General features: G+C 73.3%; 57 protein-coding genes. 16 read left to right on the top strand and 41 right to left on the bottom strand.

From position 1 onward, the window contains the following. Nucleotides 1-238: 238 nt before the first annotated feature. The 8 genes from era to hrcA are packed head-to-tail and all read right to left on the bottom strand — an operon-like array spanning nucleotide 239 to nucleotide 7,033. Nucleotides 239-1,126 carry a GTPase Era gene (gene era / locus ABD249_RS12005; RefSeq protein WP_344343842.1) on the bottom strand — a complete coding sequence of 296 codons (888 nt, stop codon included), beginning with the start codon at nucleotides 1,124-1,126 and terminating at the stop codon, nucleotides 239-241. Then, complete coding sequence (locus ABD249_RS12000) at nucleotides 1,123-2,388, bottom strand: hemolysin family protein (protein ID WP_344343840.1); 1,266 nt, start codon at nucleotides 2,386-2,388, stop codon at nucleotides 1,123-1,125. Before ABD249_RS12000 ends, era begins: the two co-directional genes overlap by 4 nt. Then, nucleotides 2,381-2,836 carry an rRNA maturation RNase YbeY gene (ybeY, locus tag ABD249_RS11995; protein ID WP_344343838.1) on the bottom strand — a complete coding sequence of 152 codons (456 nt, stop codon included), beginning with the start codon at nucleotides 2,834-2,836 and terminating at the stop codon, nucleotides 2,381-2,383. Before ybeY ends, ABD249_RS12000 begins: the two co-directional genes overlap by 8 nt. Continuing rightward, the gene (locus ABD249_RS11990; protein WP_344343952.1) at nucleotides 2,833-3,810 is read right to left on the bottom strand and encodes a PhoH family protein; all 978 of its coding nucleotides are present in this window, start codon (nucleotides 3,808-3,810) and stop codon (nucleotides 2,833-2,835) included. The genes ybeY and ABD249_RS11990 overlap by 4 nt, the downstream gene beginning before the upstream one ends. Nucleotides 3,811-3,844: 34 nt before the next feature. After that, nucleotides 3,845-4,192, bottom strand: coding sequence for an HIT domain-containing protein (locus ABD249_RS11985; RefSeq protein WP_344343836.1), 348 nt, complete (start codon nucleotides 4,190-4,192; stop codon nucleotides 3,845-3,847). A 20-nt stretch (nucleotides 4,193-4,212) separates the two neighbouring features. Further along, the gene (locus ABD249_RS11980; protein WP_344343834.1) at nucleotides 4,213-4,923 is read right to left on the bottom strand and encodes a 16S rRNA (uracil(1498)-N(3))-methyltransferase; all 711 of its coding nucleotides are present in this window, start codon (nucleotides 4,921-4,923) and stop codon (nucleotides 4,213-4,215) included. Continuing rightward, nucleotides 4,923-6,011: a DnaJ C-terminal domain-containing protein gene (locus ABD249_RS11975; protein WP_344343832.1), complete on the bottom strand. Its 1,089-nt coding sequence runs from the start codon at nucleotides 6,009-6,011 to the stop codon at nucleotides 4,923-4,925. Before ABD249_RS11975 ends, ABD249_RS11980 begins: the two co-directional genes overlap by 1 nt. Next, nucleotides 6,008-7,033, bottom strand: coding sequence for a heat-inducible transcriptional repressor HrcA (hrcA, locus tag ABD249_RS11970; RefSeq protein ID WP_344343830.1), 1,026 nt, complete (start codon nucleotides 7,031-7,033; stop codon nucleotides 6,008-6,010). Before hrcA ends, ABD249_RS11975 begins: the two co-directional genes overlap by 4 nt. A gap of 127 nt (nucleotides 7,034-7,160) precedes the next feature. On the opposite strand from hrcA, the gene ABD249_RS11965 reads away from it, so the two are divergent. Then, nucleotides 7,161-7,886, top strand: coding sequence for a DUF4870 domain-containing protein (locus tag ABD249_RS11965; protein WP_344343828.1), 726 nt, complete (start codon nucleotides 7,161-7,163; stop codon nucleotides 7,884-7,886). Nucleotides 7,887-7,895: 9 nt separating this feature from the next. On the opposite strand, the gene hemW is transcribed toward ABD249_RS11965, so the two are convergent. From hemW to lepA, 3 genes are all read right to left on the bottom strand, one after another. Next, nucleotides 7,896-9,134: a radical SAM family heme chaperone HemW gene (hemW, locus tag ABD249_RS11960; protein ID WP_344343951.1), complete on the bottom strand. Its 1,239-nt coding sequence runs from the start codon at nucleotides 9,132-9,134 to the stop codon at nucleotides 7,896-7,898. Between the two features lie 22 nt (nucleotides 9,135-9,156). Continuing rightward, entirely contained in the window at nucleotides 9,157-9,792 is a 636-nt protein-coding gene (locus ABD249_RS11955) for a DUF1990 domain-containing protein (RefSeq protein ID WP_344343826.1), read from the bottom strand. A gap of 115 nt (nucleotides 9,793-9,907) precedes the next feature. Beyond that, on the bottom strand, nucleotides 9,908-11,749 hold the full coding sequence (lepA, locus tag ABD249_RS11950; protein ID WP_344343824.1) for a translation elongation factor 4: 1,842 nt from the start codon (nucleotides 11,747-11,749) through the stop codon (nucleotides 9,908-9,910). A 285-nt stretch (nucleotides 11,750-12,034) separates the two neighbouring features. Here lepA and rpsT point away from each other — a divergent pair, with 285 nt between their 5' ends. Then, complete coding sequence (gene rpsT, locus ABD249_RS11945; protein ID WP_344343822.1) at nucleotides 12,035-12,295, top strand: 30S ribosomal protein S20; 261 nt, start codon at nucleotides 12,035-12,037, stop codon at nucleotides 12,293-12,295. Nucleotides 12,296-12,386: 91 nt separating this feature from the next. Here rpsT and ABD249_RS11940 read toward each other — a convergent pair whose 3' ends face one another. Further along, nucleotides 12,387-12,518, bottom strand: a complete 132-nt coding sequence (locus ABD249_RS11940; RefSeq protein WP_344343820.1) for a hypothetical protein — start codon at nucleotides 12,516-12,518, stop codon at nucleotides 12,387-12,389. Between the two features lie 11 nt (nucleotides 12,519-12,529). Further along, a complete protein-coding gene (gene holA, locus ABD249_RS11935) occupies nucleotides 12,530-13,495 on the bottom strand; it encodes a DNA polymerase III subunit delta (RefSeq protein WP_344343818.1) in 966 nt (321 codons plus the stop codon). 131 nt (nucleotides 13,496-13,626) lie between these two features. On the opposite strand from holA, the gene ABD249_RS11930 reads away from it, so the two are divergent. Together ABD249_RS11930 and ABD249_RS11925 are read left to right on the top strand one after the other, a co-directional pair. Beyond that, on the top strand, nucleotides 13,627-14,037 hold the full coding sequence (locus ABD249_RS11930) for a LexA family protein (protein ID WP_344343816.1): 411 nt from the start codon (nucleotides 13,627-13,629) through the stop codon (nucleotides 14,035-14,037). Then, nucleotides 14,030-15,313: a Y-family DNA polymerase gene (locus tag ABD249_RS11925; protein ID WP_344343814.1), complete on the top strand. Its 1,284-nt coding sequence runs from the start codon at nucleotides 14,030-14,032 to the stop codon at nucleotides 15,311-15,313. The genes ABD249_RS11930 and ABD249_RS11925 overlap by 8 nt, the downstream gene beginning before the upstream one ends. Nucleotides 15,314-15,329: 16 nt before the next feature. Here the strand turns inward: ABD249_RS11925 and ABD249_RS11920 are convergent, their stop codons facing one another. The 4 genes from ABD249_RS11920 to leuS form a co-directional block, all read right to left on the bottom strand. Next, nucleotides 15,330-17,516, bottom strand: coding sequence for a ComEC/Rec2 family competence protein (locus ABD249_RS11920; RefSeq protein ID WP_344343812.1), 2,187 nt, complete (start codon nucleotides 17,514-17,516; stop codon nucleotides 15,330-15,332). Nucleotides 17,517-17,519: 3 nt separating this feature from the next. Then, nucleotides 17,520-18,071, bottom strand: a complete 552-nt coding sequence (locus tag ABD249_RS11915; RefSeq protein ID WP_344343810.1) for a helix-hairpin-helix domain-containing protein — start codon at nucleotides 18,069-18,071, stop codon at nucleotides 17,520-17,522. A 91-nt stretch (nucleotides 18,072-18,162) separates the two neighbouring features. Then, nucleotides 18,163-18,708, bottom strand: a complete 546-nt coding sequence (locus ABD249_RS11910) for a KH domain-containing protein (protein ID WP_344343808.1) — start codon at nucleotides 18,706-18,708, stop codon at nucleotides 18,163-18,165. A gap of 14 nt (nucleotides 18,709-18,722) precedes the next feature. After that, complete coding sequence (leuS, locus tag ABD249_RS11905; protein WP_344343806.1) at nucleotides 18,723-21,263, bottom strand: leucine--tRNA ligase; 2,541 nt, start codon at nucleotides 21,261-21,263, stop codon at nucleotides 18,723-18,725. Nucleotides 21,264-21,472: 209 nt separating this feature from the next. Between leuS and ABD249_RS11900 the strand changes: the two genes are divergently transcribed. Next, entirely contained in the window at nucleotides 21,473-21,892 is a 420-nt protein-coding gene (locus ABD249_RS11900) for an SRPBCC domain-containing protein (RefSeq protein ID WP_344343804.1), read from the top strand. 6 nt (nucleotides 21,893-21,898) lie between these two features. Here ABD249_RS11900 and ABD249_RS11895 read toward each other — a convergent pair whose 3' ends face one another. Then, a complete protein-coding gene (locus ABD249_RS11895) occupies nucleotides 21,899-23,194 on the bottom strand; it encodes an anthranilate synthase component I family protein (protein ID WP_344343802.1) in 1,296 nt (431 codons plus the stop codon). Nucleotides 23,195-23,206: 12 nt separating this feature from the next. Here ABD249_RS11895 and ABD249_RS11890 point away from each other — a divergent pair, with 12 nt between their 5' ends. Continuing rightward, nucleotides 23,207-24,010, top strand: a complete 804-nt coding sequence (locus tag ABD249_RS11890) for an aminotransferase class IV (protein ID WP_344343800.1) — start codon at nucleotides 23,207-23,209, stop codon at nucleotides 24,008-24,010. Continuing rightward, on the top strand, nucleotides 24,007-24,645 hold the full coding sequence (locus tag ABD249_RS11885; protein WP_344343949.1) for a DedA family protein: 639 nt from the start codon (nucleotides 24,007-24,009) through the stop codon (nucleotides 24,643-24,645). The genes ABD249_RS11890 and ABD249_RS11885 overlap by 4 nt, the downstream gene beginning before the upstream one ends. A 71-nt stretch (nucleotides 24,646-24,716) precedes the next feature. Here the strand turns inward: ABD249_RS11885 and ABD249_RS11880 are convergent, their stop codons facing one another. The 5 genes from ABD249_RS11880 to ABD249_RS11860 form a co-directional block, all read right to left on the bottom strand. After that, the gene (locus tag ABD249_RS11880; RefSeq protein WP_344343797.1) at nucleotides 24,717-25,637 is read right to left on the bottom strand and encodes an ABC transporter substrate-binding protein; all 921 of its coding nucleotides are present in this window, start codon (nucleotides 25,635-25,637) and stop codon (nucleotides 24,717-24,719) included. Nucleotides 25,638-25,743: 106 nt separating this feature from the next. Then, nucleotides 25,744-26,436: an ABC transporter permease gene (locus ABD249_RS11875; RefSeq protein ID WP_344343795.1), complete on the bottom strand. Its 693-nt coding sequence runs from the start codon at nucleotides 26,434-26,436 to the stop codon at nucleotides 25,744-25,746. After that, nucleotides 26,433-27,062, bottom strand: coding sequence for an ABC transporter permease (locus ABD249_RS11870; protein WP_344343793.1), 630 nt, complete (start codon nucleotides 27,060-27,062; stop codon nucleotides 26,433-26,435). Before ABD249_RS11870 ends, ABD249_RS11875 begins: the two co-directional genes overlap by 4 nt. A 12-nt stretch (nucleotides 27,063-27,074) precedes the next feature. After that, a complete protein-coding gene (locus ABD249_RS11865; protein ID WP_344343791.1) occupies nucleotides 27,075-27,887 on the bottom strand; it encodes an ABC transporter ATP-binding protein in 813 nt (270 codons plus the stop codon). Then, nucleotides 27,884-28,525, bottom strand: a complete 642-nt coding sequence (locus ABD249_RS11860) for a TetR/AcrR family transcriptional regulator (RefSeq protein WP_344343789.1) — start codon at nucleotides 28,523-28,525, stop codon at nucleotides 27,884-27,886. Before ABD249_RS11860 ends, ABD249_RS11865 begins: the two co-directional genes overlap by 4 nt. 131 nt (nucleotides 28,526-28,656) lie before the next feature. Between ABD249_RS11860 and ABD249_RS11855 the strand changes: the two genes are divergently transcribed. After that, on the top strand, nucleotides 28,657-29,346 hold the full coding sequence (locus tag ABD249_RS11855; RefSeq protein WP_344343787.1) for an SOS response-associated peptidase: 690 nt from the start codon (nucleotides 28,657-28,659) through the stop codon (nucleotides 29,344-29,346). Between the two features lie 125 nt (nucleotides 29,347-29,471). Beyond that, nucleotides 29,472-30,446, top strand: a complete 975-nt coding sequence (locus ABD249_RS11850) for an App1 family protein phosphatidate phosphatase (RefSeq protein WP_344343948.1) — start codon at nucleotides 29,472-29,474, stop codon at nucleotides 30,444-30,446. A gap of 15 nt (nucleotides 30,447-30,461) precedes the next feature. On the opposite strand, the gene ABD249_RS11845 is transcribed toward ABD249_RS11850, so the two are convergent. The 6 genes from ABD249_RS11845 to ABD249_RS11820 all read right to left on the bottom strand — a co-directional run bounded on the left by ABD249_RS11845 (nucleotide 30,462) and on the right by ABD249_RS11820 (nucleotide 36,312). Continuing rightward, on the bottom strand, nucleotides 30,462-31,655 hold the full coding sequence (locus ABD249_RS11845; RefSeq protein WP_344343785.1) for a phosphotransferase family protein: 1,194 nt from the start codon (nucleotides 31,653-31,655) through the stop codon (nucleotides 30,462-30,464). Nucleotides 31,656-31,674: 19 nt separating this feature from the next. Continuing rightward, a complete protein-coding gene (locus ABD249_RS11840) occupies nucleotides 31,675-32,184 on the bottom strand; it encodes a hypothetical protein (RefSeq protein ID WP_344343783.1) in 510 nt (169 codons plus the stop codon). An 85-nt stretch (nucleotides 32,185-32,269) separates the two neighbouring features. Beyond that, nucleotides 32,270-33,358, bottom strand: coding sequence for a lipid II:glycine glycyltransferase FemX (locus ABD249_RS11835; protein WP_344343781.1), 1,089 nt, complete (start codon nucleotides 33,356-33,358; stop codon nucleotides 32,270-32,272). Next, nucleotides 33,355-34,401: a lipid II:glycine glycyltransferase FemX gene (locus ABD249_RS11830; RefSeq protein WP_344343779.1), complete on the bottom strand. Its 1,047-nt coding sequence runs from the start codon at nucleotides 34,399-34,401 to the stop codon at nucleotides 33,355-33,357. The genes ABD249_RS11835 and ABD249_RS11830 overlap by 4 nt, the downstream gene beginning before the upstream one ends. Before the next feature lie 11 nt (nucleotides 34,402-34,412). Then, nucleotides 34,413-35,468, bottom strand: a complete 1,056-nt coding sequence (locus ABD249_RS11825; RefSeq protein ID WP_344343777.1) for a lipid II:glycine glycyltransferase FemX — start codon at nucleotides 35,466-35,468, stop codon at nucleotides 34,413-34,415. 10 nt (nucleotides 35,469-35,478) lie between these two features. Next, nucleotides 35,479-36,312, bottom strand: a complete 834-nt coding sequence (locus ABD249_RS11820; protein WP_344343775.1) for an EI24 domain-containing protein — start codon at nucleotides 36,310-36,312, stop codon at nucleotides 35,479-35,481. A gap of 72 nt (nucleotides 36,313-36,384) precedes the next feature. On the opposite strand from ABD249_RS11820, the gene ABD249_RS11815 reads away from it, so the two are divergent. The 3 genes from ABD249_RS11815 (at nucleotide 36,385) to ABD249_RS11805 (ending at nucleotide 38,162) form a co-directional block, all read left to right on the top strand. Next, nucleotides 36,385-37,299: a DMT family transporter gene (locus ABD249_RS11815; protein WP_344343773.1), complete on the top strand. Its 915-nt coding sequence runs from the start codon at nucleotides 36,385-36,387 to the stop codon at nucleotides 37,297-37,299. Between the two features lie 87 nt (nucleotides 37,300-37,386). Beyond that, complete coding sequence (locus ABD249_RS11810) at nucleotides 37,387-37,644, top strand: Rho termination factor N-terminal domain-containing protein (protein WP_344343771.1); 258 nt, start codon at nucleotides 37,387-37,389, stop codon at nucleotides 37,642-37,644. 44 nt (nucleotides 37,645-37,688) lie between these two features. Then, nucleotides 37,689-38,162, top strand: a complete 474-nt coding sequence (locus ABD249_RS11805; RefSeq protein ID WP_344343769.1) for a DUF6328 family protein — start codon at nucleotides 37,689-37,691, stop codon at nucleotides 38,160-38,162. Here ABD249_RS11805 and ABD249_RS11800 read toward each other — a convergent pair. Continuing rightward, nucleotides 38,159-39,658: an MFS transporter gene (locus tag ABD249_RS11800; RefSeq protein ID WP_344343767.1), complete on the bottom strand. Its 1,500-nt coding sequence runs from the start codon at nucleotides 39,656-39,658 to the stop codon at nucleotides 38,159-38,161. The genes ABD249_RS11805 and ABD249_RS11800 overlap by 4 nt on opposite strands. A gap of 106 nt (nucleotides 39,659-39,764) precedes the next feature. On the opposite strand from ABD249_RS11800, the gene ku reads away from it, so the two are divergent. From ku to ABD249_RS11780, 4 genes are all read left to right on the top strand, one after another. Beyond that, on the top strand, nucleotides 39,765-40,601 hold the full coding sequence (gene ku / locus ABD249_RS11795) for a non-homologous end joining protein Ku (protein WP_344343765.1): 837 nt from the start codon (nucleotides 39,765-39,767) through the stop codon (nucleotides 40,599-40,601). Between the two features lie 10 nt (nucleotides 40,602-40,611). Next, entirely contained in the window at nucleotides 40,612-42,969 is a 2,358-nt protein-coding gene (ligD, locus tag ABD249_RS11790) for a non-homologous end-joining DNA ligase (protein ID WP_344343763.1), read from the top strand. A gap of 56 nt (nucleotides 42,970-43,025) precedes the next feature. Then, entirely contained in the window at nucleotides 43,026-43,961 is a 936-nt protein-coding gene (locus ABD249_RS11785) for a methyltransferase family protein (protein ID WP_344343761.1), read from the top strand. Between the two features lie 70 nt (nucleotides 43,962-44,031). Beyond that, nucleotides 44,032-44,250 (top strand): hypothetical protein, encoded by a 219-nt coding sequence (locus tag ABD249_RS11780; protein ID WP_344343759.1) that lies wholly within the window; start codon nucleotides 44,032-44,034, stop codon nucleotides 44,248-44,250. A 68-nt stretch (nucleotides 44,251-44,318) separates the two neighbouring features. Here ABD249_RS11780 and ABD249_RS11775 read toward each other — a convergent pair whose 3' ends face one another. From ABD249_RS11775 to ftsZ, 11 genes are all read right to left on the bottom strand, one after another. Next, nucleotides 44,319-45,344 (bottom strand): quinone-dependent dihydroorotate dehydrogenase, encoded by a 1,026-nt coding sequence (locus tag ABD249_RS11775; RefSeq protein WP_344343757.1) that lies wholly within the window; start codon nucleotides 45,342-45,344, stop codon nucleotides 44,319-44,321. Then, the gene (gene nrdR, locus ABD249_RS11770) at nucleotides 45,341-45,808 is read right to left on the bottom strand and encodes a transcriptional regulator NrdR (RefSeq protein WP_344343755.1); all 468 of its coding nucleotides are present in this window, start codon (nucleotides 45,806-45,808) and stop codon (nucleotides 45,341-45,343) included. The genes ABD249_RS11775 and nrdR overlap by 4 nt, the downstream gene beginning before the upstream one ends. Then, a complete protein-coding gene (hisD, locus tag ABD249_RS11765; RefSeq protein WP_344343753.1) occupies nucleotides 45,809-47,092 on the bottom strand; it encodes a histidinol dehydrogenase in 1,284 nt (427 codons plus the stop codon). Nucleotides 47,093-47,148: 56 nt separating this feature from the next. Beyond that, nucleotides 47,149-50,649 carry a DNA polymerase III subunit alpha gene (dnaE, locus tag ABD249_RS11760; protein WP_344343751.1) on the bottom strand — a complete coding sequence of 1,167 codons (3,501 nt, stop codon included), beginning with the start codon at nucleotides 50,647-50,649 and terminating at the stop codon, nucleotides 47,149-47,151. Between the two features lie 69 nt (nucleotides 50,650-50,718). Then, on the bottom strand, nucleotides 50,719-51,636 hold the full coding sequence (locus tag ABD249_RS11755) for an RluA family pseudouridine synthase (protein WP_344343749.1): 918 nt from the start codon (nucleotides 51,634-51,636) through the stop codon (nucleotides 50,719-50,721). Then, nucleotides 51,636-52,223, bottom strand: a complete 588-nt coding sequence (gene lspA, locus ABD249_RS11750; RefSeq protein WP_344343747.1) for a signal peptidase II — start codon at nucleotides 52,221-52,223, stop codon at nucleotides 51,636-51,638. The genes ABD249_RS11755 and lspA overlap by 1 nt, the downstream gene beginning before the upstream one ends. Next, nucleotides 52,224-52,862: a DivIVA domain-containing protein gene (locus ABD249_RS11745; protein ID WP_344343744.1), complete on the bottom strand. Its 639-nt coding sequence runs from the start codon at nucleotides 52,860-52,862 to the stop codon at nucleotides 52,224-52,226. A gap of 94 nt (nucleotides 52,863-52,956) precedes the next feature. Further along, a complete protein-coding gene (locus ABD249_RS11740; protein WP_344343742.1) occupies nucleotides 52,957-53,256 on the bottom strand; it encodes a YggT family protein in 300 nt (99 codons plus the stop codon). A gap of 1 nt (nucleotide 53,257) precedes the next feature. Further along, a complete protein-coding gene (locus tag ABD249_RS11735) occupies nucleotides 53,258-53,725 on the bottom strand; it encodes a cell division protein SepF (protein WP_344343740.1) in 468 nt (155 codons plus the stop codon). Between the two features lie 25 nt (nucleotides 53,726-53,750). After that, nucleotides 53,751-54,422: a YggS family pyridoxal phosphate-dependent enzyme gene (locus ABD249_RS11730; protein ID WP_344343738.1), complete on the bottom strand. Its 672-nt coding sequence runs from the start codon at nucleotides 54,420-54,422 to the stop codon at nucleotides 53,751-53,753. 10 nt (nucleotides 54,423-54,432) lie between these two features. After that, the coding region (gene ftsZ, locus ABD249_RS11725) for a cell division protein FtsZ (RefSeq protein WP_344343736.1) at nucleotides 54,433-55,510 on the bottom strand (1,078 nt) is incomplete at its 5' end.

Genomic DNA, 55,510 nt, shown 5'->3' with positions numbered 1-55,510 from the left:
TCGATCCTCTGCCGCGGCGGCCGCCGTCGGCCTCGACTTCGTGAGGATCGAGGAGCATCCCGTGGGCATCGAGGAATCTCCGCCACCGCCCGCTGTCCCCCGATATGCTGCGAACGACGGCGCGCCCGGGTGAGCGAACCTCACGGTTCCCCGAGGGATCGTCGTCTGTGGGGTCGCCACGGACGCGTCGCCCGTGTCCGCGGGCCGTTCGACGCGAGATCCGGCCCGAGCAGGACGGCTAGAGGCCGAAGCGTCCGAGCAGCTTCGGGTCGCCCTGCCACTCCTTCGCGATCTTCACGCGGAGGTCGAGGTGCACCTGCTGGCCGATGAGCGCCTCGATCTCGAGGCGGGCATCCTTGCCGATGCGCCGCAGCCGCTCGCCGCCGTGGCCGATGACGATGCCCTTCTGGCTGTCGCGCTCGACCCACAGGTTCGCGTAGACGTCGGTGATGGCCCTGCCCTTGCGGGCGACGATGTCGTCGACCGTGACGATGATCGAGTGCGGCAGCTCGTCGCGCACGTCCTCGAGCGCCGCCTCGCGGATGAGCTCGGCGATGCGATCGTCGAGCCGCTCCCCCGTCGACGTCTCGGCGTCGTACAGCGGCGGCGCCTCGGGCAGCAGCGCCGCGAGCCGGTCGAGCAGGACGTCGAGCTGCGTGCCGGCGACCGACGAGATCGGGATGACGGCGTCCCAGTCGCGCAGCGCGGAGATCTCGAGCAGCTGCTCGGCGACGCGCTCGCGCGACGCGACGTCGACCTTCGTCACGAGCGCGACCTTCCGCGCGTCGGGGAAGCCCTCGAGCTGCTGGTCGATGTAGCGATCGCCCGGGCCGAGGCGCTCGTTCGCGGGGACGCAGAGGCAGATGACGTCGACGTCGCCGAGGGTCGTCTGCACGACGGCGTTGAGGCGCTTGCCGAGCAGCGTGCGCGGCTTGTGCATGCCGGGGGTGTCGACGATGACGACCTGCGCGTCGGGACGGTGCACGATGCCGCGGATCGCGCGGCGCGTCGTCTGCGGCTTCGACGACGTGATGGCGACCTTCTCGCCGACGAGCGCGTTCATGAGCGTCGACTTGCCGGCGTTCGGTCGACCGACGAACGTCACGAATCCACTGCGATGGGTCATTCCGCCTCCACCTCCGCGGGCGCGAGCCGCTCGACGCGCACCCTGCCCGCCTCGCGGCCGCGGCCGTCGATCCGTTCGACCGCGAGCCGCAGCCCGTCGATCTCGACCACGTCGCCGACCTCGGCGATGCGGCCGAGGGCCTTCTGCAGGAGCCCGCCGACCGAGTCGACGTCGTCGTCGTCGAGGTGGAGCTCGAACAGGTCGCCGAGCTCGTCGATCTGCAGCCTCGGCGAGATGACGTAGGTGCCGTCGCCGAGCGCGACGGCCTCGGAGCCCGCGCGGTCGTGCTCGTCGTGGATGTCGCCGATGAGCTCCTCGATGAGGTCCTCGAGCGTCACGAGCCCTGCGATTCCGCCGTACTCGTCGACGACCATCGCGACGTGCACGCGCTGCAGCTGCATGTGGGCGAGGGTGTCGTCGGCCTTCTTCGACTCGGGCACGAAGAGCGCGACGCGCGCGAGGGATCGCGCCGTCTCGTGCTCGTCGGGCCGCATCGTGCGGCTGCGCACGACGTCGCGGAGGTAGAGGATGCCCTCGATCTCGTCGAGCGAGTCGCCCGCGACGGGCATGCGCGAGAGCCCCGACTCGAGGAAGCGCCGCAGCGCCTCCTCGGCGGTGAGGTCGGCGTCGACGACGACCATGTCGGTGCGCGGGACCATGACCTCCCGCACGAAGGTCTGGTTGAAGTCGAAGATCGAGTGGATGAGCTCGCGGTCGTCCTCCTCGAGGACGGAGCGCGTCGTGGCCTCGTCGACCATCGAGAGCAGCTGCTCCTCGCTCGTGAACGCCGTCTCGCGCTGCCTGCCCGGCGTCACGCGGTCGCCGACCGTGACGACGAGCGTCGCGAGCGGGCCGAACAGCACGCGCAGCGCGCGGATGGGGCTGGCGCTCGCGCGCAGCAGCGTGCGCGAGTGCGCCCTGCCGACGGCGCGCGGGCTCGTGCCCACGAGGATGAACGAGGTCACCGCCATGATCGCGACGGCGACGACGAGCGCCCACCACCAGTCGAGGAGGCGCGTGAGGCCGATCGTCAGCAGCACCGCCGCCGTGGTCTCGAAGAGGATGCGGCCGAACTGCACGACCATGACGTGACCGGTGAGGTCGAGGGCGATGCTCTGCAGCGAGCCGCGGCGTCGCCCCTCCTGCGCCATCTCCTGCAGGTCGCGCGTGCTCGTGACGCCGAGCGCCGCGTCGCACGCGGCGAGCCAGGCGCCGACGACGACGAGCACCGCGGCGATCGCGAAGAGCGCGAGCTCAAGCATCGGCGGCCCGGAAGCGGGCGAGCAGCTCGTCCTGCAGCGCGAACATCTCGTCGCGCTCGGTGGGATCGGCGTGGTCGAACCCCAGCAGGTGCAGCATGCCGTGCGTCGTGAGGAGCTCGAGCTCGGCCATGAGCGGGTGGCCCGCGTCGACGGCCTGCCCCTCGGCGACCTGCGGGCAGAGCACGATGTCGCCGAGCAGCCCGGCGGGCGTCGGCCGCTCGGTCGTGCCGGGTCGCAGCTCGTCCATGGGGAAGGAGAGCACGTCGGTCGGGCCCGGCTCGTCCATCCACTGCACGTGCAGCTGCTCCATGGCGCCCTCGTCGACGAGCACGATGCTCACCTCCGCCTCGGCGTGCACGAAGAGCGCCTCGAGGTCGAAGGCCACCAGGCGGGCGAGGCGCGCCTCGTCGACGGCGACGCCCGACTCGTTGAGCACGTCGACGCTCATCGACGGCCCTTGCGCTGCAGGTGCTCGCGGCGCTGCTCGCGCGTGCCGCCGTCCTGCGCCATGATCCGCGCCTCGTGCGCCGTGTAGGCGTCGACGATGCGGCCGACGAGCGTGTGCCGCACGACGTCGGCGCTCGTGAGCTGCGCGAAGTGGATGTCGTCGATGCCGCCGAGCACGCGGCTCGCCACCTGCAGGCCGCTCGTGCCCTCGGGCAGGTCGATCTGCGTGATGTCGCCCGTGACGACCATGCGCGAGCCGAAGCCCAGTCGCGTCAGGAACATCTTCATCTGCTCGGGCGTCGTGTTCTGCGCCTCGTCGAGCACGACGAACGCGTCGTTGAGCGTGCGACCGCGCATGTAGGCGAGCGGCGCGACCTCGACGACGCCCGTCGCGAGCAGCTTCGGCACGAGCTCGGGATCCATCATCTCGTTGAGCGCGTCGTACAGCGGCCGCAGGTAGGGGTCGATCTTGTCGGTGAGCGTGCCCGGCAGGAAGCCGAGGCGCTCGCCGGCCTCGACGGCGGGGCGCGTGAGGATGATGCGCTGCACCTCGCGACGCTGGAGCGCCTGCACGGCCTTCGCCATCGCCAGGTACGTCTTGCCGGTGCCGGCGGGGCCGATGCCGAAGACGATCGTGTGCTCGCCGATCGCGTCGACGTACGCGCGCTGACCCTCGGTCTTCGCGCGGATGCTCTTGCGACCCGTGCTGAGGATCGCGTCGCCCGCGACGTCGGCGAGCGTCACGGGCGAGTCCTCGCGCAGCAGGCGCGCGCCCTCGCCCACCTCGGTCTGGCCGAGGTCGGCGCCGCGCGAGACGAGGTCGGCGAGCTCGCGCACGAGCCGCTCGGCCTGGTCGACCTGCTCGGCGTCGCCGTCGAACGTGACCTGGTTGCCGCGCACGGCGACGGTGACGTCGGGGTACTCGCGCTCGAGCCGGGTCAGCAGGCGATCCTGGGGGCCGAGCAGCCGCACCATCTGGATGCCGTCGACCTGGATCTCCGCATGTCCGTCAGGCAAGGGACTCCTCGGTGAGATCGGCGCCCGCGAGGACGTGGGCGTGGACGTGGAACACGGTCTGGCCGGCGGAGGCGCCGGAGTTGAAGATGAGCCGGAAGTCGCCGGCCGCACGTTCGAGCGCGATGGCGCGCGCGGCGCGCACCATCGAGGCCAGGAGGTCGGGGTCGCCGGCGGCGAGCTCGACGACGTCGCGGTAGGCCGAGGTCTTCGGCACGACGAGCACGTGCATCTCGGCCTTGGGGGCGATGTCGGTGAACGCGATGAGCTCGTCGTCCTCGAGCACGATCTCGGCGGGGATCTCACGCGCGACGATGCGCTCGAAGATGGTCTGCTCTGCCATGGCTCCAGCGTACTCGGCGGTCACCAGCGCCACCGCGACGCGAGGGCCGCGATCGCCGCGGGCCCCGCCGTCGAGGTGCGCACGACGTGCTGTCCCATCCGCACGTGCTCGCCGCCGAGCGCGTCGAGCTCGTCGGGGGCGATGCCGCCCTCGGGCCCGACGACGAGCAGCACGTCGCGGCCGTCCGGCTCGAGGGACGCGAGCGACGCGGTCGCGGTCGGCTCGAGCACGACGAGGCGCCAGCGATCGGCGAGGGCTGCGAGCGACCGCGTGTCGATGGCCTCGACGACCTCGGGCACGTGGGCGCGCAGCGACTGCTTGCCCGCCTCGCGCACGATCGTGCGCCACCGGGCGAGGGACTTCGCGGCCCGTTCGCCGCGCCACGTCACGATCGAGCGCTGCGCCTGCCACGGCACGACGACGTCGACGCCGAGCTCGGTCGCCGCCTGGATCGCCAGCTCGGCGCGATCGCCCTTCGCGAGCGCCTGCGCGAGCCCGATCCGCGGCGTCGGCACGGGGTCGTGCCGGATGGCGCGCACCTCGAGCGCGACCTCGGGCCGCACCTCGGCGAAGACGGCCTCGCAGACGGTGCCGCGTCCGTCGGCGACGAGCACGTGCTCGCCGACGCGGGCGCGGCTGACGGTCGCGGCGTGCCTGGCGTCGTCCGCGCCGAGCACCACGCGGTCCCCCACGGCGACGTCGAGCGCCTCGACGTAGTAGCAGTGCGCCATCAGAACCGCAGGAACCGATCCCGGAGCTTCGAGAAGAGGCCCTGCTGGAACTGCGCCATGCGCGGCGCCGGCGGCTTCATGCGATCGCGCAGCTGCTCGAGCAGGTCGACCGACTTGCGATCGAGGCGCGAGGGCGTCACGACCTGCACGCCGAGGCGCAGGTCGCCGCGGCCCGCGCCGCGCAGCCTGCCCACGCCGCGTCCGGCGACCGTCACGACGTCGGCGCTCTGCGTGCCGGCCTCGATGTCGATCGTCACCGGGCCGTCGATCGACTCGATCGTCGCGTGGGCACCGAGCGCGGCGTCGACCATCGAGACCTCGACGGTGCCGAGCAGGTCGTCGCCGTCGCGGCTGAAGACGTCGTGGTGCGTGACGTGCACCTCGAGGAAGAGCGTGCCGGGGTCGCCGCCGGCCTCGCCGACCTCGCCCTGGCCGGGCAGCTGGATGCGCAGGCCCGTGTCGACGCCCGCGGGGATGTCGACGGGGATCGTGCGCTCGGCGCGGACGCGGCCGTGGCCGGCGCACGTCGGGCACGGGTAGGGGATGACGGTGCCGTGGCCTTGGCACGAGCCGCACGGCTGGCTCGTGACGACGTTGCCGAGCAGCGAGCGCACCTGGCGCTGCACGTGCCCGGAGCCCTGGCAGATGTCGCACGTCTCCTCGCGCGTGCCCGGTGCCGCGCAGCGGCCCTCGCACGTCTCGCACAGCACGGCGGTCTGCACGCGCAGGTCGCGGTGCACGCCGAAGACGACGTCGTGCAGGTCGAGGTCGATGCGCAGCAGCGAGTCCTGGCCGGGCCGCCGGCGCGGCCTGGGGCCCTGCTGGCGGCCGCCGCCGCCGTTGAAGAACTGCTCGAAGATGTCGCCGAGCCCGAAGCCCGCCGTCTGCGGCCCGCGGTCGTAGTCGGCGCGCGACTGCGCATCCGACAGCACGTCGTAGGCGTGCGTCACGTCCTTGAAGCGCTCGGCCGCGTCGCTCGACGGGTTCACGTCGGGGTGCAGCTGCCGCGCGAGCTTGCGGTAGGCACGCTTGATGTCGTCCTGGCTGGCCTCGCGGGGCACGCCCAGGACCTCGTAGTGATCGCTCATCGCTCCTCGTCGTCGAGCAGCCGCGTGAGGTACCGCGCCACTGCGCGGACGGCTGCCATGTTCGATGCGTAGTCCATGCGGGTCGGTCCGAGCACGCCGACGCGACCGGCCTCGTGGCCGCCGGCGCCGTAGGCGCCCGTCACGATCGACGTCTGCTCGAGCCCGTCCGCCATCTCGCGCCCGATGCGGGTCGCGACGGCGGACGCCTCGGCATCCATCTCGCCGAAGAGGCGAAGGAGCGTGACCTGCTCCTCGATCGCCTCGAGCACGAGCGTGACGGAGCCGGAGAGGTCGTGACGGCCGCGCACGAGGTGCGAGGCGCCTGCGATGACGAGCCGGTCGCCCGCGGTGGGCGCGAGCGCCTCGCCGAGCGCGACGACGACCCTGGCGGTCGCGGTGGCGACCGCGGGGTCGGCACCCTCGACGACGGCGACGAGGGACTCCTCCGCGTCGGTCGTGGGCTTGCCGGCGACCGCGACGTCGAGCGCGCGGCCGATCGCCTGCGCCGCGTCGCCCTCGACCTGCTGCCCCGCGTCGACCATGCGCTGCTCGACGCGGCCCGAGTCGAGGATGACGACGAGGAGCAGGCGCGACGCCGCGAGCTGCACGACCTCGACGCGGCGCACGCGCGCCTTCGCGACCGACGGGTACTGCGCGAGCGCGACCTGGTTCGTGAGCTGCGACAGCAGGCGCACCGAGCGCGCCATGACGTCGTCGAGGTCGTCGGCCTCGTCGAGGAAGCGCGCGATGGCCTGGCGCTGCGCGGGGGACAGCGGCTGCATGCCCTGCAGCCGGTCGACGTAGACGCGGTAGCCCTTGTCGGTGGGGATGCGGCCGGAGGACGTGTGCGGCGCGACGATGAGCTCGGCCTCCTCGAGCATCGCCATGTCGCCGCGGATCGTCGCGGCGCTCACGCCGAACGAGTGGCGCTCGACGATGGTCTTCGAGCCGACCGGCTCGCTCGAGGCGACGTAGTCCTGCACGATCGCACGCAGCACCTGGAGTCCGCGATCCGTGACCATCGTCCCCCCTCGTCTGGCACTCGCCGTTCCTGAGTGCCAATCGTACCGCGATCGGTGGGTGCGTTCCCAGCCTCGCGCGACCATGATGGACCCAGCCGCACCCGGCACCTTGATCGAGAGGTTCGACATGACCGACCCCAACGGCCCCGCCGCGGCGCCGGACGAGCCGCAGGCTCCGCAGTTCGGTGCGCCCCCGCAGGGCGGCGCGCACCAGACGGCACCGGCCGCCGGCGAGCCCGCGCAGCCCTTCTCGAGCCCCGCGCCCGGCGCCCCCTCCTCCGGCGCACCCGGGCAGCAGGTCCCGCCGCAGCAGCCCTTCGGAGCTCCCGGCCAGCAGGCTCCCGGCCAGCCGCCCTACGGCGCACCCGGCCAGCAGCCGCCGTACGGCGCACCCGGCCAGCAGGCTCCGTACGGCGCACCCGGTCAGCAGCCCTACGGCGCGCCGCAGTACGGCGCCCCCGGTCAGCCGCAGTACGCCGCCGGCGCGCCCATGTCGCCGCAGGACGAGAAGCAGTGGGCGATGTTCGGCCACCTCGGCGGCATCGCATGGGTCATCGGCCTCGGCTGGCTCGGCCCGCTCATCGTCTACCTGATGTACAAGGACCGCAGCGCGTTCGTCCGGCAGGAGTCGAAGGAGGCGCTGAACTTCCAGATCCTCATGACGATCATCTCGGTCGGAGGATCGATCGTCGTCGGCATCCTCACCGTCATCACGTTCGGCATCGCGAGCATCCTCTACCTCGCGGTCGCGGCAGCCCCGCTGCTCGGCATCATCTTCGGCATCGTCGGCGGCGTGCGCGTCAACGCGGGCGGCTCGTACCGCTACCCGTTCAACTGGCGCATCGTCAAGTAGCGCCGACGGTCACGTCGACGACGTGAGCCGACGCACCACGACGTCGGCCAGCAGCCGCCCTGCGAGGCTCGGAGCGATCCGGCCGCGCAGGGCGGCCTCCTCGTCCAGCAGCCCGTCCGCCAGCAGCTGCGGCACCGCCGCGACGCCGTCGGCGTCGAGCACGTCCATGGGCAGGCCGGCGCGGATGCGCGTCTCGAGCAGGACGCGCTCGACGCGCCGCGTCTCGTCGTCGAGCACCTCGCGCGCGAGCGCGGGCGACTCGCCACCGGCGAGCCGCTGGGCGTACGCCGCGGGGTGCTTGACGTTCCACCAGCGCACGCCGCCGACGTGGCTGTGCGCGCCCGGTCCGACGCCCCACCAGTCCTCGCCGTGCCAGTACGAGAGGTTGTGCCGCGACACGGCGCCGCCGCGCGCCCAGTTCGACACCTCGTACCAGTCGTAGCCGGCGGCCGCGAGCGTCGCGTCGGCCGCCTCGTACATCGCCGCGTGCAGGTCGTCGTCGACGGGCGCCACCTCGCCGCGGCGGATCTGGCGCGCGAGCGCCGTGCCGTCCTCGACGATGAGCGCATAGGCGGACAGGTGGTCGACGTCGTACGACAGCGCGGCGTCGAGCGAGCGCTGCCAGTCGGCGAGCGACTCGCCGGGCGTGCCGTAGATGAGGTCGACGCTCGCGTCGAGCCCCGCATCCCTCGCCCAGGCGACGACCTGCGGCACGCGCTCGGGATCGTGCGTGCGATCGAGGGTGCGCAGCACGTGCGGCACGACCGACTGCATGCCGACGCTCACGCGCGTGAAGCCCGCGCTCGCGAGCGTGCGCAGGTCGGCGGCGTCGACCGAGTCGGGATTCGCCTCGGTCGTGACCTCGGCGTCGTCGGCGAGGTGCCACGTCTCGCGCACGGCGTCGAGCATGCGCGCGAGGTCGCCGGGCGGCAGCAGCGTGGGGGTGCCGCCGCCGACGAACACGGTCGACACGGGACGGCGCACGGCCGGGTCGTGCTCGGCGAGCGCGTCGAGCACGCGGCCGGCGAGCGCGATCTCCGCGATCGCCTGGTCGGCGTAGTCGTCCTGCCGCGCACCGCGCAGCTCGGTCGACGTGTAGGTGTTGAAGTCGCAGTAGCCGCAGCGCACGCGGCAGAACGGCACGTGCAGGTACACGCCGAAGGCGCGGTCGGCCCCGCCGCTCGCCGCGGAGGCGGGCAGGAGGCCGTCGCCGGGTGCGGCGTCGCCGTCGGGCAGCGCGCCCATCAGCGCCCGCCCTGCTCGAGCACGGTCACTCGACGTGGATGCGGCGCAGGGCGTCGAGGTAGCGGGCGTGGTAGCGGCGCTGGATGCGCAGCGTGACGGGGCCGCCGAGCCGAGCCCACCATGCGGCGGGGCGCGAGAGCACCCGCAGGTGGAAGTAGACCGACTCGTCCTCGGCGAGCTCGACGAGCATGCGCTCCTCCCCCGCCTCGGGGTGGCCGTCGAGGGTGCCGAAGATCACGGCGTGCGTCGTCGCCTCGTCCTCGACCGCGATGACGCGCACGGGGGCGTGGATCTGCAGCAGGCCGATGCGGATGCGCTGCATCGCCGAGTCGCCGGGCTGCAGGAACGGCTCGCCGTCGGCCGCGAAGACCTGCGGCGCCTCGGTCGAGGCCGCACGGGCCGGATCCTGCCCGTCGAAGCCGACGGGCCGGTACGTCGCGCGGTCGGTCGTGGGCTGCACGTCGACCTCGACGCCGCTGAGACGCTGCACGCGCCACGTGCGCAGCGCGGCGACCGCCGCGTCGTAGCGGGCACGGCCGTGGCCGATGCGCGCGCGGCGCGAGACGAGCTCGAAGCCCTTCGGCGGGAAGCGGTCGAAGTCGAAGTGCGCCGTGGCGCCGATGATGCCGTAGTTCGCGGAACGGCTTGCCAGATCCTGCACGGGCCTCTCCTGACGTGTGCTCATGGCGGCGACCCTCGGGCGGCCTCAGCGAGGATAGCGCGTCCCCTGCGCGGGCCCGTCGCGGCGACGGGCGGAGGCGGTGCGCCTCGGGCGGCTACGACTCCTTGCGCTCGCCCGTCGAGAGCGCGGCGATGAACGCCTCCTGGGGGACCTCGACGCGACCGACCATCTTCATGCGCTTCTTGCCCTCCTTCTGCTTCTCGAGGAGCTTGCGCTTGCGGGTGATGTCGCCGCCGTAGCACTTCGCCAGCACGTCCTTGCGGATCGCGCGGATCGTCTCGCGGGCGATGATGCGGGCGCCGATCGCTGCCTGGATCGGCACCTCGAACTGCTGGCGCGGGATGAGCTCGCGCAGCTTGCCCGCCATGAGCGTGCCGTACGCGTACGCCTTCTCGCGATGCACGATCGCGCTGAACGCGTCGACCTGCTCGCCCTGCAGGAGGATGTCGACCTTGACGAGGTCGGCCTCCTGCGTGCCGTCGACCTCGTAGTCGAGCGAGGCGTAGCCCTGCGTGCGCGACTTCAGCTGGTCGAAGAAGTCGAAGACGATCTCGCCGAGCGGCAGGCGGTAGCGCAGCTCGACGCGGTCCTCCGAGAGGTACTCCATGCCCTGCAGCGTGCCGCGGCGCGTCTGGCACAGCTCCATGATCGTGCCGACGTAGTCCTTGGGTGCGAGCACCGTCGCGTTGACGACCGGCTCGACGACCGAGTCGATCTTGCCCTCGGGGAACTCCGACGGGTTCGTGACGATCACGGCGTCCTTCGACTCCGTGCGCACCTCGTAGATGACGCTCGGCGCGGTGGCGATGAGGTCGAGGCCGAACTCGCGCGAGAGTCGCTCGCCGATGATCTCGAGGTGCAGCAGGCCGAGGAACCCGACGCGGAAGCCGAAGCCGAGGGCGACCGACGTCTCGGGCTCGTACACGAGCGCAGCATCGGACAGCTTGAGCTTGTCGAGCGCCTCGCGGAGGTCGGGGTAGTCGCCGCCGTCGATCGGGTACATGCCGGAGAAGACCATGGGCTTCGGGTCGGCGTAGCCCTGCAGCGCGACCGTCGCGCCGTTCCGCGCCGTCGTGACCGTGTCGCCGACCTTCGACTGGCGCACGTCCTTCACGCCCGTGATGAGGTAGCCGACCTCGCCGACCGACAGGCCCTTCGACGCCGTCGGCTCGGGGCTCGAGACGCCGATCTCGAGCAGCTCGTGCGTCGAGCCGGTCGACATCATCGTGACCTTCTCGCGCGGGCTCAGCGAGCCGTCGATCATGCGCACGTAGGTGACGACGCCGCGGTACGCGTCGTAGACGGAGTCGAAGATCATCGCGCGAGCGGGGGCGTCGACGTCGCCGCTCGGCGCGGGCACCGTGCGCACGACGCGGTCGAGCAGCGCCTCGACGCCCTCGCCCGTCTTGCCGGAGACGCGCAGCACGTCGGCGGGGTCGCCGCCGATGAGGCGCGCGATCTCGGCGGCATACTTCTCGGGATCGGCGGCCGGCAGGTCGATCTTGTTGAGCACCGGGATGATCTCGAGGTCATTCGACATCGCGAGGTACAGGTTCGCGAGGGTCTGCGCCTCGATGCCCTGCGCCGCGTCGACGAGCAGGATCGCGCCCTCGCAGGCGGCGAGCGACCTCGAGACCTCGTACGTGAAGTCCACGTGGCCCGGGGTGTCGATCATGTTGAGCGCGAACGTCTCGCCGTCGAGGTCCCACGGCATGCGCACGGCCTGCGACTTGATCGTGATGCCGCGCTCGCGCTCGATGTCCATGCGGTCGAGGTACTGCGCCCGCATGGCTCGGGCGTCGACGACGCCGGTGAGCTGCAGCATGCGGTCGGCGAGCGTCGACTTGCCGTGGTCGATGTGCGCGATGATGCAGAAGTTGCGGATCCGCTCGGGCGCGGTCGAGGCGGGCTCGAGGGCGAGGGGCGAACGGGGCACGGTGCTCCTGGATGCATCGGCGGGAACGGACCCTCCATCCTCTCATGGCGCGTCGCAGGCGGACGCGTGGACGCCGCCGCTCGCCGGGTCGTCCGTCGGAGCGAGCCGGCCCGGGGCGCGGTCCGCCCCGCGTTGGCGCGGCATGGGCGAGCCTGGTATCGTCCTTCGTTGGCTTCCATGCATCGCGCCCTCTTCCGCGATCGCGTGTCCGGGGCCACGAGTCGGGTGGGTCCCACACCCCGAAGACCGCCAGCCCCACAGGCAATCACGACCGAAGGAATCACCATGGCGAACATCAAGTCGCAGCTCAAGCGCATCCTCACCAACGAGAAGGCGACGCAGCGCAACCGCGCCGTCAAGAGCGAGCTCCGCACGCACGTGCGCGCCGCGAAGTCCGCGATCGCCGCCGGCGACAAGGACGCTGCCGTCGCAGCCGTCAACCAGGCCTCGCGCAAGCTCGACAAGGCCGTGAGCAAGGGCGTCATCCACGCCAACCAGGCCGCGAACCGCAAGTCGTCGCTCGCGAAGCAGGCTGCCGCGCTCTGATCGAGCACCGCATCGCATGAGGGGACGGGCCGCGAGGCCCGTCCCTTCGTCGTTCGCGAGGCGGACGCGCCGACGCCGGTGCGCTCGCAGGTCAGCGAGGGCGCGCGCGCTCGAGGTTGGGGCCCTCGAAGGCGCCGGCCCGGGCCTCGATCGCCTCCTCCTGGACGCCGGCCCGGAGCGCGTCGTCGCGCCAGCGGCTCGTGACCGCCGCGATCTCCTGCACCCGGGCATCCGTCAGGACGCGAGGATGCGGACCATGCGCTCGAGGGCGTGCATCGGGCTGCGCTGCGCGCCCTTCACGGCGTGGTCGGTCTCGGCGATGAGGGCGATCGACCGGCCGAGCCGCTCGTCGGAGTAGCGCTGCAGGTCGCGGCGCGCGTTGCGCACCTGCCACGGCGCCATGCCGAGCGCCTTCGCCGCCTGGCCCTCGGGGGCCATGGTCGTCGACACCTTCGCGAGCTGGCGGAAGCGCATGGCGAACGCCGCGACGACGGGTACCGGATCGGCACCCGAGGCGATCGCGTGGCGCAGCCGCACGAGCGCGCCCGCCGCGTCGCCCACGACGACGGCGTCGGCGACGTCGAACGCCGTCGTCTCGACGTGGCCCGCGTAGTACTCGCGGACCGTGTCGTCGGTGATCTCGCCCTGCGTGTCCTGCACGAGCTGGCCGCACGCCGACGCGAGCTCGCCGAGGTCCTTCGCGAACGCCTCCGCGAGCGCGCGCAGCGCCCCCTGGGTCACGGTGCGGCCCTCGGCCTGGATCTCGGCGCGCGCGAACGCGATGCGGTCGGCGTCCTTCGTGATCGGCAGGCACGGCACCTCGACGTGCGCCTTGCGCACGGCGTCGAGCAGGCGCTTGCCGCGCACGCTCGAGCCGTCGTGGCGCAGCACGAGCGTCGTGTCCGGCACGGGCTGGGCGACGTAGGCGAGCGACTCCTCGAGGAAGGCGTCGGTCATCGCCTGGACGCGCGTGACGCGGATGAGCCTCGGCTCGCCGAACAGCGAGGGGCTCGCGAGCTGGATGAGCGTGCCGGGCACGTACTGGTCGGCCTCGATGTCGGAGATCTCGAGCGACGGATCCTCGTGGGCGAGGATGCCCCGGATGCGCTGCGTCGCCCGCTGCGCGAGGTACTCCTCCTTGCCGGAGACGAGCACGACGGGTGCGGGGGCGGCGGCATCCCACGTCATCTGCCTCGGCATGGCTCCAGCGTACGGCCGACCGCGGACGTCGGCGCACGCCGTCGGCGGGCGCCCAGCATCCGACGTCGCCGAGACGGTGTCGGTGGCGCCGCCTACGCTCGGCAGCGTCCATCCACGAACGAGGGCCGAAGGTGCACCAGCAGTCGCGCGCGAGCGAGCGAGCGCTCCGTCGCGCGCCGCGGGTGGTGCACGCCGGCTTCCCCTCCCCCGCGCAGGACTACTACTCCGGCCCCGTCGACCTCAACCGCCACCTCATGCGCGACCCGACCACGACGTACGTGCTGCGCGTGAGCGGCGACTCGATGATCGGCGCCGGCATCTTCGACGGCGACGAGGTGCTCGTCGACCGCGGGCTCGACGCACGCGACGGATCCGTCGTCGTCGCGGTCCTGAACGGCGAGCTCACCCTCAAGCGGCTGCTGCAGCGCGGCGGCGTCACAGCACTGCAGCCCGAGAACCCGCGCTTCCCGACGATCCCCGTCGCCGCGCACGACGACCTCGAGATCTGGGGCGTCGTGACGCGGTGCCTGCACCGTGTCTGAGCGGCACGTCGCGATCGTCGACGCGAACGACTTCTACGTGTCGTGCGAGCGCGTCTTCGATCCGAGCCTCGTCGGCCGACCCGTCGTGGTGCTGTCGAACAACGACGGCTGCGTCGTGGCGCGCTCGGCCGAGGCGAAGGCGCTCGAGATCGACATGGCCGTGCCGTGGCATCGCATCGCCGATCGCGCGCGCATGCTCGGCGTCGTCGCGCGCTCGAGCAACTACGAGCTCTACGGCGACATGTCCGCGCGGGCCGCCGAGATCCTCTCGCGGCGCACCGCGAGCCAGGAGGTCTACTCGATCGACGAGAGCTTCATCGCGCTCGAGGGCACCGTCGACGACGCGATCGCGCAGGCGCAGGCCATCCGCGCAGAGCTCCGCCGGCTCGTCGGGCTGCCGATGAGCGTCGGCATCGCCAGCACGAAGACGCTCGCGAAGCTCGCCAACCGCGGCTCGAAGTCCAACCCCGCACTCGGCGGCGTCTGCCATCTCGGCGCCTACTCCGCCGCGCGCCAGGAGGCCATCCTCGCCTCGATCGACGTCGGCGACGTCTGGGGCATCGGCAGACGCACCGCGAGGCGGCTCGCGCCGCTCGGCATCGGCACGGCCGCCGACCTGCGCGCCGCCGACGCCACCCTCGTCCGACGTCGTTGCAGCGTCGTGCAGGAGCGCGTCGTGCACGAGCTGCGCGGCATCGACTGCCTCCCCCTCGAGGACGTCCAGGAGGGCCGCGACCAGATCCAGCACTCGCGCTCCTTCGCCGTGCCGATCACGACCGCGGCCGAGCTCGCCGAGGTGCTCTCGGTCTACACGCAGCGCGCGGCTGCGCGCGCACGGGCGCAGGGCTCGATGGCGCGCGCGATGCGGTGCTTCGCGGCGACGTCGCCGTTCGCCGCCGGCAGCCACGTGAGCCACGTAGTCTCCGTCGCGTTCCCCGAGGCGACCGACGACCCGCTCGTCCTGCACCGCGCCGCGGTCGCCGCGCTCGGGCCGCAGCTCGAGCCCGGCCGCCGCTACGTCCGAGCGGGCGTCTCGCTCCACGAGCTCGTCGACCGCGCATCCCACGCCACCCTCGACGTCTTCGGCACCGCGGGCGACGAGCGGCCCGGCACGAGCGCCGTCGTCGACGACATCGCCGAGCGCTTCGGCGAGCAGAGCGTCGGGCTCGGGCTCGCCGGCCTGCGCGCCCGCCGCGCATGGACGATGCGGCGCGACATGGTCTCGCCTCGCGCCACGACGCACTGGGACGAGCTCGCCGTCGTCCACGCCCGCTAGCCGGGCTCGCGCCGCCTCACCGCTGCGACCAGGCGACCTCGCCGTCGAGCGCGATCGTGCCCCGCTCGTCGGTGCGCAGCACCTGCATCCCCCGGCGCTCGAGCTCGTCCATGAGCCCCGGCGCGGGATGGCCGTACGTGTTCGGGCCCACCGGCACGAGGGCGACGCCCGCGTCGATGGCGTCGTAGAGCGGCAGATGCTGGTCGGCGGAGCCGTGGTGCGCGACGACCAGCACGTCGGCGTGCGGCACGCCGTCGGCGAGCAGCGCGCGCTGCGCCTCGGCGCCGAGGTCGCCGAGCACCAGGATGCGCCGTCCACCCGGGTCGCGGGCCTCGACGACGAGGCTGGCGTCGTTGCCGGGCTCGGGCTCCCCCACCGGCCACAGCAGCGTCATGGCACCACCGCCCGCCTCGACCACCTCGCCGGCTCGTCCCTCGTGGAGGCGCGCGCCACTCGCGGCGAGGGCGTCGAGCAGCGGCGGCGCCTCGGCGTCCGGCGGGCCGTGCACGACGAGCCCGACGCGACCGGCCACGGCGTCGACGCCGCCCACGTGGTCGGCGTCGAAGTGCGTGAGCACGAGCACGTCGATGCGATCGACGCCGAGGAGCGTCAGGCACGCCGCGAGCGGCTCGGGCTCCCGCCCGACGTCCACGAGCACCGTCGCGTCCCCGAGGCGCAGGAGCGTCGCAGCCCCCTGCCCCACGTCGCACTGCGCCACCGTCCACGCCGGCAGCGTCGCGCGGACGACGAGCTGCGGCACCTGCACGCTCGCCGTCGCGAGCACGACGACGCAGGTCGCGGCGAAGGCGCCCCGAAGCCCGCGCCCCGCCGCGAGGCCCGTCGCGACGCAGGCGAGGACCGCGATCGCGAGGACGACGCCCGCCCATCCGGCCGGCCACGGGGGCCCGAGCGGCAGGAGCGTCGCCGCGTGCGCGAGCGCCGCGATCCACGCCGCCGGCACCCAGGCGATCCACGCGAGCGCGGCGGCGAGCGGTGCCGCGACGACGGCGACCGCGCACACCACGAGGCCGAGGATCGTCGCGATCGGAGCCGCGGGCGCCGCCAGCACGTTCGCGGGCACGGCGACGAGCGCGAGGCGTGGATCGAGCACGACGAGCACGGGCAGGCACCACAGCTGCGCCGCGAGCGGCACGCCGATCGCGACGGCGAGCGGCCTCGGCATCCACCGAGCGAGCACGTGGGCGAGCGGCTGGGCGTGCACGAGCAGCCCTGCGGTCGCGAGCACGGAGAGGGCGAGGCCGGCTGAGCGCGCGAGCGATGGATCGACGACGAGCGCGACGAGCACGGCGAGCGCGAGCAGCGCGAGACCGACGCGCCGCACGCCGCGATGCAGCGCGACGAGGGCGAGCGCCGCCATGATCGACGCGCGCACCACGCTCGGCTCGGGCCCGACGAGCACGACGAAGCCGACGAGCGCGAGCCCCGCGACGACGACGCGCGCGCCGCGACGCATCCCGACGGCCGTCGCGCCCCCGAGCGCGAGCGCGACGACGATGGCGCAGTTCGCCCCCGAGACGGCCGTGAGGTGCGTGAGCCCCGCCTGCAGCATCGCCGCCTCGAGCGCCGGCGAGACGAGCGACGTGTCGCCGATCGCGAGGCCGGGCAGCAGCGCTCCGCCGTCGCCCGGCAGGTGCGCCGTCGCCGACCGCAGCCCCTCGCGCACGCTCGCGGACCAGCCGGCCCACCACGCGCGGTCGACGCGCTCGACCTCGGTGCACGCCAGGCGCCAGGCGTCCGCAGGCCCCGCGTCGCCCGGCCACGCCTCGCACGTCGCCCGCACGACGTCGCCGAGCGCCACGCCGTCGCCCTCGAGCGACACGACGCCGACGCGCACGTCGGCGACGCGCTCGTCGCCGCAGCGCGCATCGACGACGCGTGCGGGCATCGGCGCGGCGTGGGCGCCGAGCTCGAGCGTCATGCGCGCGCAGTCGGCGAGATCGTGCGAGACGGCCGCGGGGCTGAGCAGGAGTCCGGCGAGACCCGCCCCGACCGCGAGGAGCGCGGCCATCGCGCGGACGGCGGGCACGCGGTGCGCCACGACGAGGCACGACGCTGCGACCGCGAACGCCGCGACGGCGACGACGCGCTGCGACTCCCCGCCCCACCACAGCGCCATCGCTCCCCAGGCCATCGCAGCGGGCACGACGAGCCGGGCGTCGACGACGCGCGAGCCTGCCGCCACGACCTAGAGCGTCACGAGCGGCTCGAGGTGGGCGAGCAGCGCCGGCCCGATGCCCGGCACGGCGTCGAGGTCGGCGATCGCGGCGAAGGGGCCGTGCTCGTCGCGGTGCGCCACGATGGCGCCGGCGAGGGTCGGACCGATGCGCGGCAGCGTGTCGAGCTCGTCGACCGTCGCCGCGTTGAGGCTCACGAGCCCCGCGGCGTCGATCGCGCCCGGCGTCGCCTCCCCCGCCGCGGGCACGCTCACCTGCGCCCCGTCGACGAGCGGCTGGGCGAGGTTGAGGGACGACGCGTCGGCCTCGGGCGTCGTGCCGCCCGCGCGGGCGATGGCGTCGAGGACGCGCGCGCCGTCGGCGAGCACGACGACGCCCGGGCGCGCCACGGCGCCCTGCACGTCCACGAGGATCGTCGCCGCCGACGCCTCCGCGACGTCGGCGACGACCGCTTGCGTGACCTGCGGCACCGCCGCCTGCGTCACGACGGCGCCCACGACCGCGCCGCCCACGAGCACCGCGGCCGCACCGACCCCGATGCGCCACCGCAGCCCATGCTCCATGTCGGGCGACGCTAGGCGGGCGGCGAGCCTGGCGCGCGCGCACCCGCGGGCCGTGTGGACGCGAGGAGGGTGTGCGGGATCCCGCTCGCGCTCAGGCGCGTCGGGCGAGCGCCTCGACCTCGCGCAGCGCCGCCTGGGCCGCAGCGCGCGTGGGCGCGGCGACGCGGACGGCGCCCGACGCGCGATCGATCGAGACGCGCGCGCCCGTGCGCCGCTCGAGCGCCTGCACCGTCGCGCCGCGGTGCCCGACGACGGCACCGACGGCCGCGCGCGGGATGCGGCCGTGCACCACCCGCTGCCACGCCGTCGACTTCACGACGACCTCCTGCCGCGGCGGCCACGGCGCGACGACCCAGACCTTCAGCACGTCGTCGCCGACGTCGCGCTCGAGGCGGACGCTGCCCTCCTCGACGTCGTCGACCACGCGGTGCGGCTCGCGGACGACGCGCTCGAGGTCGGCGAGGTCGACGTCGCGCTGCCCCATCCGCTCACGGGCGTGCGTCGTGAGTCGGACCTCGGCGGTGCGCGGTGGCCGCCGCGGCCTGCGCCGCCTGCCGCCGAGGGCGACGAGCGCGATCGCCGCCAGCAGCACCGCGACGAGCGCGACCCCGACGACGGGGACGTCCAGATCGACCATGCGGCGCTCGCGCGTCAGCGCACGACGAGGTTCACGAGCTGCGGAGCACGCACGATCGCCTTCACGACCTCGCCATCGCCCACCGAGCGCACGACGCCCGGGAGCGCCCGCGCGAGCGCCTCGAGCTCGTCGGCGCCGATCGTCGCGGGCACCTCGACGCGGTCGCGGACCTTGCCGTTGACCTGCACGACCGCCGTCGTCGTCTGCTCGACGAGCAGCGACGGGTCGGAGCGACGCCAGCCGACGTTCGCGATCGTCGGCTGATGGCCGAGCCTCGCCCACATGTCCTCGGCCGTGTACGGCGCGAAGAGCGACAGTCCGAGCGCGATCGCCTCGACCGCCTCGCGCACCGCGGGGTCGGCGGCGCCCGCGGCACCGTCGACGGCCTTGCGGGTCGCGTTCGTGAGCTCCATGAGGCGTGCGACGACGACGTTGAACTTCAGCGCCTCGATGAGCCCGGGCGCATCGCGCCAGAAGCGGTGCGTCTCGCGGCGCAGCGCGGCGTCGCCGCCCTTCGCATCCGCACCCTTGGGCGCGCGGACCTCGCCGGACAGGCGCCAGGCGCGCGCGAGGAACTTCTGCGCGCCCGCCGGGCTGACGTCCTTCCAGTCGATGTCGTCCTCGGGCGGACCGGCGAACGACATCGTCACGCGGATGGCGTCGACGCCGAAGCGGTCGAGCTCCTCCGAGAGCGTGACGAGGTTGCCCTTCGACTTCGACATCTTCGCGCCGTCGAGGATGACCATCCCCTGGTTGAGCAGCGACTCGAACGGCTCGGTGAACGACACGTGCCCGAGGTCGAAGAGCACCTTGGTGATGAAGCGTGCGTACAGCAGGTGGAGGATCGCGTGCTCGACGCCGCCGACGTAGCGGTCGACGGGCGCCCAGCGGTCGGCCTGCGCCGGGTCGAACGCCCTCGTGTCGTCGTTCGGCGACAGGAAGCGCAGGAAGTACCACGACGAGTCGACGAACGTGTCCATCGTGTCGGGGTCGCGCTGCGCCGGGCTGCCGTCGATGGGCGACGGCACCTGCATCCACTCGCTCGCGCCACCCAGGGGGCTCGTGCCCTTGGGCGTGAGGTCGAGGCCCTCGGCGCTCGGCAGCGTGACGGGCAGCTGCTCGAGCGGCACGGGCACCATCTCGCCGTCGGCCGTGTGCACGATCGGGATGGGCGTGCCCCAGTAGCGCTGCCGCGAGATGAGCCAGTCGCGCAGGCGGTACGTCTTCGCCTTGCCGCCGATGCCGCGCTCCTCGAGCATCGCGATCGCACGCGCGATGGCGTTCTGCTTCGACAGGCCGTCGAGCGGCCCGGACTGGATCATGCGGCCGTCGCCCGTGAGCGCCTCGCCCGTCTGGCGCGGGTCGACGGGCTCGTACGACTCGGGCTCGATCGCGTTGCCGTCGTCGTCGATCGGGATCATCGGCATGACGCCCGTGATCGGCGCGTTCGTGTCGAGCACGACCCGGATGGGCAGGTCGAAGGCGCGCGCGAAGTCGAGGTCGCGCTGGTCGTGCGCCGGCACGGCCATGACGGCGCCGTGGCCGTAGTCGGCCAGCACGTAGTCGGCGGCCCAGATCGGGATGCGCTCGCCCGTGAACGGGTGGATCGCCTCGCGACCGAGCGGCACGCCGGTCTTCTCGCGCTCCGTCGACTGACGGTCGATGTCGGTCATGCGCTGCGTGCGCAGCAGGTACTCGGCGAACGCGGCCTGCGTGGCCTCGTCGGCGCCGGCGACGAGCTCGGCCGCGAGGTCGGAGTCGGGCGCGACGACCATGAACGTCACGCCGAAGAGCGTGTCGGGACGCGTCGTGAAGACGCGCACGGGCGCCTCGCGTCCCTCGATCGCGAAGTCGACGTCGGCACCCTCGGAGCGACCGATCCAGTTGCGCTGCATGCGCAGCACCTTCTCGGGCCAGCGGCCCTCGAGCTGGTTGAGGTCGTCGAGCAGGCGGTCGGCGTAGTCGGTGATCTTGAAGAACCACTGCGTGAGCTGCTTCTTCTCGACGAGCGAGTCGCAGCGCTCGCAGTGGCCGTCGATGACCTGCTCGTTCGCGAGCACCGTCTGGTCCTTGGGGCACCAGTTGACGTTCGCGGGCTTGCGGTAGGCGAGCCCGGCCTTGAACAGCTCGAGGAACAGCCACTGGTTCCACTTGTAGTAGCCGGGGTCCGACGTGTGCAGGATGCGGTCCCAGTCGAACGCGGTCGCGTAGCGGCGCATCGAGCGCTTGTGCTGCTCGATGTTCTCGGCCGTCCACTGCGCGGGGTCGGCGCCGCGCTTGATGGCGGCGTTCTCGGCGGGCAGGCCGAAGGAGTCCCAGCCGATGGGATGCAGCACGTTGAAGCCCTGCTGCCGCCAGTAGCGCGCGAGCACGTCCCCGTACGCGTACGACTCGGCGTGGCCCATGTGCAGGTCGCCGGAGGGGTAGGGGAACATGTCGAGCACGTACTTGCGCGGGCGCGTGTCGCCGGCGTCGTCCGTCGCGAACGGGCGAAGTCGATCCCACTCCTGCAGCCACCGCTCCTGCATCGAGTGGAAGTCGTACTCTTCGCTCACCGGTCGTCTCCTGTCGGGTCCTGGCGTGGGTGCGCCACGCGCGGACGCGCGCGAGCACCATCCCCGATCCTACGGCCCGCGCGCAGGCGCGACCCGCCCGGCGATCGTGCGCTCGCAGCCGACCGGTGGCAGACTGGGAGGACTGGAAGGGAGCGTGGGTGCCCGGCTTCGACAATCCGCCCGCGACGATCGATCTGCACGATCATCGCGTGACGCGCATCGTCACGGTCGACGCGAGCCCGGACGCGGTGTGGACGTGCATCACCGAGCCCGAGCACCTCGCCCACTGGCTCGGCGACATCGCCGCCTTCCCCGACGGCCTCGTCACGGGCGCGCAGGGCCGATTCGCCTGGACGGGCGAGGTCGTGCTCGCCGCCCGCGTGCTGGATGCCGTGCCCGCCGAGCGCCTGTCGTTCGAGTGGTCCGAGGGCGTCCTCGGCCCGACCGCGACGCAGGTGACGTTCGCGCTCAAGCCCACCGAGGGCGGCACGCTCGTGCACTTCGAGGAGCGCGGCTTCCGCCTCGACGGGTCGACGTCGCAGGTGCGCGCGTCGCTGCGCGCGCTCGCGCAGGGGTGGACGGTCGAGCTCGACGAGCTGGTCGCCTACGCCGAGGCTCGCGCGGCCTGAGCCCGCTCAGGCGAGCGGCACGAGCGCCCGCACCAGCGCCTCGGCCTTGAGCGCGACCTCGTCGAGCTCCTCCTCCGGCACCGACAGCGCGGTGATGCCGCCGCCGACGCCGATCGTCGCGCCGTCCTCGTCGGCGACGATCGAGCGGATGACCATGGCGAGGTCGCACGCGTCGGCCGTGACGACGCCGAAGCAGCCGGCGTAGACGCCCCGCGGCCCCGTCTCGAGACCCTGCAGCAGCTCGACGGTGCGGCGCTTCGGCGCGCCGGTCATCGATCCGGCCGGGAACGTCGCGCGCACGACGTCGACCGGCGCGACGCCCTCGCGCAGCGTGCCCTCGATGGTCGAGACGAGCTGATGGACCGTCGGATACGTCTCGACGGCCAGGAGGCTCGTGACGGCGACGGAGCCGGGCTCGCACACGCGCTGCAGGTCGTTGCGGCACAGGTCGACGATCATGACGTTCTCGGCGCGCTCCTTCTCGCTCGTGCGCAGCTCCTCGGCGAGCGCGGCGTCGTCCGCGCCGCTCCCCCGCCTCCTGGTGCCCTTGATGGGGCTCGTGCGGACGCGGCCGCCCTCGACGCGCAGGAAGCGCTCCGGGCTCGCGGACGCGAGCGTCGTGCCGTCGACGCGCAGGAGGCCGCCGTGATGCGCCCGCGTCGTCGCGCGCAGCCGCAGATACGTCGCCAGCGGATCGATCGGGCCCGTCACGACCATGGTCGTGAGGCACAGCAGGTACGAGTCCCCGTCGCGGATGCGCGCCTGGCAGGCGGCGATCGCCGCGAGGTAGGCCTCGGGATCGTCGCGCCACCGCACGCTCGCACGCGGAGCATCGCCGAACCACGGTGGCGTCTCGGGCACGGGGAGCGGCTCGGGCGTCGCATGCCGCGACTGCAGCTGCGCGCGGCGGGCGTCGTCGTCGACGACGAGCCACGTCGACAGGCGCAGCCACGCCGCGTCGGGATGCCTGCCCGTCGGAGCGTCGACGCCGAGCAGTCGCGCACCGGCCTCGTACCCGAGCCATCCCACCCAGGCGCCACCGCTCATCGCTGCGGCGTGCAGCGCGTCGAGCGCATCGCCCGGCACGCGCTCGCCGTCGCGGGTCGCCTCGTCGCCGCGCACGACGAGCGTCGCATCGCCGAGCCCCATCACGTGCATGCCGCCGGCGGCCGAGTCGAGCCAGACGAGGTCGCCACCGGTGCGCCACAGCGCCGTCGCGACGCCCACGGGGTCGACGTACGGCACGTCCTGCCACGAGGTCGCGCCGAGCCAGGGCATGAGGAGCCCAGGGGCTGGTGCCATACCCTGCATCCTATGAGCGGGGCCGGAGCGACGACGTCTCCGCCCGCTCGCTCCCTCGGCTTCGACGGCACGCGCTTCGTGCCCGTGCCGACGCCGACGGGCGACCCGCTCGTCGCCGACTCGTGGCTCGTCGACGACGGCGCCGTCGTCGGCTGGTCGACGCACGTCGAGCGATTCGTCGCATCGGTGCGGGCGCAGGGCGGGGACGAGCCCCTCGCGGCGCGCGCCGCACGCGCCGTGCCCGCTGCGGTCCCTGCGACGGGCGCCTGGTTCCCGCGCCTCGACTGGCCGCGCACCGCGCGCCACGACGGCCCCGTGCTGCACGTGCGACCGGCCCCCGCGCTCGGCCGTCGGGCGCGGGTGCGCACCGCCGCGACCGATCCGCGCACGGCCCCCACCCTCAAGGGACCGGACCTCGCAGCGCTCTGGGCGCTGCGAGACGCCGCGGTCGCGGAGGGCGCCGACGAGGCGGCGATCGTGGTCGACGGCGCGATCGTCGACGGCGCGACGAGCGCGATCCTGTGGTGGCGCGGCGACGTGCTGCATGCACCCCCGGCCGCGCGCGAGCGCGTCGCCTCGGTCACGGCGAGGCAGGTCGCCGCCGTCGCGCTCGCCCTCGGCACCGCCGTCGTCGAGGAGGACGCGACGCCCGCGTCGCTCGCCGGCGCCGAGGTGTGGATCGTGAACGCGCTCCACGGCGTCCGCGGCGTCACCGCCTGGTCCGAGCCGGACGGCACGCACCACGCCGTCGCGGAGCCCGCGCGCGCCGACGCCTGGCACGCCGCGCTCGAGAGGCTGCGACGCCCATGGACGTGAACGACTGGATCACGGGCTTCCTCGACGTCGTGCAGTCGGTCGAGCCGTGGCTGCGCACCCTCATCGCCGGCATCGCGATCATGCTCGAGACGAGCGTGCTGCTCGGACTCGTCGTGCCGGGCGACACCGTCGTCATCGTCGCGGCCACCGGCATCGAGGACGTCGTGCAGTGGGCGGGGCTCGTGGGCGCCTGCGTCGCCGGTGCCCTCGTGGGCGAGTCGATCGGCTTCGCCATCGGACGCTGGCTCGGGCCGCGCATCGACGCGTTCCTCGCTCGACGGTGGCCGCGGGCCGCGGAGCGCTGGGGCCGTGCGGAGCGGTACCTGCGCCGTCGCGGCGGCCCCGCCATCCTGCTGTCGCGGTTCCTGCCCGTCGCCCACTCGCTCGTACCGCTCGTCGTGGGCGCGAGCGGCATGGCCTACCGGCGCTTCATGGCGTGGACCGCGCCCGCGTGCCTCGCCTGGGCGCTCGCCTACGCGAGCGTGGGCTGGCTCGCCGCCGGGTCGTTCCGCGAGCTGTCCGAGCGCCTGCACGGCGCCGGCTACGTCTTCGTCGCGATCATCGTCGCCTTCCTCGCCGTCGTGTGGCTCGGCAAGCGCTGGCTCGTGCGGCGCGAGTCGCGCCACATGGACTGACGCCCGCCCGACGACGACGGGGGCCGTGCGTCGCCGAGGCGACGCACGACCCCCGTGCGGGTCGAGGGCGATCAGCCGTCGATGAGGCCCTTCTCGACGAGCCAGTCGCCTGCGGCCGTGGCCGGGCTCGCGGTCTCGCTGCCCTCGACGCGCGTGCGCAGCGCGATGAGGTCCTCGGTGGTGAGCTCGGCGGAGATCGCGTTCAGGATCTCCTCGATCTCGTCCGACGCGATCGTCTCGGAGAGCACGGGCACGATGTTCTGCGCCGCGATGATCTCCTCCGGGTCCTCGAGGACGACGAGGTCGTTCTCGGTGATCGCCGGGCTCGTCGTGTAGATGTCGGCGACGTCGACCGTGCCGTCGAGCAGCGCCTGGACCGTGGCGGGGCCGCCGAAGTCCTCGTACTGCACGAACTCGACGTCGGTGATGCCGTACGCCGACTCGAGGCCGGGCAGGCCGTACGGCAGCTCGGCGAACTGCGGGTTGCTGCCGAGCGCGAACGGCTGCATGTCGACGAGGTCGGCGATCGAGGTGAGGCCGTTGGCGTCGGCGTACTCGCGCGTCACGACGTAGGCGTCCTGGTCCTGCGCCTCGGCGTAGTCGTAGGCGACGAGGCCCGTGCCCTCGAGCGCATCGTCGAGCGCGTCGGCGACGTCCTCCGGGGCGGTGAGCTCGTTAGACTCGTCGAGGAACGTGAGCAGGTTGCCCGTGTACTCGGGCTGCAGGGTGATCGAGCCGTCCTGGAGGGCGGGGAAGGTCTGCTGGCGCGCACCGATGCTCAGGTTGCGCTCGACCTCGTAGCCGGCGTCCTCGAGCGCCTGCGCGTAGATCTCGGCGAGGATCTCGGCCTCGGGGAAGGCGTTGGAGCCGATGACGATCTCGCCGTCGGCTGCCGGCTCGCCTCCGGTCCCGGTCGGGTCGGACGAGGCGCAGCCCGCGAGGGCGATGCCCGCGACGAGGGTGGCCGCGAGTGCACGGATGGGACGCTGCATGAGAGCTCCTGGATGTGAGGGGGACTCCATCGAACCAGCAGCGACCCACATCTGCGACTGCGCCACTCCCGCTTGACAGATCGCGACGGTCGCGGCAAGGGGGTCGTCAGGCGAGGTGACGAGCCCGCTGCGCCGACCGCTGCACGAGCGCGAGCAGCAGGTCGATGACGATCGCGAGCAGTGCGACGAGGATCGAGGCGCCGAGCATGAGGTCGTAGTCGTTGAGGCCGATGCCGGCGGCGATGATGGCGCCGATGCCGCCGAACCCGGCGAAGGACGCGATCGTCGCGGTCGCCACGACCATGAGGACGCCCGCGCGGAGGCCGCCGATGAGCACCGGCGCCGCGAGCGGCAGCTCGACCTTCGTCAGGATCTGCCACTCGGTCATGCCCGAGGCGCGCGCAGCATCGATCGTCACGCGATCCACGCCCTCGATGCCCGAGTAGGTGCCCGCGAGGATCGACGGGATCGCGAGGACCGACAGCGCGACGCCGCAGCCGATGAGCTGCGCCTGGCGCGTGCCGAGCGGATCGGTGAGCAGCATGACGAGCAGGATGAGGAGGCCGAGCGCGGGCGCGGCGCGCGCGGCGCTCGTGATGCCCACGACGACGCGGCGCCCCTTGCCCGTGTGCCCGATCCAGCAGCCGAGCGGCACCGCCACGATCGCGGCGATCGCGACGCATGCGGCCACGATCTGGAGGTGCTCGACGAGGCGGTCGGGCACCGAGTACAGCGCGCCGGGCTCGTACCGGTCGGGCGACAGGAGCCACGACAGCGCGCTGAGGAGGAACTCCATCATCGCCTCCAGGGCATGGCGAGGCGGCCGAGCAGCTGCAGGACCAGGTCGAAGACGGCGGCGAGCACGAGGGTGCCGACGAGCCCGGCGACGACGGAGTCGATGTTGCTCGTCGCACGACCGTTCGTGAAGAGGTAGCCGAGGTTGTCGCTGCCGATGAGCGCGCCGACGGTCACCATGGCGACGGTCGAGACGGACACGACGCGCACGCCCGCGAGGAGCACGGGACCGGCGAGCGGCAGCTCGACGCGCAGGAAGCGACCGGCACGGCCGTAGCCGACGGCGGTCGCGGCGGACACCGTCGCCGGCGGCAGCGACACGAAGGCGTCCGTCGCGCTGAAGACCATGATCGCGATGGCGTACAGCGAGAGGGCGACGGTGAGGTTGATCTCGTCGAGCGTCCGCGTCGCGAGGATGAGCGGCAGGATCAGGAAGAGCGGCAGCGACGGGATCGCGTACAGCGCGCTGCCGAAGCCGAGCACGAGGAATCGGACGATGCGGTTGCCCGACGCGAGCCTGCCGAGCGGCACGGCGACGAGGAAGCCGACGAGGATCGGCACGACCGACAGCCGTGCGTGGTTGAGCGTCAGCGACCAGACCTGGTCCCAGTTCGCGATCACCCAGCTCATGGATCGATGGCCTCAGGCGGCGTCGAGCGTGCCGAGCGGGGTGCCGTCGCGGTCGACGACGACCTGTCGACCGTCCACCTGCTCGACGCGGAGGGAGCGCTCGCCGGCGCTCGCGCCGATGAACTCGCGCACGAAGTCGTTCGCGGGCTGCGCGACGATCTCGGCGGGCGTGCCGCTCTGCGCGACGACGCCCTCGCGCTCGAGCACGACGACCTGGTCGGCGAGCGCGAACGCCTCCTGGATGTCGTGCGTCACGAACAGCACCGTCTTGCCGAGGTCGCGCTGGAGCCTGCGGGTCTCGCGCTGCAGCTCGAGGCGCACGATGGGGTCGACGGCGCCGAAGGGCTCGTCCATCAGGAGGATGTTCGGGTCCGCGGCGAGCGCGCGGGCGACGCCGACGCGCTGCTGCTGGCCACCGGAGAGCTGATGCGGGTACCGGTCGGCGAGCTCGGGATCGAGGTTCACGGTCGCGAGCAGCTCGAGGGCGCGCTCGCGGCCGTCGCGCTTGCTCGCGCCGTCGAGCATGGGCACCGTCGCGACGTTCTGCCACACCGTGCGGTGCGGGAGGAGCCCTGCGGCCTGCAGCACGTAGCCGATGCCGCGACGCAGGCGGACGACGTCCTTCGTCGCGACGTCCTCGCCGTCGATGAGGACGCGGCCCGACGTGGGCTCCACCATGCGGTTGACCATGCGCATGAGCGTGGTCTTGCCGGAGCCGGACGAGCCGACGAGCACCGTGCAGGTGCGCGGAGCGACCTCGAACGAGAACTCGCGGACGGCGAACGCGTCGCCGTAGCGCTTGGAGACCTGCTCGAAGGTGATCACGAGCGGGGCGCCAGCCCGTGCTTCGCCTCGGCCAGGCCGTGCTCGAGTGCCATCTCGAGCATCTCCTCGTCGCCGAAGCGCTCGCGCTGGAAGGCGAACATGACGAGCGCGTCCGCGACGCGGAAGCCGCGACGCAGCGCGGCGCGAGCCTCGTCGTCGTCCGGGACGCCGAAGCGGCCGACGAGCACCGTGAGCGTCTCGGCCGCGATGAGCTCGGTCGAGTCCGCGGGGCGCTCGGCGCCGACGTCGAGCCAGTCGCCCGTGCGCACGGAGCGGAAGGACGGGATCTCGCGGTAGGCGCCGATGAAGTCGCGCAGGAGCGCCGTCACGGCGTCCTCCCACGTCGCGTGGCTGCCGTCGCTCAGCGTGCGCTCGAAGCGCGCGCGGAGCCGCTCGAGGTTGCGGCCGGCGAGGGCGACGAGCACGGCGATGCGATCGGGGAAGTAGCGGTAGACCGTGCCGATCGAGGCGCCGGCGCTCTTCGCGACCATCGCGGTCGTGAGCAGCTCGGAGCCGACCTCGTCGACGCAGTGCGCCGCCGCGTCGAGCAGCGCCTCGATGCGCGCGGCCGCCCGGGGCTGCACGGGCTCGCTGCGGACGGCGACGGAGGCCGCGTCCGGGTGCACCGACATGGGCATGCACGTCCTCCATCCAACGTCGAGCGACGCTCAGTTCGACCGACTCTACCCCTGCGCCGCTCGCACGCCCGAGCGCGACGCGCCAGGGGATCCCCTGTCGGGGTCCCCCTGGGGCATGGCATGCTGCTCGCGTGTGCGGACGCTACGTGATGGCTGCGGATCCCGGCGACCTGGTCGCGCTCTTCGAGGTCGACGAGGTCGGCGACCTCCCGGAGCGCTCCTGGAATGTCGCGCCCACCGATCGCGCGCCCGTCGTCGTCGAGCCGCCCGCGCGCGACGACGGCCCTCCGATCCGCCGTCTCGAGGCGGCGCGCTGGGGTCTCGTGCCGCCGTGGGCCCCGGACCTCTCGGGGGCGGCGCGCGCCATCAACGCGCGCAGCGAGACGGTCGCCGAGAGGCGCACGTTCGCCCCCTCGCTCGCGACGCGACGCGCGATCGTGCCCGTGTCGGGCTGGTACGAGTGGCGCAAGCCCGAGCGCACGCCCTTCCTCGTGCACGCGCCGGGCGACGCGCCCATCGGGCTCGCCGGCCTCTACGCATGGTGGAAGGGCCCGGACGGCGCGTGGGTGCTCACCTCGACGATCCTCACGGCCGAGGCGACGGGCACGCTCGCCGACCTGCACGACCGCATGCCCGTCGTGCTCGCGCCCGAGCTGTGGGACACGTGGCTCGACGCCGAGACGGAGGGCGGCCAGGATCTCGTCGACGCCGTCGTCGCGGCGGCGGCCGAGCAGGTGCCCGCGCTGTCGCTGCGCGAGGTGTCGCGCGCGGTGGGCGACGTGCGCGCCGACGGCCCGTCGCTCGTGGAGCCCGTGGGCTGACGGGGCGCGCCGCGCGTCGCACGCCCCCTCGCCCGCCGGTAGCGTGGTCACGATGAGGCACCGCCGTGGTTGAGCTCGACCCCCTGGCCCACGTTCCCGACCCGATCCTCCACCGCGCGGCGCGCATGGAGGACTGGGTGCAGGAGCGCCGCGAGGCGCGCGCGCTGCGCGGCGGGCGCCGGCCCGCGGTCATCCCCTACGCCGGCTACGGCGGCGACGGCTGGGTGCGCGTGCTGTGCCGCGTGCTGCTCGTCACCCCCGGCGAGGAGCAGCGCGCCCTCTACGAGAACATGCGCGGCTGGCGCACGTTCACCTCCATCAGCCTCTCGACCGCCGAGGTGACGGTGTCGTCGAACGGCACGACCGCGACGGTCACCGCGGACCGCGGCGGCGTCGTCGACGCGGTCGTGCCCGTCTCGCTCGAGCCCGGCTGGCGGGAGGTCACGCTCACGGTGCCGGGCTCGGAGCCCGTGCAGGCGCCGATCTTCGTCGTCGACCCCGCCACGCGCCTCGGCGTCGTCTCCGACGTCGACGACACCGTCATGGTCACGCTCCTGCCCCGTCCGATGCTCGCCGCGTGGAACGCGTTCGTGCTCGACGAGCACGCGCGCAGGCCGGTGCCCGGCATGGCCGTGCTCTACGACCGCGTGCGCCGCGCCCACCCGACGGCGCCGTTCATCTACCTGTCGACGGGCGCGTGGAACGTCGCGCCCGCGCTCCGCAGGTTCCTCTCGCGCAACCTGTACCCGCCGGGACCGCTGATCCTCACCGACTGGGGTCCGACGCACGACCGCTTCTTCCGCTCGGGCCAGGTGCACAAGCGCGCGCAGCTGCGCAGGCTCGCCCGCGACTTCCCCGACGTGCGCTGGCTGCTCGTCGGCGACGACGGGCAGCACGACGAGGCGATCTACGCCGCGTTCGCGAAGGAGCACCCCGAGTCGGTCGAGGCCGTCGCCATCCGGCAGCTCTCGCCGCAGGAGGCGGTGCTCGCGGGCGGTCGCAAGCACACCGAGACCGACTCCCCCGTCGCCTGGCACATGGCGCCGAACGGCGGCGGCCTCGAGCGCAGCCTGCGCGAGGGCGGCCTGCCGCTCGACTGAGCGGCGCGCCGCGGCTCAGCGCTGCGGGTGGAGGCCGGCCTCGAGCGCGAGGTCGGCCTCGTCGAGCAGCCGAGCCGCGACCTGCAGGTGCTCGTCGCCGCGACCCGCGACGGCGAGCGCGTGCCCGACGAGGTGGATGGCGGCGATCGACGCCGTGCGCCCGCCGTCGGCCCAGCTCGCCCGCAGCCGCGCCGCGAGCATGCGCAGCGACTCGGCATCCTCGCGCGCCCCCGCCGTGGCCGACTCGAAGGCCGTGACGACGACGTGCGCCGCGAGGGCCGCCGCATCGTCGGCACGGTCGCCGAGCCCGGCGGTGTCGATGTCGATGAGGCCCGTGATGCGCCACGGCTCGCGCGGGGCGACGAGGATCTGGCCGAGGTGGAGGTCGCCGTGCACCGTCACGGGCGTCGGCACCGGCGTCGAGGCGTAGAGCGCGCGCACGCGGTCGACGATGCCGCTCGCGCGCGGCGCGAGCACGGGCGCCGTCTCGGCCATGCGTGCCGCGTACCAGTCGGCGCGACGCGCGAGCGACTCGCGGGCGGCGACGCCGACGCGGACGGCGGCGAGGCGATCGACGAGCGATGCGAGCTCGCGCAGGAACCGCGGGTCGTCGGCGATCGTCGAGACGTGCTCGAGCGCGGGGTCGCCGGGCATGCGCTCGAGCAGCAGGAGGCCCGACTCCGAGTAGCCGAGGCTGCGCGGCACGGGCAGGCCCGCGGCGTGGAGCGCGACGTGGAGGTCGTGGATCGTCGCGGCGAGCGACGGCTGCACGACCTTCGCGAAGTGCTGGGTGTCGCCGGTGTCGACGCGCAGCACCGCGCGCTTCCCCGGGCGGTACGACTCCATCGTGAGCGTGGCGCCGGACGCCTGGATGCCGAACTTCGCGAGCACGACGCCCGCGGCCTCCGGGTACGACACGGCCGGCAGCGACGGCAGCGACGGATCCTGCGGATACGTCCACGCCGTGAGGCGCTCGCCCGTCGCGCGATCGACGAGCTGCACCGTCTGGTCGTCGACCGGCGCGTCCGGCGAGGTGTTCACGTAGATCGTGACGTGCTCGAGCACGTCGTCCGGCCCGCGCAGCGTGCACGCGTAGCCGAGGATGATGCCGTCGGAGACGGGCTCGAGATCCTGCTGCCGATGCGAGACGAGCTCACGGCCCGTGCTCGCGGCGAGGCGACGGAGGATGCCGGCTGCGTCGTCGAGCATGGCTCCCATCCAACACGACTCAGCCGGGAAGCGGCTCCGACGACACGACGGGATGCACGGGCAGCCAGTCGAGGCGCCAGAACTCGCCGGCGGAGAGCTCGAAGGAGTGCGTGTCGCGCGAGATCATCGCGCGCACGTGGTCGGGGTCGAGGTGCGGCCTCGCCAGCAGCGTGACCGCGGGCTGGCGCACCATGGTGCTCCGGCCGAAGTGCACGCTCACGATGTCGGGCGTCGCGGGCGTGTCGCTCACGACGCACGCCGTGCGGATGAGCTTCGTCGCGCCGATGGCCTTCCACGCGAAGTGGTCGCCCTTCCAGCGCATCTCTGCCACGAGCTCGCGGTCGCCCTTGTCGGGGCGGTGGTACTCGTACGTCTCGCGAAGCCGCAGCGGCGACCCCTCGACGACCTCGATCGTCACGCGCGGGTTGCGCCGGTTGGGCGACAGCCAGTACGGGAACGTCGTGGCGCGGATGGCCCACTCGCCTCGCAGGATGCGTGCGAGCTCGGCTGGATCTCCGACGCGCGCCATGCCTCCAGCGTAGCGGCCCGTCCCCCGGCGTCCGCCGCGAGCGCCCGGCGTGCCGCCGGCCGCCGCGCGTGAGGCCGGCCCGGTGCTACCAGATGCCCCAGGGACGCTTGCGCAGCCGCCACTCGATCGGCAGCACGATGCGCGAGAACAGTGCCCAGCGGCGCGGCTCGAGCACGAGGAGATGGCTCGGGAGGTGGTCGGTGATCGGCCCGAACAGCAGCTTGAAGCGACCGGGGCCGTACAGCTGCTCGCTCTGGTCGTCGGCCTTCCACGACGGCGGCGTCGCGTAGGCGTCGTAGATCGTGCGGCCGTCGTGCTCCTTGAACCACTGCATCGCCGTCCAGCGGATGAGGTGGGCGCCGCCGCGGATCGCCCGGTCGGGCACGGATCCGCCGTCCTTCGCGAGGGCGTAGCGGCCGTAGCCGATCATGAACGACGACGCCTGCGGGCCCTCGTGCGCGCCGTCGAAGCCGAACCACAGGTGGCCCTGGCCGCGCTCGCGCAGCTCGGTCCACAGCCGTCGGTAGTACGGGAAGGGCTTCATGCCCGCGACGCCCTTGCCGCCCGAGACCGTCTGCATGAGGCGGTACATCGTCTCGAGGTTCTCGTCGGTCGGCTCGACCTTCTCGACGCGGTAGCCGTCGCGCCCGGCCTTGCGGATGTGGTTGCGGAGGTTCTTCGTGAAGCCGGCGAAGATGGCGTCGACGTCGGGCTCGAGGTCGACGAGCACGGTGTGCTGGTTCTGCTGCATGCGGTCGGACGGCGCCCAGCCGCTGCCCGCGAGGGTCTCGCGCGCCTCGGGGACGTCGACGACGAAGGGCTCGATGCGCACGGCGTACAGGTGCGGCACGGTGGCCGCGAACGCGCGCAGCGCCGCCGTGAAGGCCGGCACGGCCGCGATCGGGAGGCTGGGGCCCTGCGGCAGGTACCACTGGCGACCGGCGACCGAGCGGTGCTCGAGCGCGAGCATCGCGACGTCGCCGTCGACGCCCGGCGCACCCTCGAGCAGCAGGTGCACGGGATGGAGGCCGTCCTCGTGCCGCTTGAGCGCGGCGTACGCCTCGCCCTGCGCCCACTGGCCGCCGTCGGGGTTCGCCTGCACGAGCGCGTCCCACCGCGCGACCTCCGCCGCCGTCGCGCGCCGGAGCGTCGCCGAGCCGGCACCCACGGTCACCACAGTCCCGTGTAGCGGCGCTTGGCCCGCCACTCGATCGGGCGCACGTAGCGATCCCACACGCGCTGCCTGCCGGGCTTCAGCTCGAGGTCGAACGAGGGCGTGAAGTCGACGATGGGCGCGAACTGCGTCTTGAACCTCGCGAGGGAGTGCATGAAGTGGGTCGGGTCGTCCTTCCGCGCCGCGGGAGGGGCGCCCATCATGTCGAAGCCGGCGAAGCCGCGCTCGGCGTAGTGCCGCATGCGCGTCCACCTGCCCAGGTGCGCGCCGCCGTTGATGCGGCGGTCGGGGCGGGAGCCCTCGTCCTTGTCGATGACGTCGCGGCCGAACGGGATCGTGAACGTGATGGTCTGCGGGCCGTCGCCGCCGTCCTCGCCCACCCACCAGTCGGCCATGCCGTGGTCGGTGAACGCCTTCCACACCGTGCGGTAGTACTCCTCGCCGCGCATGCCGCTGAGGCCGCCGCCGCCCGAGATGGTCTGCATGCGCTCCCACATGCGATCCATGAGGGCGGGCGTCGCATCGACGCGCTCGACGACGTAGCCCTCGCGCTCGGCATGGCGGATGTTCTTGCGGGCCGCCTTCGAGAAGCTCGCGAGCAGCGCCTCCGGGCCCTGCGTCAGGTCGGCGATGACCGTGTGCGTGTGGATCTGCACGTCGTCGGCCTCGACGAGGCCGGACTCGCGCAGCAGCGCCATGTGCTCGTCGGTGCGGCGCAGGCGCGGCTCGAGCTTGACCGACACGAGGTCAGGGCGGTGCCGCTCGACGTACGCGCGCGTCGCGGCGACGATCGAGTCGAACCGCGGATGCCACGGCCCGGACGGCACGTACCAGAAGCGGCCGACGACGCCGTGGCGCTCGAGGACGAGCGCGAACACGGGCTCGTCGCCGTCGTAGACCATGTGGTGCGTCGCGAAGCCGTCCCATCGCTTCACCTCGGCGAACGCGAGCGTCTGCGTGAACTGGCCGCCGTCGGGGTTGCGTGCGACGTGGGCATCCCAGTCGGCGATCTCGGCGGCCGTCGCCTCGCGCAGCTCGTGCATCGTCCCGCCCGTCATCGCAGCGTGTCCGGGCCGGGGCGCAGGCGCCACTCGATCCTGCGCAGCCCGTGCTCCCATAGCCGGTGCCGCAGCGGGTGCAGCACGAGGTCGAACGAGGGCAGGAAGCTCGTGACCGGGCCGAAGCGCGTCTTGAACTGGCCGAGGCCGTGGAAGGGGTGCGTCTCGTCGTCGAGGCGGTCGGCGGGCGGCGTGCCGGCGAGGTCGAACGCCGTGCAGCCGCGCGCGATGGCGTCCTGCATCGCCGTGAACAGCAGCAGCGGCGCGCCGCCGGCGATGCGGCGGTCGGGGCGCGATCCGCCGTCCTTGTACACGGCGGTGCGGCCGGCGAACGTCACGAAGACTCCCGCCTGCGGCACGTCGCCGTCGTCGTCGAAGCCGAGGTACAGCTGCCCGGTGCCCGCGTCGGCGAACGCCTGCCAGAACCGGTCGTAGTAGGCGCGCTCGCGCATGCCCTGCATGCCCTTGCCGCCGGCGACGGTCTGCATCATCGCGTGCATGCGCTCGCGCGTCGCGGGCGTGACGTCGACGCGCTCGACGCGGTAGCCGTCGCGCTGCGCCTTGCGGATGTGGCGACGGGTCGACTGCGAGAACGACGCGAGCAGCGCCTCGTCGCCCTGCTCGAGGTCGAGCACGACCGTGTGGGTCTGCACCTGCATGTCGCGGCTGGGCTCGAGGCCCGTCGCCTCGAGTCGCGCGACGAGCTCGGGCGTGCGCTCGAGCCTGGGCTCGACCTTCACCACGAGCAGGCCCGGCTGGGCTGCGGCGTACGTGCGCAGCGCGGCGACGATGCCCTCGAGGTCGTCGCCGGTGGGGCCGAGCGGCACGTACCAGTAGCGACCGAGCCACACCCGGCCCTCGAGCGCGAGGACGTGGATCGGGTGGTCGCCGTCGACGACGAGGAACCGCGGCTCGAGGCCGTCGCCTCGCTTGACCTCGGCGAACGCCGACGACTGCACCATGTGCCCGCCGTCGGGGTTCGTGGCGATGAGATCGTCCCAGCGGGCGATCTCGTCGGCGGTCGCAGCGCGCACGAGCAGGGTTCCGGACATCCGTGACAGCCTACGCGAGCGGCGGCGGGGTCGAGGGTGCCGGCGGGACGGGCGGCGCCTCGTCGGCGCCGGGATCGTGGGGCGTCGGCGGCTCGGTGCGCTCGCCCCGCAGCTCGCGCACCAGCAGCATGCCGCCGACGGTCGCGGCCGGGGTCGCGAGCACGGCACCGCCGGGGACGAGGAAGAGCAGGTAGACGGCGAGGCCGAACCCACGTGCGACGTCGGGCGCGCCGTCGAGGAGGCGGCGACGCTCGTCGAGGCTCAGGCCGCGCGCGTCGGCGGGCATGCTCGCGAGCTCGATCGCGAGCGCACGGGAGCCGACGAGCGCGCCGCCGATCCAGCCGGCGAGCGGGCCGACGACGGGCACGAGGCCGAGCACGACGACGACGAGGCCCGTGAGGATCGCGACGCCCGCGAGGCGCAGCCCGTCGTCGACGCCCTTGACGATCGACTGCCACACGGAGGGCTCGACCTCGTCGCGCACGCCGCCGAGCTGCTCCTCGGCCGCACGCCAGATGCGCTCGTAGAAGGGCGCGCCGACGAGGAGGGTGATGGCGGCGAACAGCAGCACGCCGATCGCGCCGGCGCCGGCGACGAGCGCGATCGCGAGCGCGATGCGCAGCAGCGTCGGCCACGGATCGTCCCACCCGTCGGCGAACGGCGTGAGCGCCTCGACGATCGCGACGGCGTTGACGCCGAGGATCACGAGCCCGACGACGAGGGCGGCGCCGACGACGAGCGGCGGCACCATGCCGAGGATCGCGAGGCGCGGGTCGCGCCAGCCGATGCGGAAGCCCGCGGCGAGCAGGGACATGCCGTGCAGGAGGGCTCGGATGCGATGCACGCGCCCATCCTCCCCGACCGCGGCTCCGGATGGGCGGGGAGTCGTGGGCGCGCCGCCGCCTAGGCTCTGCACGTGACCGCCGCGCGACCCATCCACACGGTCGCCGTGCTCGCCGCCGCGGTGCTGTGGGGCACGACGGGCACCGTCGCCCACTTCGCGCCGGCGGGATCCTCTCCCCTGCTCATCGGCCTCGCCACGTTCGGCGTCGGCGGGCTCGTGCTCGCCCTCCTGTCGTGGCGCGCGGTCGCTCGGGTGCTCGCCGACCGCTCGGCGTGGCCGTGGCTGCTCGCCGGCGGTGCGGGCGCCGTCCTCTACCCCACCGCCTACTACCCCGCGATGGACCTCGCAGGCGTCGCGGTCGGCAACGTCCTCGCCCTCGGCTTCGGCCCGATCGTCGCTGCGGCGCTCGAGTGGGTGCTCGACGGCCGACGGCCGACCGCGCGGTGGGCCGTGGCGACCGTGATCGCCGCGGCGGGCGTCGCGCTGCTCGCCGTGGGCTCCGGCGAGTCGACGGCGGGGTCGGATCCGCTGCTCGGCATCGCGCTCGCCCTCGCGGCGGGGGTCGGCTACGCCCTGTACGCGTACGCGGGCGCTCGCCTCATCGCGGGCGGTCGCACGTCGCAGGGCTCGATGGCGTCGATCTTCCTCGTCGGCGCCGTGGTCATGGTGCCCGCCTTCCTCGTGCTCGGCCCCGGGCCGCTCGCGTCGGCGCACGGGATCGCGACGCTCGCGTTCCTCGCGCTCGTGCCCATGGCGCTCGCGTACCTGCTCTTCGGCATGGCGTTGCGCGCCCTCGCCGCCTCGACCGCCACGACCCTGGCGCTCGCCGAGCCGGTCGTGGCGACGCTGCTCGCCGTGCTCGTCGTGCACGAGCGCCTCGGTGCGCTCGCATGGATCGGGCTCGCGGCGGTCGCGGTCGGCATCGTGCTCGTGAGCCTGCCGTCGCGCCGCGGTCGTCTCGCGGCGCCGGCGCGTCCGCCTGCCTGAGCGACGACGCCCGCACGGCGTCAAGGCCCTCGCCGCGCTCCGCGGCGCGCGGCAGCCTGGGGGCATCGACCAGGGAGGGATGGACGCATGCCGAATCCATCGATCAAGGACGAGGGCCTGTACCGCGAGCTGCGCGACGACGGCGCGAGCGCCCAGAAGGCGGCGCGCATCGCGAACGCGGCGGCGCGCGACGGCAGGAAGGCCGTCGGGCGACGAGGCGGGAAGGCCGAGGACCTCGACGACCGCACCGTCCCGGAGCTGCGCGATCGGGCGAGGGAGCTCGGCATCTCCGGCGTCTTCCGGCTGCGCAAGCAGGAGCTCGTCGACCGGATCCGCTCGCACTGATCCTCGCCCGCCCGAGCGGCGCCCTGGCGGTGCAGGATGGGCGCATGCACGACGAGAGCGACGGCCGGCGGGAGTCGACGAACGAGCGGCTCGACCGCAACTGGCAGGACATCCTGCAGGAGCTGCGGGTCGCGCTCACCGGCACGCAGCTCATCTCGGGCTTCCTGCTCGCCGTCGCGTTCCAGTCGCGCTTCGAGGACCTCACCGACGAGCTCGTCGTGCACTACCTCGTGCTCGTCGGCCTCGCCGCGCTCGCGACGCTGCTCGGCCTCGCACCCGTCGCGGTCCATCGGCTGCTGTTCGGCAGGCGGGTGAAGGCCGCCACGGTGCTGCTGGGCGATCGGCTGCTGCTCGCGACGCTCGTCGTGGTGACGCTGCTCGTCATCGGCGTCGCGGCGTTCGTCTTCGAGTTCGTCGCCGGCGGCATCGCCGGGCTCGTCGCGGCGATCGTCGCCGCGGTCGTCGCGAGCGGCATGTGGGCGCTCGGCCTCGGCGCGCGGGCGCGGTCGGGCGACTAGGCGCCGTCGGCCGCGGGCGCCGGGTCGACCGCCGTCGCACGCGGCGCGCCCGCGACGGCCGACGACGCGTCGGAGGCCGCGTGGGCACCGCGATCGCGGGGCATCGCGAGCGCCGCGACGAGGACGAGCACCGACAGCACCGCCGTGCCGACGAAGACGACCTGCGAGGCCGAGACGATCGTGGCCGGGTCGGTCGCGTCGCCGCCCGCCGCGTCGACCGTCGCGTTCGCGAGCGCGCCGAGGACTGCGGCCCCGATGGCCTGGCCGATCGAGCGCGAGAACATCTGCGCGCCGGTGACGACGCCGCGCTCGGACCAGTCGACGCTCGCCTGCGCCGCGACGACGCTCGGCACGGCGGTGAAGCCGAACCCGAGCCCCACGAGCAGGCACAGGGCTCCGACGATGAAGGGCGAGGGGATGCCGGCGAGCGCCGCGAGCCCGCCCGCGCCGACGACGAGGATGACGCCGCCGATGATCGTCGTCGACCGGAAGCCGATGCGCAGGTACAGGCGGCCGGACAGCGACGCGGCGATGGGCCAGCCGATCGTGAGCGTCGCGAGCGCGAGGCCCGCCCAGATGGGCGCGAGCCCGATGGATCCCTCGAGGTAGGTCGGCACGTACGCCGTCAGCCCGATGAGGCCGCCGCCGATCGCGAGCCCCATGAGGGCCGTGACGCGCAGCAGCCGGCGCGTGAGCAGCAGCGGCGGCAGGATGGGCTCCGCCGCACGCCGCTCGACGAGGACGAACGCCGCGAGCAGCGCGGCGCCGACGCCGAGGATGGCGATCGAGATGGGCGACGCCCACGCCCACGCGCGGCCGCCCTCGAGCACGCCGAGGATCAGCAGCGACAGCGACGCCGTCAGCAGCAGGGCGCCCGGCCAGTCGAGCCGATGCCGGGTGCGCTCGACGCGCTCCCGGAAGCGCGTGACGACGAGCCAGGCCGCGAGGAGGCACAGCGGCACGTTGACGAGGAAGATCCATCGCCAGGCGTCGAGCTGCGCGAAGATGCCGCCGAGCGTCGGACCGACGACGGCGGAGATCGCCCAGACGCTCGCGAGGTAGCCCTGCACGCGCGAGCGCTCCTCGAGCGAGTAGACGTCGCCGACGATCGTCATCGACACCGGCAGGATCGCGCCGGCGCCGATGCCCTGCACGAAGCGGAAGGCGATGAGCGAGGGCATGTCCCAGGCGACGCCGCACAGCAGCGAGCCGACGAGGAACGCGGCGATGCCGAAGAGCATGACGGGCTTGCGGCCGATGGTGTCGGCGAGCTTCGCGTAGATGGGCGTCGTGACCGACGACGCCAGCAGGTAGATGGAGAAGAGCCAGGGGAAGGACGCGAACCCGCCGAGGTCGTCGACGATCGTCGGCACCGCGGTCGACAGGATCGTCGCGTCGATCGCGACGAGCCCCGTCGAGAGCATCATCGCCAGCAGCAGCGGGCCGCGCTCGGAGCGGAGGCCGACGGCCGAGGGCGCAGCGCTGGGAGAGCTCATCACGAGGGCGAACCCCGCCTGCGTCCGCGGCATTCCGCGCCGTCGGCGGGTCGCGATCCGATCTCAAGGCCTTGTCGAAGGTTGGCGCACGGGCCAGAGTGGGCACATGCGGGCGATGTGGAAGGGCTCGATCGCGTTCGGGCTCGTGAACGTACCGGTCAAGCTGTACTCGGCGACCGAGACCCATGACGTGCGCCTGCATCAGGTGCACGACGCGGACGGCGGTCGGATCCGGTACCAGCGCAAGTGCGAGGTGTGCGGCGAGGTCGTCGCGTACGAGCACATCGACAAGGCGTACGAGGAGGACGGCAAGACCGTCGTGCTCCGCGACGAGGACCTGAGGTCCCTCCCGGTCGAGCGCAGCCGCGAGATCGAGGTCGTGCAGTTCGTGCCCTCGAAGCAGATCGACCCCATCCGCCTCGAGAAGTCGTACTACCTCGAGCCGACGGGATCGGCGCTCAAGGCGTACACGCTGCTGCGGCGCGTGCTCGACGAGACGGCCCGCACCGCGATCGTGCGCATCTCGATCCGGCAGCGGTCGCGCCTCGCGGTGCTGCGCGTGCACGACGACGTGCTCATGGTGCAGACGATGCTGTGGGACGACGAGATCCGCGCCGCGGAGTTCTCGAGCCTCGACGAGCGGCCGCGCATCCAGGCGAAGGAGCTCGATCTCGCGAAGGCGATCGTCAAGGAGCTCTCGGGCGACTTCGCGCCCGAGGAGTACGAGGACGAGTACCAGGTGCAGCTGCGCCAGCTCGTGCAGGCGAGGCTCGAGCAGGGCGACGCGATCGACACCGCCGCCACGTTCGGCGAGGAGGCCGAGGAGGCCGAGGTGCTCGACCTCATGGAGGCGCTCCAGCGCTCCGTCGAGCGTCGCAAGGGCGCCAAGGCCAAGGACGCCAAGGCCAAGGACTCCGGCGCCACGCGCTCGAAGTCCGCCTAGGGGCGCGACGATGGCCGAGCAGAGCGTCCGCGTCGGCGGCCGCATGCTGGGGGTGTCGAACCTCGACAAGGTGCTCTACCCCGACGCCGGCACGACGAAGGCCGACGTCATGGCGTACCTGCAGGAGGTCGCGCCCGCGATGCTCCCCCACGTGCGCGACCGGCCCGTGACGCGCAAGCGCTGGGTGCACGGCGTCGGCACGGCCGACGACCCCGGCGAGGTCTTCTTCGTCAAGGCGCTCGAGCAGGGCGCGCCGTCCTGGATCCCCCACCGTCCCATCGAGCACAAGGATGGGCCGAAGGAGTACCCGCTCGTCGAGGACGCGGCGACGCTCGCATGGCTCGCCCAGATGGCATCCCTCGAGCTGCACGTGCCGCAGTGGCGATTCGGGCCCGACGGCGCGCGCCGCGACCCCGATCGCCTCGTGCTCGACCTCGACCCCGGCGAGGGCGCGGGCCTGCCCGAGTGCCAGGAGGTCGCGCTGCGGGCGCGCGAGCTGCTCGTCGACATGGGCCTGCGCCCCCTGCCGGTCACGAGCGGATCGAAGGGCATCCACCTCTACGCCCGGATCGACGGGCTCGACGCGACGAGGGCCTCGGCGCTCGCGAAGGCCATCGCCGTCTCGCTCGAGGAGCTGCACCCGGACCTCGTCGTGTCGTCGCAGCGCAAGACGAGCCGCGTCGGCAAGGTGCTCGTCGACTGGAGCCAGAACTCCGGCGCGAAGACGACCGTCGCCCCGTACTCGCTGCGCGGACGCCCGACCCCGACGGTCGCCGCGCCGCGGACCTGGCGGGAGATCGAGTCGGACGGGCTCGCGCAGCTCACGTACGAGGAGGTCCTCGCACGCGTCGCGCGCGACGGCGACCTGCTCGCGCCCCTCGCCCCGCCGCCGATGGTCGACCGGCTCGCGGTGTACCGGCAGAAGCGCGCGGCCGACCGCACGCCCGAGCCCGTCCCCGACGAGGCGCCGCAGCCGACGTACGGACGCTCGTTCGTCATCCACGAGCACCACGCGTCGAGCCTCCACTGGGACCTGCGGCTCGAGCACGACGGCGTGCTGCTGTCGTGGGCGATCCCCAAGGGCATCCCCACCTCCGGCGAGAAGGATCGCCTCGCGGTCCGCACCGAGGACCATCCGCTCGAGTACGGCCGCTTCGAGGGCGTCATCCCCAAGGGCGAGTACGGCGCCGGCGAGATCCGCATCTGGGATGCGGGCGACTACACCGTGAAGGACTGGGATCCCGCGCTGCGGGCCGTGACCCTCCACGGGCGTCCCGACGGCGGCCTCGGCGGCGCGCCCGTGCGCATCGCCCTCGTGCAGACCGACGGCGACCAGTGGCTGTGCCATCGCATGCGCCTGCCCAGCGCCCCGGCCGAGCGGTCGCAGCGCTCGCGCGGCGCCGCCACCGCACCGAGGAGCCTCGACCCCATGCTCGCGTCGACCGCGACGCTCGCCGACGTCGGCGACGGCTGGGTGTTCGAGCCGAAGTGGGACGGCTGGCGCGCGATCGTCGTCGTCGACGGCGACGACGTGCGCCTGCGCTCCCGCAGCGGGCAGTCGCTCACGGAGGGCTTCGGCGAGCTGCGCGACCCCATCCGGCAGGCGGTGACGGCCGAGCGCGCCGTGCTCGACGGCGAGCTCGTCGCGGGCGCCGGCGGCGGCGACTTCGCGTCGCTGCAGGGCCGGCTCGGCGATCCGCGGCGGCGCGGCAGGGCCGTGGATCGCGGCGAGCCGGTGACGCTCGTGCTGTTCGACGCGCTCGAGGTCGACGGCCGCTCGCTGCTGCGCCTCCCGCTCGCCGAGCGCCGCGAGGAGCTCGAGCGCGTCGTCGTGCCCTCGGACCGCGTCGCGATCACCGAGCAGCTCGTCGGCAGCACGTCGGCGATCGTCGAGGCCTCGCAACGCCTCGGCATCGAGGGGCTCGTCGCGAAGCGCCTGCGAAGCACGTACCAGCCGGGCGCGCGCAGCGACGACTGGCGGAAGGTCGTCCACGTGCGCACGCACGAGGTCGCCGTCGTCGGCTGGCTGCCCGGCACGGGATCGTCGGGACGCACGTTCGGGTCGCTCGTCCTCGCGGCGCCGACGCCGGACGGCGGCGGGCTCCGCTACGCCGGCCGCGTCGGCACGGGGTTCTCCGCCCGCGACCGCGCCGTCATCCGCGAGCGGCTGCCCGACCTGACGCGCGCGTCGCGCGCCGTCGCCGACGTGCCGGCCGACGTCACCCGCGCCATGACGTGGATGCGCGCCGCCGTCGGCGAGGTGCGCTTCACGGGCGTCACGGAGGCTGGGTCGTTCCGCCAGCCGGTCTGGCGCGGCCTGCGCGCCGACAAGTCCCTCGACGACCTCGAGCCGCTGCCTCCGCGCTGATGCGCGCCCGGCCTGCCGCGCCCGGCCTCGGATGCGCGTGGCCTACGCTCGCTCGCATGCGCGACCGCCGGGCCTCGACCGCGTCGGCGCAGCGTGGCCGTGCGCTCGGGCGGGCATGGTTCGGCGTGCAGGCGCTCGCCGGAGCCGCCTGGTGGATCGGCGTGCTGGTCTCCCCCGCCGTGCAGGACGCGACGCTCGGCACGCTGCCTGCGGCCGCCGTCGCCGCGTTCGACGTGCCGCTGTTCGTCCTCGCCTCCGCCATCGCCGCCGCCGGCGTCCGATGGGCGGCGTGGCTCGCGACCGCATGGACGTGCCTCGTCGCCGTCGGCATGGCCGGCTACGCCACCGTGACGCAGCTCGCCGGCCTCGGCGCCGTGCTCATGCTCGCGGCCGCGGCGGCGAGCGTGGCCGCCTGCCTGCTCCTGGTGCTCGGCCGCATCCCCGGCGGGCTCGTGACGCGCGGCCCGTTCGCCTTCGCGCTCGCTCCGCTCGGCACCACCCGCACGCACGTCGCCCGCACCGCGCGTCAGATCGTCGTGTTCTGGGGCAGCGCGCTCGTCGTCGCCCCTGCGATCATCGCGCTCGTCGAGCTGCGGTGGCGGCTGCGGCTCGACGCGCCGCCCATCGTCCAGGCGCTCGGCGTCGTCCTCCTCCTCGCCGCGAGCGCCCTCGGCATCGCGTCGGCGCGTGCGCTCTCGACCCTCGGCGAGGGCACGCCGCTGCCCTCGGCCCAGACGCGCCGCCTCGTGGTCGCCGGCCCGTATCGCTGGGTGCGGAACCCGATGGCGATCTCGGGACTCGCGCAGGGGGTGGCCGTCGGGCTCGCCATCGGCTCGTGGATGGTCGTCGCATGGGCGGCCGCCGGCTCGCTCGTCTGGAACCACGTCATCCGGCCCGAGGAGGAGGCCGACCTGCTCGCGCGCTTCGGCGACGCGTTCGCCGACTATCGCGACCGCGTGCGCTGCTGGGTGCCGCGCACGCCCACGGCATGAGGCGTCCGCGCCACGCCCTTCCGTCCGGCGGCGACCCGGCGTAGCGTGCGACGCGGAAGGGACACATGCCATGAGCGAGAAGTTCGTCGACGAGATGGGCCGGCTGGTGCAGGGGCCGCAGAGCGCCTCCCCGCTGCCCGACACCGAGTGGATCGAGGACGATCCCGTGACGCACGAGCGGCCGGTCGTCGCGGAGGACGAGGCACGACCCGTCGGCGACGGGGGGCCCGACATGCGGGACGAGCAGCCGGGCCACGACACGGCGTCGAACACGGACGTCGAGCGCTAGCGGCCTCGAGCGCCGATCGCGGCCGTCGCCCTCGGGCGGCGGCCGCTCGTGCGTCGACCGCCCGGACGTCAGCGCGCGGCGAGGAGCGCCGGCAGCTCGCGGTTGATGCGCGCGGCCCAGCCCGGCCCCTCGTACACGAACGCCGAGTAGCCCTGCACGAGCGTCGCGCCGGCCGAGAGGCGCTCGGCGACGTCGGCCGCCGTCGTGACGCCGCCGACGGAGACGACGCACACGTCGGCGGGCAGCACGCCGCGCAGGATGCGCAGCACCTCGAGCGAACGCGCAGCGAGCGGCGCCCCGGAGAGCCCGCCGGCGCCGGCGCGCTCCACGAGCGCCGCATCGGACGCGAGCCCGTCGCGCGCGATCGTCGTGTTCGTCGCGATGACGCCCGCGAGGCCCAGGCGCTGCACGAGCGCCGCGACGCCCGCGATCGCCGCGTCGTCGAGGTCGGGGGCGATCTTCACGAGCACCGGCGTCGTGCCGGCGGCGTCGCGCACGGCCTCGAGCAGCGGTGCGAGCCGCTCCTCGTCCTGCAGGCCGCGCAGGCCGGGCGTGTTCGGCGACGACACGTTGACGGCGAGGTAGTCGGCGACGGGCGCGAGGAGCCGCGTCGAGACGAGGTAGTCGTCGATGGCGTCGTCGACGTCGACGACGCGGCTCTTGCCGATGTTGACGCCGATCACCGGCCGCGATCGGGCGGCGCGTGCGGCGCGGATGCGCTCGGCGGCCCCGGCCGCACCCTGGTTGTTGAAGCCCATGCGGTTCACGAGCGCGCGGTCGGCGAGCAGCCGGAACAGTCGCGGCCGGTCGTTGCCCGGCTGCGGCACGGCCGTGATGGTGCCGACCTCGACGTGGCCGAACCCGAGCGCGCCGAGGCCGACGATCATCGAGGCGTCCTTGTCGAAGCCCGCGGCGAGGCCGAACGGCGTGGGGAACTCACGGCCGAGCGTCCGCACGCGCAGGCTCGCGTCGGCCCGCACCCCCGGACGCAGCATCCCCGCGGCTCGCACGACGGCCGCGCCGAGGTGATGCGCGCGCTCGGCGTCGATGCGGGCGAGCACGTGCCGGTACAGCGGCGCGTAGAGGCCGCTCACGCCTGCACCTGCGTGCCGTCGTGGTCGCGTCGCAGGCCGTCGATGGCCGACTCGAAGTCCTCGAGCGACTCGAACGCCTGGTAGACGCTCGCGAACCGCAGGTAGGCGACCTCGTCGAGCTCGCGCAGCGGCGGCAGCACCGACAGCCCGATGTCGTTCGCGTCGACCTGGCTCACGCCCGTGGCGCGGATGGCCTCCTCGACGCTCTGCGCGACCGTCGCGAGGTCGGCGTCCGTCACCGGCCGACCCTGGCACGCCTTCCGCACGCCCTCGATGACCTTGTCGCGGCTGAACGGCTCGACGACACCCGAGCGCTTCACGACGAGGAGGCTCGCCGTCTCGGTCGTCGTGAAGCGGCGGTCGCAGCGCGGGCACTGCCTGCGGCGGCGGATCGTGAGGCCGTCGTCCGACGATCGCGTGTCGACGACGCGCGAGTCCGGGTGCCGGCAGAACGGGCAGTGCATCTAGAGCCTCGCTCGGATCGCCTCGGCGTGGGCGGGGAGGTCCTCGCTCTCGGCGAGCGCCACCACGGCGTCCGCGATGCCGCGCAGGCCCTCGAGGTCGTAGCGCACGACCTGCTGCGGGCGCAGGAACGTCTGGGCCCCGAGGCCCGAGACGCGCGCGGCCTGGCCGCCGGTCGGCAGCACGTGGTTGGAGCCGGCGGCGTAGTCGCCGAGGCTCACGGGGGTCGCGGGCCCGACGAAGATCGCGCCCGCGTTGCGGATGCGCGCGACGACGGCGTCGTCGTCGGCCGTCATGATCTCGAGGTGCTCGGGCGCGTACGCGTCGGACACGGCGATCGCGTGGTCGAGGTCGGCGACGATGATCGCGGCCGACTGCTCGGCGGCGAGCGACACGCGCACGCGCTCGGCGTGCGGCGTCGCGGCGACGCGCGCCTCGAGCGCGACGTCGACGGCATCGGCGAGCGCGACGGAGTCGGTGACGAGCACCGCGGCGGCGAGCTCGTCGTGCTCCGCCTGGCTCACGAGGTCGGCCGCGACGAGGTCGGCGTCGGCCGTGGCATCGGCGATCACGAGGATCTCGGTCGGTCCCGCCTCGGAGTCGACGCGCACGTGGCCGGCGACGACGCGCTTCGCGGCGGCGACGAACACGTTGCCGGGGCCCGTGACGACGTCGACGGCGTCGACGACGCCCGGCACGCCGTACGCGAGCGCGCCGATGGCGCCCGCGCCGCCGGCGGCGAGCACCTCGTCGATGCCGAGGAGCGCCGCGGCGGCGAGGATCGTCGGGTGCGGGAGGCCGCCGTGGTCCGCCTGCGGCGGGGAGGCGACCACGATGCGCTCGACGCCCGCGACCTGCGCGGCGACGACGTTCATGACGACGCTCGAGGGATAGACGGCCTTGCCGCCGGGCACGTACACGCCCGCGCGCGCCACCGGCATCCAGCGCTGCTCCACGACGGCACCCGGCGCGAGGGTCGTCGTGACCGCCGGCGGCACCTGCGCCGCCGTCGCGAGCCGCACGCGGGCGATCGCGGTCTCGAGCGCGGTGCGGACCGCGGGGGCGAGGCCCGCGAGCGCGGCGTCGAGCGCGGCCTGCGGGACGCGCAGCGCGGCCGGACGCACGCGGTCGAAGCGCTCGGCCTGGTCGAGCAGCGCCTCGGCGCCCTCGACGCGCACCGCCTCGACGAGCGTGCGGGCCGCCTCGAGCGCCCGGTCGACGTCGTTGGCCGCGCGAGGCAGCTCGGGGACGTCGGCGCGCGCGGACAGGTCGAGTCGTCGCAGCATGCCTCCAGGGTATTGCGCCGCGCGCACGTGCCGGGACGCCGTCGCCGCCCGAGCGGTCACACGAGCGCGGCGGGCCCGAGCAGGCTCTTGAGCTCGCCGAAGAGCGCCGACGAGATCTGCACCTGGTGCTGGAGGCGGAACACGCGCGCCGCGCCCGGCCGCTCGAGCCGCAGGCGCACGTCGGTCGGGCCCGCATGCCGCTCGAGCACGGCCTTGAGGTCGCGCGTCGTCGCGAGCGTCGCGCGCCGCTCCATGAGGCGCAGCTCGAGGGGCTTCGTCTCGTCGACCGGCATGACGTCCGGGAACTCGACGTGGTTGGCGTGCAGGGTGAAGCCCTCGTCGCGCGTGCGGAAGCGACCCTTCACGACCGCGATGCGGTCGGCCTGCAGCTCGTGCTGGAACGCCGTGTACGTCTTCCCGAGCACCATGACGTCGACCTCGCCGCCGAAGTCCTCGATCGTGAGGATGCCGTACGGGTTGCCGGACTGCCTCGCGACGCGATGCTGCGCCGTGGTGATGAGCCCCGCGACCGTGACGGTGTCGCCGTCCTCGCAGTCGTCGACGAGCGACTGGATCTGATGGCTCGCGTGCTTCGCGAGCTCGAGGTCGAGGCCGGCGAGGGGATGGTCGGAGACGTAGAGGCCGAGCATCTCGCGCTCGAAGGCGAGCTTGTCGCGCTTGGCCCACTCGGGCCGGTCGGGCACCTGCTCGGCCTGCTCCTCGACGTCGAAGAGGTCGCCGAAGAGGTCGACCTGCCCGTTCGCCTCGCGGCGCTTCGTGTTCGCCGCGTCCTCGACGGCCTGCTCGTGCACCTCGAGCATCGCGCGCCGCGTCGCGCCGAGCGAGTCGAACCCGCCTGCCTTGATGAGCGACTCGACGACGCGCTTCGAGACGACGCCGAGGGGCATCTTCTTGAGGAAGTCGTGGAACGTCGTCGCGGATCCCTCGACCTCGCGGGCGGCGACGAGCTGGTCGACGACGTTCGCGCCGACGTTGCGCACCGCGCCGAGCCCGAAGCGGATGTCGCCGCCGACGGCCGTGAAGCGCAGCGAGGACGTGTTGACGTCCGGCGGCAGCACCGTGATGCCCATGCGGCGGCACTCCGACAGGTAGATCGCCATCTTGTCCTTGGAGTCGCCGACGCTCGTGAGCAGCGCGGCCATGTACTCCGGCGCGTAGTGCGCCTTGAGGTAGGCCGTCCAGTAGGAGATGACGCCGTAGGCGGCCGAGTGCGCCTTGTTGAAGGCGTAGTCGGAGAACGGCAGGAGGATCTCCCACAGCTTCTCGACCGCGGACATCGAGTAGCCGCGGTCCTGCATGCCCTGCGAGAACCCGGCGAACTGCTTGTCGAGCTCGGACTTCTTCTTCTTGCCCATCGCGCGGCGGAGGATGTCGGCCTCGCCGAGCGTGAAGCCGGCGACCTTCTGCGCGATCGCCATCACCTGCTCCTGGTAGATGATGAGGCCGTACGACTCCTCGAGGATCTCGGCGAGCGGCTCCTCGAGCTCGGGGTGGATCGGCGTGATCGGCTGCGCGCCGTTCTTGCGCAGCGCGTAGTTCGTGTGCGAGTTCGCGCCCATGGGGCCGGGGCGGTAGAGCGCGATGAGCGCCGAGATGTCCTCGAAGGAGTCGGGGCGCATGAGGCGCATGAGCGAGCGCAGCGGCCCGCCGTCGAGCTGGAAGACGCCGAGCGAGTCGCCGCGCGTGAGCAGCTCGTAGGCGCCGCGGTCGTCGAGCGGCAGCAGGTCGAGGTCGATGGTTTCGCCACGGTTCGACACGATGTTGTCGAGCGCGTCGGAGATGATCGTGAGGTTGCGCAGCCCGAGGAAGTCCATCTTGATGAGGCCGAGGGCCTCGCAGGTGGGGTAGTCGAACTGCGTGACGATCTGGCCGTCCTGCTCCCGCTTCATGATCGGGATGATGTCCATGAGCGGGTCGGACGACATGATGACGCCCGCGGCGTGCACGCCCCACTGGCGCTTGAGGTTCTCGAGCCCGAGCGCCGTGTCGTAGACGGTGCGCGCGTCGGGGTCGGCGTCGAGGATGGCGCGGAAGTCCGCCGCCTCCTTGTAGCGCTGGTGCGACGGATCCGTGATGCCCGACAGCGGGATGTCCTTCGCCATGATCGGCGCGGGCATGGCCTTCGTGAGGCGCTCGCCGAGGCCGAACGGCTGCCCGAGCACGCGCGTGGCGTCCTTGAGGGCCTGCTTCGACTTGATCGTGCCGTAGGTGACGATCTGCGCGACGCGCTCGGTGCCGTACTTCTCGGTGACGTAGCGGATGACCTCGCCGCGGCGACGATCGTCGAAGTCGACGTCGAAGTCGGGCATCGAGACGCGGTCGGGGTTGAGGAAGCGCTCGAAGATGAGGCCGTGGGCCAGCGGGTCGAGGTCGGTGATGCGCATGGCGTACGCGGCCATGGAGCCGGCGCCCGAGCCACGGCCGGGACCGACGCGGATGCCGTTGTCCTTCGCCCAGTTGATGAAGTCGGCGACGACGAGGAAGTAGCCGGGGAAGCCCATCTGGGCGATGACGCCCATCTCGTAGTCGGCCTGGCGCTGCACGTCCTCGGGCACGCCGGCCGGGTAGCGCCGCAGGAGGCCCGTCGCGACCTCCTCGCGGAACCAGGACTCCTCCGTGTGCCCCTCGGGCACCGGGAAGCGCGGCATGTAGTTCGCCTTGGTGTCGAACTGCACGTCGCAGCGCTCGGCGATGAGGAGCGTGTTGTCGCACGCCTCGGGATGCTGCTGGAAGATGTGCCGCATCTCGGCGGCCGACTTGAGGTAGTAGCCCTCGCCGTCGAACTTGAAGCGCTTCGGGTCGTGCAGCGTCGTGCCCGACTGCACGCACAGGAGCGCCGAGTGCGCCGTCGCGTCGGACGCGTGCGTGTAGTGGAGGTCGTTCGTCGCCACGAGCGGGAGGTCGAGCTCCTTCGCGAGGCGCAGCAGGTCGCCCATCGTGCGGCGCTCGACGTCGATGCCGTGATCCATGATCTCGGCGAAGAAGCTCTCCTTGCCGAAGATGTCCTGCAGCTCGCCCGCGGCTCGCTTGGCCTCGTCGTACTGGCCGAGGCGCAGCTTGGTCTGCACCTCGCCGCCGACGCAGCCCGTCGTGGCGATGATGCCGTCCGAGTAGCGCGCGAGCAGCTCGCGGTCGAGACGAGGCTTGAAGTAGAAGCCCTCGAGCGACGCGAGCGACGCCATGCGGAAGAGGTTGTGCATGCCCGCGGTCGACTGCGCCAGCAGCGTCATGTGCGTGTAGGAGCCGCCGCCCGAGACGTCGTCGCCGCCGGCGTCGTCGCCCCAGCGCACGCGCGTGCGGTCGCCGCGGTGCGTGCCCGGCGTGACGTACGCCTCCATGCCGATGATGGGCTTGACGCCCACGGCGGTCGCCTTCGACCAGAAGTCGAACGCCCCGAAGACGTTGCCGTGGTCGGTCATGGCGATGGCGGGCATGCCCTGCTCGGCCGCCGCCTCGACGAGCGGGCCGATGTGCGCGGCACCGTCGAGCATCGAGTACTCGGTGTGGACGTGGAGATGCGCGAACTGCTCGGCCATAGGGCCCCCATGCTACGAGCGACCACCGTCGCGACACGATCCGAGCGCCATGCCGGCGCCGATCGCGGATCAGCCCTCGAGCACCTCGAGCGCGTGGCGCAGGTCGGCGGGCGGCTCGCTCGTCGACTCGAGCCACTCGCCGGAGCCCGGGTGCGTGAACCCGAGGCGCACGGCGTGCAGCCACTGGCGCTCGAGGCCCAGGCGCGCCGAGAGGGTCGGGTCGGCGCCGTACATCCCGTCGCCGAGGCACGGATGCCGCTGCGCCGCCATGTGCACGCGGATCTGGTGCGTGCGGCCCGTCTCGAGGTGCACCTCGACGAGGCTCCCGTCGCGGAAGGCCTCGAGGGTCTCGTAGTGCGTCACGGCGTGCTTGCCCGAGGAGACGACGGCGAAGCGCCACTCGTGGCCGGGGTGCCGGCCGATGGGGCCGTCGATCGTGCCGCGGAGCGGATCGGGCCTCCCCTGCACCGCCGCGTGGTAGACCTTCTCGACCTCGCGGTCGTGGAACTGCGCCTTGAGCGACGCGTAGGCGCGCTCGCTCTTCGCGACGACCATGAGGCCGCTCGTGCCGGCGTCGAGCCGGTGCACGACGCCCTGCCGCTCGGCGGCGCCCGACGTCGAGATGCGGTATCCCGCCGCGGCGAGCGCGCCGACGACCGTCGGACCGGTCCAGCCCATCGACGGATGCGCCGCGACCCCGGCGGGCTTGTCGACGACGACGAGGTCGTCGTCGTCGTGGACGATGCCCAGGTCGGGCACGGGGATGGGCTCGATCGTCGGCTCGCGACGCGCCTCCCAGCGCACCTCGAGCCACGCGTCCGCCCGCAGCCGGTCGGACTTGCCGAGCTCGCGGCCGTCCTGCCGCACGCCGCCGGCCTCGATCGCCTCGGCGACCGCCGTGCGCGACAGGCCGAGCACGCGCGCGATGCCCGCGTCGGCGCGCTGGCCGTCCAGCCCGTCGGGCACGTGGAGGGAGCGCTCCTCCATCAGTCCTCGCGGCGCGCGGCGGTCGGCTCGGCCGCGGCCTCGCCGGCGGGCTCGTCGCCGGCCGTCGGGGCGTCCGGCTCGTCGGTGCGACGCACGCCGTCGAGCCCCACGCCGCGCAGCACGAGCAGGATGAAGCCCGCCATCGAGCACACGACGAAGATGTCGGCGACGTTGAAGATCGCGGGGAAGCCCCACACCTGGATGAAGTCGATGACGTGGCCCTGCAGGCCGCCGGGCTCGCGCACGAGGCGGTCGGTGAGGTTGCCGACGACGCCGCCCAGGAGCGCGCCGAGCACGATGGCCCAGGCGCGGGAGCGGATGCGGCGCGCCTGCACGACGATGAAGATCGCGACGGCGGACGCGATGATCGTGAAGATCCACGTCATGCCCGATGCGAGCGAGAACGCCGCACCCGGGTTGCGCACGAAGTGCCACTGGAGCACCTCGCCCAGCACCGGGACGGGGCGTCCCTCGGGCAGCGTCGCCAGCACCCACTCCTTCACGAGGAGGTCGACGCCCCACACCGCGACGGCGATGCCGAACAGCAGCCCGAGGAGGCGCCAGGCGACGCCGCGCGCGGCGGACACCTACTGCTGCGCGGGCGCGGACGAGCCGCCGAACGCGAACGCCGTGCGGTCGAGGTCGCGGAGCTGGCTCTCGATGTAGCCGCGCAGGCGCAGACGGTAGTCGCGCTCGAACGTCTTGAGCTCGTCGATCTTCGTCTCGAGCTCGGCCTTCTCGAGCTCGAGCTGCGTCTTCGTCGCGTCGAACTCCTTCTCGAGATCGGCACGACGCCGCGTCGCGGCCTCCTCGACCTCGGCGGCCTGCGTCTCCGCCTGGGCGACGAGCTCGTCCTTGCGGCGCTGGCCCTCGGCCACGTGCTCGTCGTGCACGCGCTGCGCGAGGGCGAGGAGGCCCTCGGGCGAGACGGACGAGGAGGGCGTCTCGGGCGCGGCCTGCGCGGCGGGCGCGGGCGCCTCGACGACGGGCTCGGGCTCGGGCGCCGGCGCCGATGCGACGGGGGCGACCTCTGCCGTGGTCGCGGCGGGGGCGCCGGACTCGAGCTCGGCGACGCGAGCCTCGAGGCGCTCCTTCTCGGTGGTCAGCGCACGGAACTCCGCGACGATCTCGTCGAGGAAGTTGTCGACCTCGTCCTGGTCGTAGCCGTCGCGGAACCGCGTGGTCTCGAACGTCCTGTTGACGATGTCGTCCGGCGTCAGTGCCATCGTGCAGCCTTTCCTCTTCGGATCGGAGTCCACTGTAGTCCGCGGCCCCGGGGGATGAATCGCGCGGCAAGCCTAGCGGGCCGCGCGGGGAGCCTCAGGCCAACGCGCTCACGACCGAGCCCGAGATCACGACGACGACGAGCACGAGCGCCATGACGGCGATCATAGACAGATCGAGCATCGCACCGCCGATGCGCACGGGCTTCACGATCCGGCGCGCGACGCGCAGGATCGGGTCGGTGAGCGTGAGGATCGTGACCGAGACCATGAGCCAGAAGCCCTTGGGCTTCCAGTCGCGGCGGACCTGCCGGACGACGTCGAGGATGACGCGCGACCACAGCACGTAGAAGAGCACGTTCGCCGCCACGTTGACGGCGAGGGCGACGAGCTGCACGTCAGTGCGCGAAGGCGTCGGTCTCGCCGACCTCCATGCGACCGCCCGCCACCGCGATGTGCTCGGGCGTCAGGAGGTAGACCTTGGTCGTCACGCGCTCGATGCGGCCCTGGAGGCCCTGCGTGAGACCTGCGGAGAAGTCGATAAGACGACGTGCGTCGCCATCGGTCATCTGCGAGAGGTTGATGATGACGGGGGTGCCGTCGCGGAAGGCGCCGGCGATCTCCTGCGCATCCTTGTACTGGCGCGGGTGCACCGTGAGGATCTCGTGCATGGCTCCCACCTGCTGGGCTGCGGGGCGCAGCGGCGCGACGGCGCGCGGCTTGGGCTCCGGACGCGGCTCGCGGCGGTCGGCGCGCTCGTCGCGCTGCTCCGACTCCGAGGCGCGCACGGCGGGCGACTCCTGGGTCAGCTCGTCCTCTTCGGCGAAGCCGAAGTACACGGCCGCCTTCTTCAATGCGTTGCTCATGCGATCCTCCCGATCTGCATCCAGGCTACGGACTGGATGGCCGTTCTCCCGTGATTGCGGTGCCGATCCGCAGGTGTGTCGCGCCGTGCTCGAGCGCGACGCGCCAGTCCTGCGACATGCCGGCCGACATCCATCTGGCCTCGGGCGCGATCGCCCGCACGCGCTCGGCGTGGCCGGCGAGGCGTGCGAAGGCCGATGCGGGCTCCTCGTCGAGCGGCGCGATCGCCATGACGCCCAGCAGGCGCAGGGCCGGCGACGCCTCGACGTGCTCGGCGAGCGCCTCGAGGGCGTCCGGCGCGACGCCGCCCCGCGCGGGGTCGTCCGTGAGGTTGACCTGCACGAACGCGTCTCGCACGGGGATCTCGAGCGGCGTCTCGCCGCTGCCGAGCGCGTCGACGAGGTCGACGGAGTCGATCGAGTGCAGCACGTGGGCGTAGCGGGCGACCTGCCGCGCCTTCTTGCGCTGCAGCTGCCCGACGTAGTGCCACGTCAGGTCGAGGGCCTCGAGCCCCGCGGCCTTGTCGCGCGCCTCGGGGTGCCGCGACTCCCCCATGTCGCGCTGGCCTGCGGCGGCCAGCTCCTCGACGAGGGATGCGGGGTGGAACTTCGTGACGACGACGAGCGTCGCGTCGGCGCCGTGGGGCGCCGACGCGATCTCGTCGCGGATGGCTGCGAGCCGCTCGGCTGCCGTGCGCATCCGGTCTCGCCTAGTGGCGCAGGAAGTCGGGGAGGAACTCGTCCTCGTCCTCGTCGCTGTCCGAGAGCGGCTGCACGGGTCCCGTGAGGTGCTGCGGCACCTCGGGCGTCGGGCCGGCGTGGCGCCCCGCGGGCTGTCCCTCCGGCGCCTCGGCCGCTGCCGCGGCACCGGCTCCCGCCGCACCGCCCAGGCCCATGTCGCGCGCGGGCGTCGTGCGGAGCACCTCGTCGTCGGTGCGCACGAGCGGCACGCCGCCGTCGAAGCCGGCGGCGATGACCGTGACGCGCACCTCGTCGCCGAGCGTGTCGTCGATGACCGTGCCGAAGATGATGTTGGCCTCGGGGTGCACGGCCTCCTGCACGAGCTTCGCCGCGTCGTAGGTCTCGTGGATGCCGAGGTTGCTCGACGCCTGGATCGAGAGCAGCACGCCGTGCGCACCGTCGATCTTCGCCTCGAGGAGCGGGCTCGCGACGGCGAGCTCCGCGGCCTTGATGGCGCGGTCGGCGCCGCGCGACGAGCCGATGCCCATGAGGGCGCTGCCCGCACCCTGCATGACCGACTTGACGTCGGCGAAGTCGACGTTGATGAGGCCAGGCGTCGTGATGAGGTCGGTGATGCCCTGGACGCCCGCGAGGAGCACCTGGTCGGCGGTCTCGAAGGCCTCGACCATCGAGATGCCCATGTCGGAGATCTCGAGCAGGCGGTCGTTCGGCACGACGATGAGCGTGTCGACCTCGTTCTTGAGCGCCTCGACGCCCGCCTCGGCCTGCGCCTGGCGGCGCTTGCCCTCGAACGAGAACGGCTTCGTCACGACGCCGACGGTCAGCGCGCCGAGGCTCTTCGCGATCCGCGCGACGACGGGTGCGCCACCCGTGCCGGTGCCGCCGCCCTCGCCCGCGGTGACGAAGACCATGTCGGAGCCGGCGAGGGCCTCCTCGATCTCCTCGGCGTGGTCCTCGGCCGCGCGGCGTCCCACCTCGGGGTCGGCGCCTGCGCCGAGGCCCTTCGTGAGCTCGCGGCCCACGTCGAGCTTGACGTCGGCGTCGCTCAGCAGCAGCGCCTGCGCGTCGGTGTTGATGGCGATGAAC

Source organism: Agrococcus versicolor, assembly GCF_039531815.1.
In the GTDB taxonomy this organism is placed as follows: domain Bacteria; phylum Actinomycetota; class Actinomycetes; order Actinomycetales; family Microbacteriaceae; genus Agrococcus; species Agrococcus versicolor.
This window is presented reverse-complemented; position numbering and strand designations above follow the sequence as displayed.

Excerpts from the sequence above, each read along its gene's own strand:
- holA (WP_344343818.1), bottom strand. The coding sequence starts at position 13,495 with ATGCCGAGGCAGATGACGTGGGATGCCGCCGCCCCCGCACCCGTCGTG.
- nrdR (WP_344343755.1), bottom strand. The coding sequence starts at position 45,808 with ATGCACTGCCCGTTCTGCCGGCACCCGGACTCGCGCGTCGTCGACACG.
- ABD249_RS11745 (WP_344343744.1), bottom strand. The coding sequence starts at position 52,862 with ATGGCACTGACGCCGGACGACATCGTCAACAGGACGTTCGAGACCACG.
- ABD249_RS11830 (WP_344343779.1), bottom strand. The coding sequence starts at position 34,401 with ATGCACGAGCTGCGCGAGGCGACGGCCGCCGAGATCGCCGACTGGGAT.
- ABD249_RS11980 (WP_344343834.1), bottom strand. The coding sequence starts at position 4,923 with ATGGCGCACTGCTACTACGTCGAGGCGCTCGACGTCGCCGTGGGGGAC.
- ABD249_RS11810 (WP_344343771.1), top strand. The coding sequence starts at position 37,387 with ATGCCGAATCCATCGATCAAGGACGAGGGCCTGTACCGCGAGCTGCGC.
- rpsT (WP_344343822.1), top strand. The coding sequence starts at position 12,035 with ATGGCGAACATCAAGTCGCAGCTCAAGCGCATCCTCACCAACGAGAAG.
- ABD249_RS11875 (WP_344343795.1), bottom strand. The coding sequence starts at position 26,436 with ATGATGGAGTTCCTCCTCAGCGCGCTGTCGTGGCTCCTGTCGCCCGAC.
- ABD249_RS11800 (WP_344343767.1), bottom strand. The coding sequence starts at position 39,658 with ATGAGCTCTCCCAGCGCTGCGCCCTCGGCCGTCGGCCTCCGCTCCGAG.
- ABD249_RS11990 (WP_344343952.1), bottom strand. The coding sequence starts at position 3,810 with ATGGTGCGGCTGCTCGGCCCCCAGGATCGCCTGCTGACCCGGCTCGAG.
- ABD249_RS11780 (WP_344343759.1), top strand. The coding sequence starts at position 44,032 with ATGAGCGAGAAGTTCGTCGACGAGATGGGCCGGCTGGTGCAGGGGCCG.
- ABD249_RS11825 (WP_344343777.1), bottom strand. The coding sequence starts at position 35,468 with ATGTCCGGAACCCTGCTCGTGCGCGCTGCGACCGCCGACGAGATCGCC.
- ABD249_RS11965 (WP_344343828.1), top strand. The coding sequence starts at position 7,161 with ATGACCGACCCCAACGGCCCCGCCGCGGCGCCGGACGAGCCGCAGGCT.
- ligD (WP_344343763.1), top strand. The coding sequence starts at position 40,612 with ATGGCCGAGCAGAGCGTCCGCGTCGGCGGCCGCATGCTGGGGGTGTCG.
- hrcA (WP_344343830.1), bottom strand. The coding sequence starts at position 7,033 with ATGGTCACGGATCGCGGACTCCAGGTGCTGCGTGCGATCGTGCAGGAC.
- hisD (WP_344343753.1), bottom strand. The coding sequence starts at position 47,092 with ATGCTGCGACGACTCGACCTGTCCGCGCGCGCCGACGTCCCCGAGCTG.
- era (WP_344343842.1), bottom strand. The coding sequence starts at position 1,126 with ATGACCCATCGCAGTGGATTCGTGACGTTCGTCGGTCGACCGAACGCC.
- ABD249_RS11870 (WP_344343793.1), bottom strand. The coding sequence starts at position 27,062 with ATGAGCTGGGTGATCGCGAACTGGGACCAGGTCTGGTCGCTGACGCTC.
- ABD249_RS11840 (WP_344343783.1), bottom strand. The coding sequence starts at position 32,184 with ATGGCGCGCGTCGGAGATCCAGCCGAGCTCGCACGCATCCTGCGAGGC.
- ABD249_RS11735 (WP_344343740.1), bottom strand. The coding sequence starts at position 53,725 with ATGAGCAACGCATTGAAGAAGGCGGCCGTGTACTTCGGCTTCGCCGAA.
- ABD249_RS11910 (WP_344343808.1), bottom strand. The coding sequence starts at position 18,708 with ATGGTCGATCTGGACGTCCCCGTCGTCGGGGTCGCGCTCGTCGCGGTG.
- ABD249_RS11880 (WP_344343797.1), bottom strand. The coding sequence starts at position 25,637 with ATGCAGCGTCCCATCCGTGCACTCGCGGCCACCCTCGTCGCGGGCATC.
- ABD249_RS11755 (WP_344343749.1), bottom strand. The coding sequence starts at position 51,636 with ATGGAGGAGCGCTCCCTCCACGTGCCCGACGGGCTGGACGGCCAGCGC.
- ABD249_RS11985 (WP_344343836.1), bottom strand. The coding sequence starts at position 4,192 with ATGGCAGAGCAGACCATCTTCGAGCGCATCGTCGCGCGTGAGATCCCC.
- ABD249_RS12000 (WP_344343840.1), bottom strand. The coding sequence starts at position 2,388 with ATGCTTGAGCTCGCGCTCTTCGCGATCGCCGCGGTGCTCGTCGTCGTC.
- ABD249_RS11785 (WP_344343761.1), top strand. The coding sequence starts at position 43,026 with ATGCGCGACCGCCGGGCCTCGACCGCGTCGGCGCAGCGTGGCCGTGCG.
- ABD249_RS11805 (WP_344343769.1), top strand. The coding sequence starts at position 37,689 with ATGCACGACGAGAGCGACGGCCGGCGGGAGTCGACGAACGAGCGGCTC.
- ABD249_RS11845 (WP_344343785.1), bottom strand. The coding sequence starts at position 31,655 with ATGCTCGACGACGCAGCCGGCATCCTCCGTCGCCTCGCCGCGAGCACG.
- ku (WP_344343765.1), top strand. The coding sequence starts at position 39,765 with ATGCGGGCGATGTGGAAGGGCTCGATCGCGTTCGGGCTCGTGAACGTA.
- ABD249_RS11915 (WP_344343810.1), bottom strand. The coding sequence starts at position 18,071 with ATGGAGCATGGGCTGCGGTGGCGCATCGGGGTCGGTGCGGCCGCGGTG.
- dnaE (WP_344343751.1), bottom strand. The coding sequence starts at position 50,649 with ATGGCCGAGCAGTTCGCGCATCTCCACGTCCACACCGAGTACTCGATG.
- ybeY (WP_344343838.1), bottom strand. The coding sequence starts at position 2,836 with ATGAGCGTCGACGTGCTCAACGAGTCGGGCGTCGCCGTCGACGAGGCG.
- ABD249_RS11850 (WP_344343948.1), top strand. The coding sequence starts at position 29,472 with ATGGAGGACTGGGTGCAGGAGCGCCGCGAGGCGCGCGCGCTGCGCGGC.
- ABD249_RS11860 (WP_344343789.1), bottom strand. The coding sequence starts at position 28,525 with ATGCCCATGTCGGTGCACCCGGACGCGGCCTCCGTCGCCGTCCGCAGC.
- ABD249_RS11975 (WP_344343832.1), bottom strand. The coding sequence starts at position 6,011 with ATGAGCGATCACTACGAGGTCCTGGGCGTGCCCCGCGAGGCCAGCCAG.
- ABD249_RS11730 (WP_344343738.1), bottom strand. The coding sequence starts at position 54,422 with ATGCGCACGGCAGCCGAGCGGCTCGCAGCCATCCGCGACGAGATCGCG.
- ABD249_RS11890 (WP_344343800.1), top strand. The coding sequence starts at position 23,207 with ATGAGCGGGGCCGGAGCGACGACGTCTCCGCCCGCTCGCTCCCTCGGC.
- ABD249_RS11895 (WP_344343802.1), bottom strand. The coding sequence starts at position 23,194 with ATGGCACCAGCCCCTGGGCTCCTCATGCCCTGGCTCGGCGCGACCTCG.